Below are 54,518 nucleotides of genomic sequence, written 5' to 3'. Positions count from 1 at the left end.
GGCGGTCTTCACCGAGGTGGGGCAGGACGAGGCGCGCGAACTCGCCCAGCGGCTGGGGCTGGGCGAGCTGCGCGACCTGCGCGGCATCCAGGGCGGCATCGAGAACACCAACTACTTCGTCACCACGGTGCAGGACGGCCAGCAGGCCGAATGGGTGCTGACGCTGTTCGAGCGCCTCACGGCCGAACAGCTGCCCTTCTACCTGCACCTGATGAAGCACCTGGCGCAGCGCGGCATCCCCGTGCCCGACCCGCAGGCCGACCGCGACGGCGACATCCTCCACCAGGTCCGCGGCAAGCCGGCCGCCGTGGTGAACAAGCTCGCGGGCCACAGCGAGCTGGCGCCCACCGCGGCGCACTGCGCCAGCGTGGGCGAGATGCTCGCCCGCCTGCACCTGGCCGCGCGCGACTTCAACCGCAGCCAGCCCAACCTGCGCGGCCTGGCCTGGTGGAACGAGACGGTGCCGGTGGTGCTGCCCTTCGCCGGACCGCAGCAGGCCGACCTGCTGCGCAGCGAACTCGCGTTCCAGAACCACGTGGCCGAATCCTCCGCCTATGCCGCCCTGCCGCGCGGGCCGATCCATGCCGACCTGTTCCGCGACAACGTGATGTTCCAGGACGGCGCGCTCACCGGCTTCTTCGACTTCTACTTCGCGGGCGTGGACAGCTGGCTGTTCGACATCGGCGTGTGCCTGAACGACTGGTGCGTCGACCTTCCCACCGGCGCGCACGATCCCCTGCGCTGCCAGACCTTCCTGCAGGCCTACCAGCGGGTGCGGCCGCTCGCGGCGGCGGAACGCCGGCTGCTGCCGGCCATGCTGCGCGCGGGCGCGCTGCGCTTCTGGATCTCGCGGTTGTGGGACTTCCACCTGCCGCGCGAGGCGTCGCTTCTCAAGCCGCACGACCCGGCGCATTTCGAGCGCGTGCTGCGCCAGCGCATCGCCCACCCGGTGCACGCCTGAGGCCCCGGCCGCCGTTGCGCTAAATTCATCCTGAGCGGCCCGGACCGCGCCGCACGAAGGCGCATCCGCCTCGGCAGTTCCAACGTACCTCCATGAAACTCAACGTCGTCCCGCCGCGAACCGGCCTGCTCTGGGTGCGCCAGGGCATCCGGACTTTCCTGCGGCAGCCGCTGGCGCTGGCGGGGCTTTTCTTCATGTACATGGCGGTCGTCCTGGTCGTGACGCAGATTCCCGTGATCGGTATCGTCGCCGCCGGCATCCTGGTGCCGGCGGCCACCTTGGGCCTGATGGCCGCCACGGCGGAGGCCTCCAGCGGGCGCTTCCCGATGCCCACGCTGCTGGTGAGCGCGTTCCGTGCGGGCCGCGACCGGCTGCGCTCGATGCTGATGCTGGGCGTGGTCTACACGGTGGGCTCGGTCATCGCCACCGGGCTGTCCACGCTGATCGCCGGCAGCAGCCCCGCGCCGCAAGCGGGAGAAGTCGATGGCACGCTGCTCGTGACGCTGCTGATGCACACCCCGCTGTTCCTGATGTTCTGGCACGCGCCCGCTCTGGTGCACTGGTACGGCGTGACCCCCGCCAAGAGCCTGTTCTTCAGCGTGGTCGCGTGCTGGCGCAACCTGGGCGCGCTGGTGGTGTATGCGCTGGCCTGGATGGGCGTGTTCCTGCTGGTGGGCACGGTGCTCAGCCTGCTCGGCGCGCTGGCCGGCGGCACGGCGCTGGCGCGGGCGGTGATGGTGCCCACCGCGCTGCTGATGGCCGCCATGTTCACCAGCTCGATCTATTTCACTTTCCGCGACAGCTTCAGCGCCGACGAAGCGCCCCCCGATTCACCCGACGGAGAACCCCAATGACCCAGCACCACCTGCAAGGCCGCCGCGAAGACGAAGTCCTCTGGTTCCGGCGACGCAGCTTCCTGCAGGCGGCCGCGGCCTGGACTTCGATGGGCGGCTTCGCAGGTGCATGGGCGCAGCGACGCGGGAACGTCGTCGACCTGCGCGGCGACGCGCTGGTGAACGGGCAGCGCCTCACGCCGCAAGGGGTCATCCAGACAGGCGACGCCGTGGAAACGGGGCCCGGTTCCAGCCTGGTCTTCGTCATCGGCAACTCCGCGTTTCAGGTGCGGCAGAACAGCCGCCTGGTGGTGGAGCGCGGCGCCACCCTGAATGCGGTGAGCGTTCTGCGCATGCTCACCGGCGCCGTCGCCAGCGTCTGGGGAAAGGGCAGCAGCCGGCAGATCATCACGCCCACGCTCACCGCCGGCATCCGCGGCACCGGCGTGTACACCGAAGTCTTCCCGGAGCAGTCGTTCCGCAGCTATTTCTGCAACTGTTACGGCGTGGTGGAGATGAGCGCGGGGGACGACCGCGCCCTCTCGCGTGCCGATTACCACCAGGCGTTCTGGGGCGAGCCGCAGCCGAAGAACGGCCGCCTGCTCACGCCCGCCAAGGCGATCAACCACACCGACGAGGAGCTGGAGCACCTCGCGCAGCTGGTCGACCAGCGTACGGCCTGGCAGGTGCTCGGTCGCAAGGGCGCAAAGGACGGCGACGGCTACTCCCAGGAGCGTCCGGCCGCCACGCCCTCTGAAACACCGCGTTGACGCGGTGCCGCCTGGCGGCTCATCGGCCTGATGAGCTGCTCCCGGTTTTTGTAAAACGCGGGCTCCGGCCTCGACACGAGGCGTTCGCTGACAGCCACGGATCAGTGCCACGGATGAAATGACGGGCAGAGGACTGACGAAAGGAGAACGCCATGTCCCAGCAAGCCATCATCCGCGGAGAAGTGAGCTTCCGTGCCGGCGACGGCATGCTCATGCCCATCCCCGACGGCCCCGTCGACATCGAAGTGGCCGACGACAGCGTCACGCTAGGCTGGATGGAAGGCAACGACCCCGGCTCCGCGGCGATCACCCGCGACGAGTTCGACCGTTACGTGCGAGAAGGCAAGATCCGCCTGAGCTGATCGCCCTGCCCCGCGCGGCCTGCCCGAAGGCAGTGTCCAATGCGGGCTCGTTCAGCGAGCCCGATGTCCGCCCACCACGAGCACCATCACCATGAGCTCCCGCCCGGCCAGGCGCCGGCGGGCTATGCACGGGCGCTCTGGATCGCCCTGGCCGTGAATGCGGGCATGTTCGCGATCGAGATCGCGGCCGGCCTTCGGTCCGGCTCGGTCTCGCTGCTGGCCGATGCCATCGATTTCTTCGGCGACGCCGCCAACTACGGCGTGTCGCTGGCCGTGCTGGCGCTGCACGTGACGTGGCGGGCGCGCTCGGCGCTGCTCAAGGCCGCGAGCATGGCCTTGTTCGGCGTCGCCGTGCTCGCGCGCACCGGCTGGTCGATGTGGCAGGGCGTGCTGCCCGAGGCGGCCACCATGGGCGCCGTGGGCACGCTCGCGCTGGCGGCCAATGTCGGCGTGGCGCTGATGCTCTATCGCTTCCGGGAAGGCGACGCCAACATGCGCAGCGTCTGGCTGTGCACGCGCAACGACGCGCTGGGCAACCTGGCCGTCATGGCCGCCGCCCTGGGCGTGTTCGGCAGCGGCACCGCGTGGCCCGACCTGGCGGTGGCCGCGGGCATGGCCCTGCTCGCACTCACCTCCGCCGCGTCGGTCACGATGCAGGCGCGCGTCGAACTTCGCACCGCCAAAGACAAAGGGACCCAGGTTCCGTGAACCCGAGTCCCTCGCGATGTGCGTCGCGGACGCTCAGCGCATGAAGAGCTTGGAGAAGATGATCCCGACCGCGAAGGCCACGCCGACGGCGGCGAGCGGGTTCGTGCGCACCTGCTCGCGGGCCATGTCGCCGTACTCCTGCTGCCAGCCGATCATCCGCTCGCTGCCGGTGCTGACGGTCTGCTCGAGGCGGTCCACGGCTTCGTGGGCGCGCTGCGCCAGGCGCTGCACCGTGCCGCTGTCCGCGCCCATGCCGCCGGCGTTGCTGCCGCCGGTGCTGGTGCTGCTGGTGCTGCTGCTGGTGGGGAAGGGATTGGAGGAGGACGTCTCGCTGTTCATGGTTTCTCCGTTGGGGCTGATCGAAAAAATGGCCGGCGGACACCGGCGTCTGCGTTCCACTTTAGGAAGCCCAGCGTTGGCGCCCTGTCGTCCGGCAGGGGTTGACCGGGTAGGACGTCGCCGACAGCGCTTCCGGGAACGGGCGTGCGCAAAGGCCGCGCTTATGATGAGTCGCGATTCCCGAGCCTCATGACCTCCTCCCCGAAAGTCGCGCCCCAGGGCGCCATCACCGACGTCCCCGGCATCGAAGCGGGCCACTTCACCGATTCCCGCCGGCCCACCGGCTGCACCGTCGTGCTGGCACGTGAGGGCGCCGTCGGCGGCGTCGACGTGCGCGGGGCCGCCCCGGGCACCCGCGAGACCGACCTGCTCTCCCCTTCCAACCTCGTTGAGCGCGTGCATGCCGTGATGCTCTCGGGCGGCAGCGCCTGGGGGCTGGACGCCGCCGGCGGTGCGATGCAGTGGCTGGAGGAGCAGGGCATCGGCCTGGAGGTTGGGCCGGCCCGCATCCCGATCGTGCCCGCCGCCGTGCTGTTCGACCTCTACCTCGGTGACGCGCGCGTGCGACCCGACTCGGGCGCCGGCCGCGCGGCTTGCGAGGCGGCGTCCTCGCAAGCACCGGCCGAAGGCTGCGTCGGCGCGGGCGCCGGCGCGCTCATCGGCAAGCTGTACGGCGTGGAGCGTGCGGTGAAAGGCGGCATCGGCACGGCCAGCGTGCGGGCGGGCGGCTTCACCGTCGGTGCGATCGTGGCGTGCAACGCGATGGGCGACGTGGTCGATCCGGAAACGGGCAAGGTCATCGCCGGTGCGCGGCGCGAGGACGGCCGCACGCTGATGGACACCCGCCGCTCCCTGCTCGCGGGCGAGCCGCCGCTGCGCCTGGTGCAGGCGGCCAACACCAGCATCGGCGTGGTCGCCACCGACGCCGTGCTCACCAAGGCACAGGCCTCCCGGTTGGCCACCGCTGCGCACGACGGCCTGGCGCGCAGCATCACGCCGGCCCACACCATGCTCGATGGCGACACGCTGTTCGCGCTGGGCACCGGCGCCAGCGGCCGGCCGGCGGAAATGGTGCTGCTGGCGACGATGGCGGCGGAAGCCGTGGCCATCGCGGTCGTGCGAGCGGTGCGGGCGGCCACCGGCGTCAGCGTGGGCGGCCTGCACGTGCCGGCCATGCGGGACCTCGCCGGGCCATGACGCGCGCCATCCGCTACACGCTGCTGTCGATGCGGGACCTGCTGGCCTCGGCAGGGCCGTTCGCGTTGCTCGCGGTGGGCTTGCTCGTGCTGGCCTACCTCTGGCTCGACCCGACGCCCCCAAAGCGCGTGCGCCTCGCCACCGGGCCGGCGCAGAGCGCCTACGAGGAATTCGGCAAGCGCTACCAGGCCGAGCTGGCGAAGAACGGCATCGAGGTGGTGCTGGTGCCAAGCGGCGGCTCGATCTCCAACGAGCGCCTGCTGCGCGAGAACAAGGCCGACCTGGGCTTCGTGCAAGGCGGCACCGCCTCGCGCTCCGGTGACGAAGCCAAGCAGGCCGAACGCGTCCAGGGCCTGATCTCCCTCGGAAGCCTGTTCCTCGAGCCGGTCTGGCTCTTCTACCGGGAGGACGCCGCTCGCAAGAAGTCGCGGGACGGCACGCTGCGCTCGCTGACCGACCTGGCCGGGCTGCGCGTGAACGCCGGCTCGCGGGGCAGCGGCGTGCCCCGGCTGATGCGGCAGCTGTTCGAGGCGAACCACATCGACGCCGCGAGCATGACCGTCTCGCAGCTGGAACAGACGCCGGCGACGGTCGGCTTCCTGGACGGCCAGCTCGATGTCATCGTGTTCGCGTCCGCGCCGGAATCGCTGATGGTGCAGATGCTGCTGCAGACGCCGGGCGTGAAGCTGATGGATTTCGCGCAGAGCGAGGCCTACTCGCGCCGCTTCGGCTTTCTGTCCCCCGTGGTGCTGCCGCGCGGCATCGTGGACCTGGCGCGCGACCTGCCGCCGCAGGACGTGCGCCTCGTCGCCACGACGACCGCGTTGATCACGCGCGAGGAAACGCACCCGGCGCTATTGCAGCTGTTTTCGCAGGCGGCGCGCAACCTGCACGGCACTGCCGGCTGGTTCAACCGGGCCCGCGCCTTCCCGACCATCGAGCACAGCGAGTACCCGATCTCGCGCGAGGCCGAACGCGCCATCCAGGGCGGCCAGCCCTTCCTGCAGCGCTATCTGCCGTTCTGGCTGGCCAACCTGGTCGAGCGGATGTGGCTGGCGCTGGGCATCATCATCGCGGTGCTGCTGCCGCTGTCGCGGATCGTGCCGCCGTTGTACGCCTTCCGCATCCGTTCGCGCGTGTTCCGCTGGTACGGGCAGCTGCGCTCGATCGAGGACCGCGCCGTGCAGGACCCGGACACCGTGCCCGAGCTGCTGCGCGAGCTGGAGGCGATGGACCGGCGCGTCGCCCAGGTCGCCGTCCCGCTGTCGTACGCCGACGAGCTGTATGCGCTGCGCGCCAACATCGGCCTGGTGCGCGGCCGGCTCGGAGCGCCCGTTCCGGCGGCGGCATGAAGGGCCTGGGCGCGACGCTGCTGGTGATCACCATGGCAGCCGTCGCGCTCTACGCAGCCGTCCTGGCGCTGCTGTGGTGGCAGCAGGAGGCGCTGCTGTTCCATCCGCAGCCGCTGCCGAAGGATTACCGGCTGGCGACGGAGCCGGACGTGCACGAGGAGCGGGTGCAGGTCCCCGGCGCATCGCTCTCGGTGCTGCACCTGAGGCTGCCCGATCCCAAGGGCGTGGTGTTCTTCCTGCACGGCAATGCCGGCAACCTGGCGGGCTGGTTCACGGACACGGCGTTCTATCGGCAGGCCGGCTACGACCTGGTGATGCCCGACTACCGCGGCTACGGCAAGAGCACCGGCCGCATCGCCGGGCCGCAGCAGTTGCGCGACGACGTGCGCGCCGTGTGGGACAACGTGGCGCCGCGCTACGCCGGGCGGCGCATCGTGCTGTTCGGCCGCTCGCTCGGCACGGGCCTCGCGGCCGACCTGGCCGAGCAGCTCACGCGCGAGGGCCGGCCGCCCGACCTGACGGTTCTGGTCTCGCCCTACTCCAGCCTGCGCGAGCTGACGGCCGAGTTCTATCCCTGGGTGCCCGGCGGGCTGCTGCGCTATCCGCTGGACACGGGGCGGCACCTGCCGAATCTGCGCGGCCGCGTCCTGCTGGTCCATGGCGGCGAGGACTCGCTGATCGGCGTTCACCATTCCGAACGCCTGCTGCGCGTGCTGCCCTCGGCCCAGCTGCTGGTGATCCCCGGCGCGGGCCACAACGACCTGCACCTCTTCCCGCGCTACCGCGAAGCCCTTCGCGAAGCTCTGCTCGCCCTGAGCGCCGAGCCACCGCACCGGTAAATCCTGCCTGTGGCCGCCGGGCATGGCGATTGCCGCGCCAAGGGCAGAACTCGAAGGCGGACAACGCGCCCCCTTGCATCAAGCGGGGTTCGCAAGCCGCCCATCCCGGCCACCTGGCCACACGATCTCTCCCAACCAGCAACCAAGGACCTCTCGCATGAAGATCACCAGCAAACTCAGCACGCTCGCGGCGGCCATTGCCCTCACCACGGCAGCAGGTCTCGCGGTGGCGCAAAGCTCCAGCAGCTCCGGCACGTCGGGCGGAGGCAGCTCGGCCAGCGGCAGCTCGGGCGGCAGCAGCACCTCGGGCACGGGCGGTAGCGGCGGCGCTGGCGCTTCCACGGGCAGCAGCGGCTCGAGCACGGGTTCGGGCAGCACCGGCACGCTCGGCGCGAGCTCGGGCAGCACCAGCCGTCCGGATTGCGTGAACACGGCGCAGGCGGGCACTACGGGCAGTAGCGGTTCCAGCAGCGGCAGCAGCGGAACGTCCGCGATGGGCGCGTCGGGTAGCAGCAGCAGCAGCTCGCCCAGCTCGAGCAGCTCGCCCAGCTCGAGCAGCTCGCCCAGCTCGAGCAGCTCGCCGAGTACGAGCAGCGCGAGCGCGTCGCCCAGCTCGAGCAGCTCGAGCAGCTCTCCGAGCTCGAGCAGCTCGCCGAGCACCAGCAGCGCCAGTGCGTCGCCCAGCACCAGCAGCTCGCCCAGTTCGAGCAGCTCGCCGAGCACAAGCAGCGCCAGTGCGTCGCCAAGCACGAGCAGCTCGCCCAGCACCAGCAGCGCCAGCGCCTCGCCCAGCACCAGCAGCTCGCCCAGTTCGAGCAGCTCGCCGAGCACCAGCAGCGCCAGCGCCTCGCCGAGCACGAGCGGCTCGACCGGCATGGGCGCGAGCGGCTCCACCACGACGGCGGGCAGCGCTCGCACCGACTGCTGACGCAGCAACCGTCATCCCCGCGAACGCGGGGATGACGCCACAGGCGCTTCCTACTTCAGCGCCTTGAAGCGCATGCGCTTGGGCTTGGCACCTTCCTCGCCCAGGCGCTTCTTCTTGTCGGCCTCGTACTCCTGGTAGTTGCCGTCGAAGAACACCCACTGGCTGTCGCCCTCGGCGGCCAGGATGTGGGTGGCGATGCGGTCGAGGAACCAGCGGTCGTGGCTGATGACCATCACGCTGCCCGCGAACTCCAGCAGCGCGTCTTCCAGCGCGCGCAGCGTTTCCACGTCCAGATCGTTCGACGGCTCGTCCAGCAGCAGCACGTTGGCGCCCTGCATCAGCGTCTTGGCCAGGTGCAGCCGGCCGCGTTCGCCGCCGGACAGCGTGCCCACCTTCTTCTGCTGGTCGCCGCCGTTGAAGTTGAAGCGGCCGCAGTAGGCGCGGCTGGCCATCTGGAACTTGCCCACGGTGATGATGTCCAGGCCGCCGGAGACGTCCTCCCAGACAGTCTTGTCGTTGGCCAGCGCGTCGCGGCTCTGGTCGACGAAGGACAGCTTGACGGTCTTGCCGATCTTGACGGTGCCCGCATCGGGCTTCTCGCGCCCGGCGATCATCTTGAACAGCGTGGACTTGCCGGCGCCGTTGGGGCCGATGATGCCGACGATGGCGCCCGCGGGCACCTTGAAGCTCAGGTTGTCGATCAGCAGCCGGTCGCCGAACGACTTGGAGACGCCCTCGAATTCGATCACCTCGTTGCCCAGGCGCTCGGCCACCGGGATGAAGATCTCGTTGGTCTCGTTGCGCTTCTGGTAGTCGATGTCGCTCAGTTCCTCGAAGCGGGCCAGGCGCGCCTTGCTCTTGGACTGGCGGCCCTTGGCGTTCTGCCGCACCCACTCCAGTTCCTTCTTCATGGCCTTGGCATGGGCTTCCTCGCCCTTCTGCTCGGCCTCCAGGCGCGCTTCCTTTTGCTCCAGCCAGGTGCTGTAGTTGCCCTTCCAGGGGATGCCGCGGCCGCGGTCCAGTTCCAGGATCCACTCGGCGGCGTTGTCCAGGAAGTAACGGTCGTGGGTGATGCCCACCACCGTGCCGGGGAACCGGGAGAGGTACTGCTCCAGCCATTCCACCGACTCGGCATCCAGGTGGTTGGTGGGCTCGTCCAGCAGCAGCATGTCGGGCTTGGACAGCAGAAGGCGACACAGGGCCACGCGGCGCTTCTCGCCGCCCGAGAGGTTCTTGATCACCGCGTCCCAGGGCGGCAGCCGCAGCGCGTCGGCCGCGATCTCCAGCAGGTGCTCGGTGTCGCTCTCGGCGCCGGCCGCGGAGATGATGGCTTCGAGCCTGTGCTGCTCCTCGGAGAGCTTGTCGAAGTCGGCGTCCGGCTCGGCGTAGGCGGCGTAGACCTCCTCCAGCCGCTGCTTGGCCTCGTTGACCTCGCCCATGCCGCCTTCCACCGCCTCGCGAACGGTCTGCTCCGGCTCGAGCTTCGGCTCCTGGGGCAGGTAGCCGATCTTCAGGCCCGGCATCGCGGTGGCCTCGCCCTCGATCTCCGTGTCGATGCCGGCCATGATCCTGAGCAGCGTCGACTTGCCCGAGCCGTTGAGGCCGAGCACGCCGATCTTCGCGCCGGGGAAGAACGACAGCGAGATGTCCTTCAAAATCTGCCGCTTCGGCGGCACGATCTTGCCGACGCGGTTCATGGTGTAGACGTACTGGGCCATTGCGGGTGTCTTTTGCGGGCGAAACCCGCGATTATCCCGCTTCGGCTCGGGCAGCGTGGGAGAGTGGGTGCCGATGGGGCGCGCGCCAAGGGCGGCGGCCCCGGCCCGGAAGAGGATCAGTCCTTCTTGCCGAGGCTGTTCTTCAGCGCAGCCTTGGCGACCTGGTCCAGCGCATCGTCCACCACCGGCCGGTCGGCGATCACGCGCAGGGTGCCCGACGAACGCAGCCGCTCGAGCGTGCGCCGCGACATCGAGTGGGCGGTGCCGGCCAGCGCGGTGAACATGAACAGCGTGCCGTGCGGGCTGGCCCAGGTGAGCTGCACGCGGGTCCACTGCCCTTCCACCATCAGGTCGGCCCAGGTGCCGGTGCGCAGTTCGCCCGCACCGGCCGCCACGGGCTCGGCCGCCGGGGCGGTTGCCGGCATTTCGGAGAAGACGAAGTCCTGCGGCAGCACCGATTCGTGGTCGACCCAGCCGGATTCCTGCACTTCGCTCTCCGCCAGCCAGGGCTCGCCGGCCTCCTCCGAGGGCTGCGAAGGCTGCGCCGACTCGATGGCCTCGGCGCGCTTGCGGTCCTCTTCCTGCGCGTCATGGAGCGCCGCGGCGTGCAGGGCCATCAGGTTGTCGAGGAAGCGCTGCGCCAGCTCGGGCGGGTAGTCGATGCGCTCCAGGCCTTCCTTCACCTTGGCCACGAGCGCGGGGACCATCTGCGCCAAGCGGCGCGCTCGGCGACGCTGCGAGGTGGACTTCTGCACGCTCCAGACCAGGTCGTCCACCATCGCGCGGTAGCCGAAGGGGTCGTCCGAGCCGTCGGTGCAGCTGAGCTGCGCCTCGGCCACCACCTGCGCCCAGGATCCCTTGAGGAAGTCGACCACGAAAGGCGGCACGTCCAGCCCCGCCGTCGCGTTGTCGAAATCGGCGGCGAGCTTCTGCGCGAGCAGGTTGCGCTGCTCGGCATGCAGCAGGGCGCGCGCGGCATCCTCGCGCCGATGGCGCACCGACTGGTCGTGGTCCGTCCACCCTTTTTGCAGGTGCTCGAGCATCTCGCCGAAGGTGTCGGCTTCCAGCACCTTGCTTTCGGTGAGCCAGCGCGACGCGTACTGCACCGACTCGAGAAAGCGCCGCCAGCCCTCCTCGCTCTCGCTCTTGAAGGCCAGGCTGCGCTGCGTCACGCGATCCAGGAACTGGCGGGCCGGATGGGTGCGATCGCTGAAGAAGCGCGAATCCTGCTGCGCGAGGCGCTGCACCGCGGGCTGCAGCTTGCGCAGCTCCGCCTTGTATGCGGGCAGCAGGCGGTCGTCCTGCGCCAGCGTGTCGAACATCAGCCGCAGCACCTCGTCGCCGAGCTGGTGGCCGATGCGGGGCGGCGGCGATTCATGTGCGATCGTGGCCTTCTCTGCGGGATCGGGCGCGGGGGCAGGCGGCGCCTTCGGCCGCTGCTCCAGCCGTTTGACCAGCGCGTCGACCTGCTTGAGCTCCTGCAGCAAGGCCATGGAGGCCGGCACCGTGTGCAGGAACTCGGGCTTGCCCGCGGGCGCGTCGAAATCGCCGGCCAGGAGCTTGCGCAGCCGGTCCAGCGTGAGCAGCGTCTTGGCCATGGCGCCCGCGGCCGGCGCTCCGCTGGCGCCGCCGCCCTGCTGGAGCTTGCCGCCGATCGGCACGGCCGGCTCGACGCCCGTGGACAGCAGCCAGTCGGACAGCTCGCGGTACAGGCGGCGCAGCTTGGCGCCGAGCAGGCCGCCTGCCGGCGCGATCAACGCCTCCCGTGCGGCGGTGCCGGGCACGTGCTTGGCCAGCGTGCGCTGCAGGGCGCGAACGAAGACGTCGGGGCGGACCGGATTGAGGCCCGGCTGGATCGTTCGCCAGCCCAGCAGCGTGCTCACCACGGAATCCAGCGCCGGCAGCACCTCGTCCACCGTCAGCGAGACCTCCTGCTGGGCGCGCGCGACCTCGATGCTCTGGTCGAGTTCGTCGTCGCCGAACAGCTGCAGGTCCTCGTAGCGGAGCACTTCGGTGGCCGACTGGTCCTTGCCGCCGCCCTCGTAGACCAGCTTCGAGAGTTCCTCGGCGAAGGTGGCCGCGACGGCCTTCGCGTTGCCCTCGAGGGCCGCGATCGCCTCCTTGACTTCGGGCTGCTGGAAGGCGGCCACGCTCTGCGGCCCGACGGGCGCGGCGCCGCGGACCAGGCCGTCCACCACCTCGGCCATCAGCGGGGCGGCCTGCTGGAGCGTGGTGGACAGGCAGTCGTTCAGCGACGGCTGAAGGGCGGTGGGGTCGTCCGCAACGCCGAGCCGCATCGAAAGGATCTTCGCCATGGTCCGGCTCATTATGTCGATGCAGCTCAGCTTTGCGAAGCGCGGGAGCCCTGCCGCGGCGCCGGAACGAGCTCCGCAATGAGAAGCATGAGACAATGTAGGCCTCCCGCGAGGAACTGCAGTCGTTCCAGCGGGCTCAGCGATTCGCTGGGGAGCCGCCGGCCCTGCTGCCGACCGTCCTCCCGCCTCCAACCCCATCTGCCTTTGACTTGCTCGGCGCCGAAAGCGCCGTACTGGCCGATACCCGGCGCCACGGTATGGCGCTCCTTTGTTCATGACATTTGAAGAACTGAAACTGGCACCGGCCATCCTCAAGGCGGTGCGCGAGCAGGGCTACGACACGCCCACCCCCATCCAGGCCCAGGCCATCCCGGCCGTGCTCGAAGGCCACGACCTCCTCGGCGGCGCCCAGACCGGCACCGGCAAGACCGCCGCCTTCACCCTGCCGATGCTGCACAAGCTCACCAATGGGCGGAGCAAGACGAACAAGTTCGGCGTCGACGGCATCGCCGCCCTCGTGCTCACGCCCACGCGTGAACTGGCGGCGCAGGTGGAAGAGTCCGTGCGCACCTACGGCAAGTACCTGCCGCTGACCTCCACCGTGATCTTCGGCGGCGTGGGCATGAACCCGCAGGTCGACCGCATGAAGCGCGGCGTCGACATCCTCGTCGCCACGCCCGGCCGGCTGCTGGACTTGCAGCAGCAGGGCTTCATGGACCTGTCGACCGTGGAGATGCTCGTGCTCGACGAAGCCGACCGGATGCTGGACATGGGCTTCCTGCCGGACGTCAAGAAGGTGCTGAACCTGCTGCCGCGCGAGAAGCAGAGCCTGCTGTTCTCGGCGACCTTCAGCGACGAAATTCGTGACCTCGCAAACTCTTTGTTACGAGAGCCCCGTAGCATCCAGGTCACACCGCGCAACACCACGGTGCAGCGCATCACCCAGGTCGTCCATCCGGTCAGCCGTGCGAAGAAGAAGCAGCTGCTCGCGCACATCATCCAGGAGCACGACTGGAGCCAGGTGCTGGTGTTCACCCGCACCAAATTCGGCGCCAACCACGTGGCCGAGTTCCTGGCCAAGCAGGGCATCACCGCGATGGCGCTGCACGGCAACAAGAGCCAGGGCGCACGCACCCAGGCGCTGGCCGGCTTCAAGAGCGGCGAGATCCGCGCGCTGGTGGCCACCGACATTGCCGCGCGCGGCATCGACATCGACGACCTGCCGCACGTGGTGAACTTCGAGATCCCGAACGTGCCCGAGGACTACGTCCACCGCATCGGCCGCACCGGCCGGGCGGGCCGCGAGGGCCAGGCGGTGAGTCTGGTCTGCCTGGACGAAGAAGGCTTCATGCAGGAGATCGAGCGCTTCACCAAGGCGGAGATCGCGGTGCATCCGGTGGAAGGCTTCGGCCCGGAATCCGGCGAGAAGGCCGAGCCCATCGCCATGGGCCGCCAGACCCTGTGGGGCGGCGCGGGCCGGCCTCCGAGCCGCGAAGTGATGAACGCTGCCGCGAAGGCGGCTCGCCAGGAAATGATGCAGCGCATCCGCGAGAACAAGGCCGGCAACGGCCCGCGCAAGCCCGCCGACGGCGAGGCGCGCGCTCCGCGCAACGGTTCCGGCAATGGCGCCGGCAACGGGCAGCAGCGTGCGAAGCCGGTGAACGGCGGCCGTCCTCCTGTCAACGGTCACAACGGCCACAACGGCTTCAATGGACAGACCGGCGGCCAGCGCCCGCCGCAGCACCAGGCGCGCCCCGATCGTGCCCTGGACGCCGACCGCGACGATCGCGAGGACGGCGAAGAGCGCGTGCCGCGCAACGTCGACCCGCTGCGCACCAGCCTGCCCACGCGCCGTGACATGACGGGCGTTCGCCGCACGTCCAACAACGGCCAGCCCGACCCCACCCGCACCAGCATCGACAGCATGGGTGCGTCCAATCGCGGCAATGGCGGTGGCGGTAACCGCAATCGCAACCGCGGGGGTGGCGGTGGCGGCGGTGGTGGCGGCTACGGAGCGCGCGGGAACCAGAACCGGCGCTACGGCTGACGCCAACGGGCCGGGCAGGTACACTGACCCGGCCATGGAACCCACGCTCGTCCAGAGAGATCCCGAAGTCCTCAGCGGCGCGCTTTGCTTCGCGGGCACGCGCGTGCCGGTGAAGAACCTCTTCGACTACCTCGAAGCGTCCTCTTCACTCGAGGACTTCCTCCATGACTTCCCCACGGTAACCCGGCATCAGGCAGTGGCCGTTCTCGAGGCCGCGCGCGTGCGGCTGGGCGCCGATGCGCCTGCTGCTTGACGAGTGCGTCCCTGCGCGCCTGCGCAATGCGCTGCCGGCGCATGAAGTCTCCACTGTCCCCGAGCAGGGCTGGGCGGGCGTCAAGAACGGGGCCCTGCTTGCCCTCGCAGCCGCTCAGTTCGACGCGCTGATCACCGTCGACAAGAACCTGCCTTACCAGCAGAGCGCGCGCAACCTGCCGGTCGCCGTGGTGGTGCTGGACTCGCCGTCCAATGCTCTTTCTGCGCTCCTGCATCTCGTGCCCGCGCTCGAAGCGGTGCTTACCGCCCTCCCGATGCGCAGCTACGTGGTCGTGCGGGCCGAAGGCTGACTCGCAGCAGCCGGGCGGCTCACGCACCCACCCGCAGCAGCCGCGCCGGCGCGTCCAGCTTGGGCAGGCGGCGGCGCGAGGCCAGCACCTGCTCGATGTCTTCCCCCGCCGCGTCGATCAGCACCAGGACGGCCTTCTCGGCCTTGCCCGCATTGCGCGCGATCACGGCATCGAGCACCGCGCGATGCAGCGGCAACGACAGGCGCGCCCCGTTCTTGCGACTGGTGGAGACCTCGAAGCTGGTGCGCAGCAGCGCGGCGAGCGCCTTGCTCATCTGCTGAAGCATGCGGTTGTGGCAGGCGCGCAGCAGGCCCTGGTGGAACAGCAGGTCGTGCGTGACGTAGTCGCCGCCCTCCTCCACCGCGCGTCGCATCCCTTGGTACGCGGCTTCGATCTCGGCGATGTCCTCGGGCGTGGCGCGCTCGGCGGCCATGCGGACCGCGGCGGGCTCGACGACCCGGCGCAACTCCTGCAGGTCGCGCAGGAACTCGCGTGTGAGGCCCACCGTCGATTGCCAGGCCACGACGTCGGGATCGAACCAGTTCCACTGCTCGGCCGGCAGCACGCGCGTGCCGACCTTGGGACCGGTGCTCACCAGGCCCTTGGCCACCAGCGACTTGACGGCCTCACGCACCACCGTGCGGCTGACGCCCAGCTCCTCGCCGAGCAGGGGCTCGGGCGGCATGGCCGCGCCGGGGGCATATCGGCCCGACATGATCGCGACGCCCAGGCGATCCAGCGTGTTGCCGTGGACGTTCTTGATCTGCGCCACGGCGGTTCAGCCGCGCAGGAACAGCGTCACCAGCGGATCGCTGCCGACCTGGGCGCTTCGGTGCCCGTGCACCGCGGGATCGAACGTGGCGCCCTCGGGCAGCAGGTCGGCCGAGTAGAAGTGCTCGCCCGGGCGGAACACGCGCGAGGTGCCGTCCTGGAGGCCGATCTCCATCGCGCCGCCGAGGATGAACACCCACTGCGTGTGCGGAGAGCAATGGAACTCGCTGCGAAAGCCCACGGGGCTGTGCCGCAGCTGGTAGCCGCCGCTGGGCATCAGCGCGGAGAGCATCGCCTGCGGCTTGCCCTCATCGAGCGGCACGGCTTCCTCGCGGAAGCGCGCTCGCCCGTCGGTATCGGTGAAGAGGACGACCTTGGTGAACTGCATGGGGGCGGTCAGCGGCATTCCGGCACCGGCGTCAGCAACGGCTTGCCGGCGAAATGCGCTGCGAGGTTGTCGAAGGCCAGCGACGCCATCGCACCACGCGTCTGCACCGTGGCACTGGCGATGTGCGGCGCGAGCACCACGTTGTCCAGCTCGCGCAGCGCAGGCGGCACGTGCGGCTCGTTCTCGAAGACATCGAGCGCGGCGCCGGCGATCACGCCCTGCTGCAGCGCCTCGACCAGCGCCGCTTCATCGACGACCGAGCCGCGCGCGACGTTGACCAGGTAGCCCTGCGGACCCAGCGCGCGCAGCACGCTCGCATCGATCAGGTGGCGCGTGGCGGCGCCTCCCGGCGTGATGACCACCAGGAAATCCACTTGCGACGCCAGTTCCGCAGCCGACGGGAAGTACGCGTACTTCACCTCCTTGCGGTTGCGGCTGGTGTACGCGATCGACATGCCGAAGGCCTCCGCGCGCTTGGCGATCGCCTGGCCGATGCGGCCCAGGCCCACGATGCCGAGCCGCGCGCCGGACATCTTGCGGGTGAGCGGCATCGCGCCCTGCGTTTCCCAGAGGCCCTGTCGCACGTAACGGTCGGCCTGCGGCAGCTTCTTCGCCACCGAGAGCATCAGGCCGATGGCGGTGTCGGCCACCTCGTCGTTGAGCACGTCGGGCGTGTGCGTGACCGGGATGCGCCGCTCCAGCGCCGCGGGCACGTCCACCTTGTCGTAGCCGACGCCCATGATGGAGACGATCTCCAGCGCGGGCAGCTGCGCCATGAGGGCACGGTCGACCAGCGACTCGCCGCCGCCCGTGACCGCCCGGATGCGCGGCGCGGCCTGGGCGAAGGCTTGCGGGTCGGTCTGGTGGGTACGGTCCAGCAACTCGAAAGACTGCCGGAGCCTTTCGAGGTAGAAAGACGGCAGCTTCATCACCGCCAGCACGGCGGGCCTGGTTGTCGAGGATGCGGTGCTCATGTTTTCCGACCGGGGTTTCCCCGGAAAAAGCGGCCGCAATCGTATGACCATAATATGAATGCAAGAACCCCGGACGAACCCCTACATGACTGATCGCAAACCCCGCAAAAAGCCCGAAGAACTCCGCAGCCAGCAATGGTTCGGCCGCATGGACCGCGACGGTTTCGCGTACCGCAGCTGGGTCAAGGGCCGCGGCGTGCCGCACGACCAGTTCGACGGCCGGCCCGTCATCGGCATCTGCAACACCTTCAGCGAGCTCACGCCCTGCAACTCGCATTTCCGCACGCTGGCCGAGCAGGTCAAGATCGGCGTGTACGAAGCCGGCGGCTTCCCGCTCGAGTTCCCCGTGATGTCGCTGGGCGAAACGCTGCTGCGTCCGACGGCGATGCTCTACCGGAACCTGGCCAGCATGGACGTGGAGGAATCCATCCGCGGCAATCCGGTCGACGGCGTGGTGCTGCTCATGGGATGCGACAAGACCACCCCTTCGCTGATCATGGGCGCTTCGTCGGTGGACCTGCCCACCATCGGCGTCTCCGGCGGGCCGATGCTCTCGGGCAAGTGGCGCGGACAGGAACTCGGTTCCGGCACCGGCGTGTGGAGCATGAGCGAGCAGGTTCGCGCCGGCACGCTCAAGCTGCAGGACTTCTTCGAGGCCGAGTCCTGCATGCACCGCAGCCACGGCCACTGCATGACGATGGGAACGGCTTCCACCATGGCCAGCATGGTGGAAGCGCTGGGCGTGGGCTTGCCGGGCAATGCCGCCTATCCGGCCGTCGACGGCCGCCGCAACGTGATCGCGCGCAACGCCGGCCGGCGCATCGTGGACATGGTGCACGAGGACCTGAAGCTCTCGAAGATCCTCACCCGCCACGCGTTCGAGAACGCCATCAAGACGCTGGCGGCGATCGGCGGCTCCACGAATGCCGTGATCCACCTGATCGCCATCGCCCGCCGCATCGGCGTGGAGCTCTCGGTGGAGGACTTCGACCGGCTGGGCAGCCAGATGCCGTGCCTGGTCAACCTGCAGCCCTCGGGCAAGTTCCTGATGGAGGACTTCTGCTACGCCGGCGGCCTGCCGGCGGTGATGAAGGAGATCCGCTCGCACCTGCACCTGGACTCCATCACGGCCAACGGCGCCACCGTCGGCCAGAACATCGAGACCGCGCAGAACTTCAACGCCGAGGTGATCCAGCCGCTGGAAAAGCCCTTCAAGGACAAGGCCGGAATCGCCGTGCTGCGCGGCAACCTCGCGCCGCGGGGGGCCGTCATCAAGCCGAGCGCGGCCACGCCCAAGCTGATGGTGCACAAGGGCCGGGCCGTGGTGTTCGAGAACATCGAGGACTTCCACAAGCGCATCGACGACGAGAACCTCGACGTCGACGAGAACTGCGTCATGGTGCTGAAGAACTGCGGCCCCAAGGGCTACCCCGGCATGGCCGAGGTGGGCAACATGCCGCTGCCGCCCAAGGTGCTGCGCAAGGGCATCACCGACATGGTCCGCATCAGCGACGCGCGCATGAGCGGCACGGCCTACGGCACGGTGGTGCTGCACACCGCGCCGGAAGCGGCGGCAGGCGGCCCGCTGGCGGTGGTGCGCAACGGCGACATCATCGAGCTCGACGTGCCCAACCGCCGCATCCACCTGCACATCTCCGACGAGGAGCTGCAGGCGCGGCTGAAGGCGTGGACGCAGCCGGCCCCGCCGCTCTCGTCCGGCTACTGGAAGCTGTACGTCGACCACGTGCTGCAGGCGGACGAAGGCGCGGACCTGGATTTCCTGCAGGGCAAGCGCGGGGCGTTCGTGCCTCGGGACAACCACTGAATGTTGGCGGGGCGCTGCATTGCTCCCTCTCCCCTCGGGGGAGAGGGCTGGGGTGAGGGGCACGCGCGGCACTTGAGCAAGCACAGCGTTCGGTGCGGCACCGCGCGTGCCCTCACCCCAACCCTCTCACAGAGGGAGAGGGAGTGAAAACCTTCATTGCCCTCGACTGGGGCACCTCCTCCCTTCGCGCCGCACTACTCGACTCTGGCGGCGCCGTGCTCGAGCAATGGCACAGCGACGAGGGCATCCTCCACGTGCCCGCCGGCGGCTTCCCCGCCGCCTTCCAGCGCATCGTGCAGGGCTGGCCCGTCGAATCCGGAATGCTCTGTCTCGCCAGCGGCATGGTCGGCAGCCGCCAAGGCTGGCAGGAAGCGCCCTACTGCCCCTGCCCCGCCGGCCCTGGCGAACTCGCCGGCCGCATCGCCTGGTTGCCGGACGCGCCTTCGGGCGCGCGCCTGGGCATCGCGCCCGGGCTGTGCACGAACCACTGCGGCATGTACGACGTGATGCGCGGCGAGGAGGTGCAGGTCTTCGGCGCGCTCGAACTCCTCTCGCGCGACAGCGGCACCTTCGTGCTGCCGGGCACGCACAGCAAGTGGGTGCGCGTGCGGCAGGGCCGCATCGAGGCCTTCTCCACCTTCATGACCGGCGAGGTCTACGGGCTGCTGCGGCGCCACTCCATCCTCGCCCGCACGCTGCCCCAGGACGACGGCGCACTGGACGAGTCGGCCTTCCTGCGCGGCGTGATGCATGCGCGGCAAGCAGGCAGTTTGCTGCACGGGGCATTCGCGGCGCGAACCGCATCGCTCTTCGACCAACTCGCGCCCGCCGCGCTGCCCAGCTACCTGTCCGGGCTGGTGATCGGCGAGGAACTGCGCGCGCAGCATCTCGAGAACAGCGGCGCCGAGCTGGTGCTGGTCGGCGCGCCGGCGCTCACGCAGCGCTACGAGCTGGCGCTGCGCACCTTGGGACTGCACTCCTCCTCGCTCGGTGACGAGGCCACGTGGCGCGGGCTGTGGTCGCTTGCGCAAAAGCTGGAACCCGCATGACGCATGACAACGCATTTGAGAACGCGATGGCCGCGCTGCCGCTGGTGGCCATCCTGCGCGGCATCACGCCCGCCGAAGCCCTGCCCGTCGGCCAGGCCCTGGTCGACGCCGGCTTTCGCCTCATCGAGGTGCCGCTCAATTCCCCCGAGCCGCTCAAAAGCATCTCCGCCCTGGCCCGTGCATTTCCGCAGGCCGTGATCGGCGCGGGAACGGTGCTGCGCCGAGTCGAGGTCGGCCCGGTGCAGGCGGCTGGCGGGCGCCTGGTCGTCGCGCCCAACTTCAGCGCGGCCGTCGTGCAGGAAGCGCGCGAGCTGGAAATGGCCTGCCTCCCCGGCGTGGCCACGCCCACGGAAGCCTTCGCTGCCCTCGACGCAGGCGCCACCGGCCTGAAGCTCTTCCCCGGCGAAATGATCTCGCCGGCCGCGGTGACGGCACTGCGCGCCGTGCTGCCGCCGGGCACGCTGCTGCTGCCCGTGGGCGGCATCACCCCCGGCAACGCATCGACTTACCGCGCCGCGGGCGCGGACGGGCTGGGCATCGGCTCGGCGCTGTACAAGCCCGGCCGGCCGCCGCATGAAGTGGCTGCCAGCGCGCGCGCTTTTGCAGATGCATGGGCGGGTACGATTCGCGCATGACCGCGCCCGCTTCGTCCGCATCCGCTTCTTCCGACATCCGCTTCGGCCTGCAGGGCCGCATCTGCATCGTCACCGGCGCTTCGCAGGGCATCGGCGAAGCCTGCGCGCGGCGCTTCGCGCGCGACGGCGCGGTGCCCGTCATCGCGGACATCGATGCCGCGCGCGGCCAGGCACTGGCGAATGAACTCGGCTGCCTCTTTGTCCCCTGCGATGTCGGTGACAAGGCCCAGGTCGACGCGCTGGTCGCGCAGACGGTGCGCAAGTACGGCCGCATCGACGTGCTGGTGAACAACGCCGGCATCTTCAAGGCATCGGACTTCCTGGAGCTCAGCGAAGCGGATTTCGACGCCGTGCTGCGCGTCAACCTCAAGGGCTCGTTCCTCGCAGGCCAGGCCGTGGCGCGCGAGATGGCCAAGGCGGGCAAAGGCGCGATCGTCAACATGAGCTCGGTCAACGCCGTGCTCACCATCCCCACCATCGCCAGCTACAACGTGAGCAAGGGCGGCATCAACCAGCTCACGCGCGTGATGGCGCTGTCGCTGGCCGACAAGGGCATCCGCGTCAACGCCGTCGCGCCGGGCACGATCGCGACGGAACTGGCTGCGAAGGCGGTGCTCACCAGTGAAGAAGCGAAGCAGCGCATCATGAGCCGCACGCCGATGAAGCGGCTGGGGGAGCCGTCGGAAGTGGCGGATGCGGTGGCCTGGTTGGCGAGCGATGCTTCGAGCTACGTCACCGGTGAGATCGTCGTGGTCGACGGCGGCCGGATGACGTTGAACTACACCGTGCCCGTCTGATCTCCCCGCAGGGGCTGCGTCCGCGCGGAATAGCATGCAGCGCGGACACCCTTCGACGATGGATCCGGCTTCGCCGGTCCATCGTCGACTGACCATAACCACTCAAAAAACGCGAAGCGTTTTTTGAGTGAGTGTTTAGACGTTCGCGACCGAAACCGCGCGCGCGTTGAGATAAGCCTCCAGCGCCTCCGGCCCACCTTCGGACCCGTAGCCCGAATCCTTCACGCCGCCGAAAGGCATTTCCGCCGAAGGCATCGCGGGCATGTTGATCCAGAGCATGCCGACTTCCACCTTGCGCGACAGCAGGTCGGCGTTCTTCAGCGACTTGGTGAACGCATAGCCCGCCAGGCCGTACGGCAGGCGGTTCGATTCGGCGATCGCGTCTTCCAGCTTGTTGAAGGAGCGCATCGCAGCCATCGGGCCGAAGGGCTCGTCGTTGAACACCTTGGCCTGCAGCGGCACGTCGTCAAGGATGGTGGGCTGCCAGAAGTTGCCTTCCTTGCCGATGCGCTCGCCGCCGGCCAGAACCTTGGCGCCCTTCTCCACCGCGTCCTTCGTGAATTCCGCCATCGCGGTCAGGCGGCGCGGATTGGCCAGCGGCCCCATCTGCGTGCCCTCGGCCAGGCCGTCGCCGACCTTCAGCCCCTGCGCGTGCTTCGTCAGCGCCGCCGCGAATTCATTGCGGATGCTCTCGTGCACCAGGAATCGCGTCGGCGAGATGCAGACCTGGCCCGCGTTGCGGAACTTCGCGGCGCCGGCCGACTTGACGGCCAGCGCGATGTCCGCGTCCTCGCACACGATCACCGGGGCGTGGCCGCCCAGCTCCATCGTCACGCGCTTCATGTGCTGGCCCGCCATGGCGGCCAGTTGCTTGCCGACCGGCGTGGAGCCGGTGAAGGTGATCTTGCGGATCACCGGATGCGGGATCAGGTAGCTGGAGATCTCGGCGGGATTGCCATAGACCAGACCGAGCACGCCGGGTGGCAGGCCCGCGTCCTGGAAGGCCCGAATGAGTTCGGCCGGGCCGGCAGGCGTCTCTTCCGGCGCCTTCACCAGCATCGAGCAGCCCGCGGCGAGCGCGGCGCCGACCTTGCGCACCACCTGGTTGATCGGGAAGTTCCAGGGCGTGAACGCGGCGACGGGCCCGACGGGGTCCTTGATCACCATCTGGCGCACCGACAGGTTCCAGCGCGAAGGCACGATGCGGCCGTAGACGCGGAAGCCCTCTTCGGCGAACCACTCGATGATGTCGGCGGCCGCCAGGGCCTCGCCCTTGGCTTCCACCAGCGGCTTGCCCTGTTCCTGCGTGAGCAGGCGGCCGATGGCTTCGGCGCGCTCGCGCATCAGGCCCGCAGCCTTGCGCATCACCTTGCTGCGATCCGCGGCCGTCATGTCGCGCCAGGTTTCGAAGCCTTTCTGCGCAGCGGCCAGGGCCTTGTCGAGGTCGGCCTTCGAAGCGTGGGCGACGCGGCCGATTTCCTGGCCGGTGGCGGGATTGAAGACCGCCAGGGTGCGGCCGTCCGCGGCGTCCTGCCACTGGCCATCGATGAAGAGCTGGGTGTTCGGGTAGGTCATGGGCTGCTGCTGGTGCAAGAAAGGGAAAGGAGCGATTGTCGGGCAATCGCAAATCCCGGTCTTTCCCCGGCCGCCCCCGGGCCGGGCTGCGATCAGCGGCGGCGCCTGAGCCTCGGAAGCAGGCTGCGCACGCCCTCGCCGCTGGCGCCCTCGGTCCCGCTCGGCGCCGGCGGCCCGGCGGATCCGTCGTCCAGCAGTTCGTCGACCACCTCGAGTTCGTGCGCGGCCTGGCGCACCTCCTCTTCGGCGACCAGCGTGCGCTCGGCCGCATGCGCGATCGCCTCGACGTCGCGGCGCGGCATCGCTTCCTTCAGTTCTTCGTTGGCGGCGATGAGTTCACCCTCGGCCGCCTTGACGTTTTCCTGCGCCCGCCGCGCCTTGCGGCGGACGGTGCCGGCGATCGATTGTGATGTGAGGGCCATGACGCGCTTTATAGAGATGAGGCTCAAGCGTCGTGGCTCAGCGCGAGAAGTTGCACGACAGTTTCCGTGATTGCGTGCAGAACTCGGCATCCGGCTGCGAGTGCTTGCGAAAAACCAAACTCAGCCGAGCCCGCAAGACCCCACAGGCACGCAGGGCACCGCTATAAACATCGGCTGGGGCTCGAAGCAGTGCGGGCCGTATCAGAACAGGGAGCAGTACAGGAGATGCGCGACGAAACGACACGCCGGAAGGTGCTGGTCACCGGCGGCGCCGGGTTCCTGGGCAGCCATCTTTGCGAACGGCTGCTGCGCGACGGGCACGAGGTGCTCTGCGTCGACAACTTCATCACCGGCTCGCGCCGCAATGTCGAGCACCTGCTCGGCAGCCCGCAATTCGAGCTGCAGCGGCACGACGTCGCGCTGCCGCTGCAGGTCGAGGCGGACCGGATCTACAACCTCGCCTGCCCGGCCTCGCCGCCGCACTACCAGCACGACCCGGTGCAGACGCTCAAGACCAGCGTGCTGGGCGCGCTCCACCTGCTCGACCAGGCGCGGCGCCTGAACGCGCGCATCTTCCAGGCTTCGACCAGCGAGGTGTACGGCGACCCGCTCGTGCATCCGCAGCCCGAGAGCTACTGGGGCCACGTCAACCCGGTGGGCCTGCGCAGTTGCTACGACGAGGGCAAGCGCTGCGCCGAGACGCTGTTCATGGACCACCACCGCCAGTGGAACGTGGACGTTCGCATCGGCCGCATCTTCAACACCTACGGCCCGCGGATGCATCCCGGCGACGGCCGCGTGGTGTCCAACTTCATCGTGCAGGCCCTGCGCGGCGAACCCATCACGATCTACGGCAAGGGCGAGCAGACGCGCAGCTTCTGCTATGTCGACGACCTGGTCGAAAGCTTCGTCCGCTACATGGAAGCGCCCGGCCCGCTGCCCGGGCCGATCAACCTGGGCAATCCGCGCGAGTTCACCATCCTGCAGCTGGCCGAGCAGGTGATCAACCTCACCAACTCGCGCTCGCAACTGGTGTTCCGGCCCCTGCCGGCCGACGACCCGCAGCAGCGTCGTCCCGACATCACGCAGGCGAAGGACAAGCTGGGCTGGGAACCCACGGTGCAGCTGCGCGACGGGCTCGTTCGCACCATCGAGTACTTCGACGCGCTGCTCAGGGAAGGCTCCTGATCGGTGACGATGGACGCGCACGCGCGCAAGCAGGCCGGGGCGCGCTGGCTGGCCTTCATGCGCGCGGGGGACTGGGAGTCGGCCTGGCGTGAAACCGATTCGATGGAGGCGGACCGCCGCGCCGGCCGCGTGCCGCGCGATGACGCGCATCTCTACTGGGACGGCACTTCGCCCGAGGGCCGCTCGGTCCTGATCCGGTGCGAGCACGGCCTGGGCGACACGCTCCAGTTCCTGCGATTCATCCCGGCCATCGCGCATCAGGCGGGAGAACTGCACTTCATGGTGCAGCCACCCTTCGTGCCGCTGCTGCGCGGCGCACCGGGGCTGGGCCAAGTGCACAACGGCTGGCTCGGCCCCAACTGGCCGGCGCATGAAGTCGAACTCGAAGTGATGGAGCTCGCGTACGCGCTGCGCGCCACCACCGCAACGGTGCTACCGCCCTACCCGCACCTGGCTGCGCAGGCCCAGCGGCTGGCCCCCGTCGCCTTGGCGCACGATGGCCGGCCGCGCGTGGGCCTGCTGTGGGCGGCCAGCGACTGGGACACTTCGCGTTCAATCCCGTGGTCCTGCCTGGAGCCGCTGCTCGCGTTGCCGCGGCTGCGCTTCTTCTCGCTGCAGCAAGGCCGGGCGGCGGACCAGGCGATGGCATCGCGTTTGCCCATCGAGCCCTTGCACCGGCACACCGCCGGGGTCGAGGCCGCGGCTTCGGCGATGTTGCAGATGGACCTGGTGATCAGCATCGACGGCATGCCCGCCCATCTCGCCGCCACGCTCGGCCGGCCCACGTGGCTGCTGCTCAAGCACGAAGCCGACTGGCGCTGGATGGATGGTCGCTCGGATTCGCCCTGGTACCCGACCATGCGCATCTTCCGGCAGCCGCAGCCCGGCGACTGGGAGGACCTGATGCGCGACGTGATCGAAGCCGCCGAACAGCTGCGGCCGAAAGCGCAGGGCTTGCCGGCCGCGGGCCGTGCGCAATCCGTGCTGGAGGACTGAATGACCGAAACACCTCGCCCGCACCGGCACGCGCACCTGTACAGCACGGCTCGCAACGTGGCCGACGTCACGAGAGAGAACGTCAAGGCGATGCGCGAGCTCGACGAACTCGAGAACGCCAAGCGCGGCTGGTCGGACCGCATCGCCGACCTGCTGGCGCGCGCCTGCGGCCACATCAGCTTCGCCATCGTGCACGCGATCGCCTTCGGCGCTTGGATGGTGTGGAACACCTGGGGCACGGACAACCCGCCCGACCCCTACCCCTTCACGCTGCTCACGCTCTGGGCCTCGGCGGAAGGCATCTTCCTGATGTCCTTCATCCTCATCAGCCAGAACTACCAAGGGCGCATCGCCGATCGGCGCAACCAGCTGGACCTGCAGATCAACCTGCTTGCCGAGCAGGAAAACTCCAAGATGCTGCTGCTGCTCGAGGAGATCGCGCGCAAGGTCGGCGCCCTGCACGACGAGGACCGCGAGGTTGACGTACTGGTGCAGGCCACGGAACCGGAGAAGCTGGCCGAGCAGATCGACGAGGCTTATCGCGAGCAGGGGAAATAGCTACCCCGGCCCATTCACCAGCTTCACCTTCTGCCACCCCGCCCCGATCTGCAGCACGCTCACCGACGCCGGTTCGATGTCGAAGCACTCCAGATCGTCCAGCGACATCTGCAGCGTCGTGGCGATCACCGCCTTGATCACGTCCCCGTGCGACGCGATCAACACCGCCCCATCCGGATACCGCAGTCCCAGCTCGTGCAACGCGCTCACGGCTCGCTTTCGCACCTGCTCGAAGGCTTCACCTCCAGGCGGCTGGGCCTTGCTGCGGTGCAGGCACCACTGCCGCCACCGCTCCGCGTCCTGCCGGGCCAGCCAGTCGAAGTCGCGGCCGGTCCACTCGCCGAAGTCGACTTCGTCGAAAGCCTCCAGCACGCGGATGGGCAGCTTGCGGCGGCCGGCCAATGGCGCCACCGTTTCCTGGGCACGCGGCTGCGGGCTGCTGTAGATGGCGGCGATGTCGCGGCCCTGCAGCCGCTCCACCAGGGACTCGGCCTGCAGCCAGCCCAGCGCATTGAGGGACACGCCCGGCAACCGGCCGGGCACGCCGCGGCCCAGCCAGTCGTGCGCACCGTGCCGCACGAGGAGAAACGTGCTCACACCGCCGCCACCTCACCGGCGGAAGAGCCCACGGCCGCGCCTTGCGCCGACGCATAGCGCCTCACCATGCGGGCGCAGAACTCGGCGTACTCGGCAGGCACCTGCGGCGCGCTCGTGTGATGCGCGTTGAGCCCGCGGTGCTCGGGTGTGAAACAGAAGGTCAGGGTCACGTCGAAATCCTCCAGCGCCGCCATCTGGTGGTCGAACCACGCGTCCGCGCCGGGACGGAAGCTGTCCGCCCACGACAGGCCGGTGCGAAGTTTCTTCACGCCCAGTCGCTTGAGCCAGCGCACGGCCTCTTCGAGCCTGTGGTCCTCGAAGTGGAACCACTGGCAGATGCCGAGCTCGGGCGCGAACTCGTGGAAGCGCGCGCATGCCAGCTTGGGCGAGCCGTCCTCGCGCAGCAAGCCCATGTGGAAATGGCGGTAGTAGCTCGACCCCTCGGCCTCGCGATGGCGCGTCGTCGCGGGCCAGGCCTTGGGCAGGTCGTACAGCGAATACCAGTGGATGCGAGGGGCGCGGCCGATCAGAAGTTCAGCCGTGCGCTTGAGGCCCCACTCCTGCACTTCCTCGGCGCCGAAGGTGGAGACGCCCACCTCGGTCACCCACACCGGCAGCGGCGTCACGGCCTGGATCTCGAGCAGCTTGTCCGGCCACTCATGGATCTGCCAATGGTTCCAGTCGAGGGGAAACCCGTGCACTGCCACCGCGTTCATGTCGCGCAGCGCGCCCGCGTCGCGCAGCAGCACCATGAAGGATGGATCGATCGGCGAGATGCCGCCGAGCACCCGCGTGACACCGGGGCTTTCGGCGCGCACGGCCTGCGCGGCCAGCTGCGCCATCTCGGAGAAACGCACCCAGCCGGGATCGAGTTCCAGGTCCCAGTGCGATTTGTTGTTCGGTTCGTTCCAGAATTTGACGGCTTCGATCATGTGGCTCAAACGGGTTTCTGGGCCAGGGCGGACGCGGCCTTGCTCGGGCCGGTGCGGCGGCGCTGCTTGACGGGGGCGTCGCCGCGGATGAAGGCTTCGACGAGTTCGCGTGCCTCGTCATCGGTGAACTGCAGCGGCGGCGACTTCATGAAGTAACCGGACGGCCCGTTGAGCGCGCCGCCGATGCCGCGGTCCAGCGCGATCTTGGCGCACCGGATCGCGTCGATCACCACGCCGGCGGAATTGGGCGAGTCCCAGACTTCCAGCTTCACCTCGCACTGCATCGGCACGTTGCCGAAGCCGGTGCCTTCCATGCGGATGTGGCAGAACTTGCGGTCCTGCAGCCAGGGCACGTAATCGCTCGGCCCCACGTGCACGTCGCTGGCCTTCATCGGATGACCGAGCTGGCTCGTGACCGCCTGCGTCTTGGAGATCTTCTTGGAGGCCAGGCGCTCGCGCTCCAGCATGTTCAGGAAGTCGGTGTTGCCGCCGAAGTTCAGCTGGTAGGTGCGGTCCACGCGCACGCCGCGCTTGCGGAACAGGTCGGTCAGGATGCGGTGCACGATGGTCGCGCCCACCTGCGACTTGATATCGTCTCCGATGATGGGCAGGCGCCGCTGCGCGAACCGCTTGTTCCAGTACGGCGCGGAGGCGATGAACACGGGGATGCAGTTGACGAACGCGCAGCCCGCCTCCAGCACCTGCTCCACGTACCACTTCGTCGCCATCTCCGAGCCCACCGGCAGGTACGAGACCACCACGTCGGTCTTGGTCGCCTTGAGGATGCCCACGATGTCGTCGGTGCTGGCGCTGGACTTGGGCACCACGTCCTTCAGGTACGTGCCCAGCCCGTCGTGCGTCATGCCGCGGTGGACCATCACCCCCATCGGCGGCACGTCGGCGAAGCGGATGGTGTTGTTTGGCTCGGCGTAGATCGCCTCGCCCAGGTCGAGGCCGACCTTGTGCGCACTGACGTCGAATGCCGCGGTGAACTGGATGTCGCGCGGGCGATAACCGCCGAGGTCCACGTGCATGAGGCCGGGCACGAAATCGTCCGGTGATGCGTCGCGGTAGTAATGGACGCCTTGCACGAGCGACGAAGCGCAGTTGCCCACGCCGATGATCGCCACACGGATGCTGGACATTTGCATTTCTCCTGCGAATGTTGTTCGCGTTCAAGTGATGCAAACGCATGCTACGCGCGACAAAACCCAGCCTTGCAGTTTTCCTGCCCATCCATGCAAATATTTTTCAACCCGGCTTCGAGGCTGAGTCCACAGGTGCGCGGGGAACACATAACATTGTCTTGACGCTTAAAAGGGAATGCTTGACATGCGACACGTTCTGATCACCGGGGGCGCAGGGTTCATCGGATCCCATCTCGCAGACGAGCTGCTGCGTCACGGCTACAAGGTTCGCGTGCTCGACTGCCTGGTCGAGCAGGTGCATGGCCCCGATGGAAAGCGTCCCGCCTACCTGGACCCGCAGGTCGAGCTGGTGGTGGGTGACGTGTGCGACCGCGAAGCCGTCGATCGCGCGCTGCAAGGCGTCGATGCGGTGTTCCACTTCGCGGCGGCGGTGGGCGTCGGCCAGAGCATGTACGAGATCGCGCACTACACGCGGGTGAACAACCTGGGCACGGCCGTGCTGCTGGAGGCACTGATCGCCAGGCCCGTTCAGCGGCTGGTGGTCGCGTCGAGCATGAGCCTGTATGGCGAAGGTTTGTACCGCGACGTTGCGGGCCGCACTCGCGAAACGGGCGAGCGCACGCTCGAGCAGCTCAAGGCCGCGGACTGGGAACTCAAGGACGAGCAGGGCAAGGCGCTCGAGCCGGTCCCGACACCCGAAACGAAGAGTCCGACTCTGGCATCCGTCTACGCACTTTCGAAGTACGACCAGGAACGGATGTGCATGCTGGCGGGCCGTGCATACAACTTTGCAACCGTTGCCTTGCGTTTTTTCAATGCTTACGGTCCGAGACAAGCGCTGTCCAATCCTTATACAGGTGTGCTTGCCATCTTCGCGTCGCGGCTGCTCAACGACAGCGCGCCGAAGATCTTCGAGGACGGGCTGCAGCAGCGCGACTTCGTGAGCGTCTATGACATCGCCCGCGGCTGCCGCCTCGCCCTCGAGACGCCGCAGGCCGCGGGCGAGGTGTTCAACCTGGGCAGCGGCCGGCCGCAGACGGTGCGCGCCATCGCCCAGCGCCTCGCACGCGTGATGGGCAAGGAGGAGATCGAGCCCGAGATCGTGGGCAAGTACCGCGTCGGCGACATCCGCCACTGCTTCGCCGACATCGGCAAGGCACGGCAAGTCCTCGGCTACGAGCCCCAGGTGACGCTGGACGACGGCATGGGCGAACTGGCCGCCTGGCTGGAAGGCCAGGCCGCGGTGGACAAGGTGTCGCAGGCCAGCGCGGAGCTTGCCGCCCGGGGACTCACGGTATGAGCCCCGCACGGCCGCCCGATGGGGCTCGCACCGCAGCGCGCCGCGCGGAGGTTCCCAGTTCCGCGGCGGCCCCCACCCTGATCACGGGCGGCGCCGGCTTCATCGGCTGCAACCTCGCGCACCGCCTGCTGGCCTCGGGCCGCAAGGTGCGCATCCTGGACAACCTCGGCCGCCCCGGCGTGGAGCAGAACCTGCAATGGCTGCGCGAACAGCACGGTGACCAGTTGCAGGTGATGGTGGCCGACGTTCGCGACGCGGGCGCCGTGTCGCGCGCAGTCGCCGGTTGCGCGCAGGTCTACCACTTCGCGGCCCAGGTCGCGGTGACGACCAGCCTGGACGATCCGCGCGAGGACTTCCTCGTGAACGCGCAGGGCACGCTCAACGTGCTGGAGGCCGCGCGCGCGCAGCACACGCCGCCTTTCGTGCTCCTGACTTCCACCAACAAGGTCTACGGCGATCTCGCCGACCTGGCGCTGCAGCCGGCGGGGCAGCAGTACCAGCCGACGGACCCGCACGTGCGCGCACGAGGCATCTCCGAAGCGCGGCCGCTGGATTTCCACAGCCCCTACGGCTGCTCCAAGGGCGCGGCCGACCAGTACGTGCTCGACTACGCCCGCAGCTATGGCCTGCGCACCATGGTGTTCCGCATGAGCTGCATCTACGGGCCGCGGCAGTTCGGCACCGAGGACCAGGGCTGGGTCGCGCACTTCATCCTGCGCGCGCTGCGCGGCGAATCGATCACGCTGTACGGCGACGGCAAGCAGGTGCGCGACGTGCTGTTCGTGGAGGACCTCGTCAACGCCTTCCTGCTGGCCGAGCAGAACGCGCAGACGCTGTCCGGTCGCGCGTTCAACATCGGCGGCGGGCCGTCCAACGCCATCAGCCTGCTGGACCTGATCGACCGCATCGAGGCGCTGCACGGGCAGCGCCCGCAGCTCGCGTTCGACGACTGGCGCACGGGCGACCAGCGTTATTACGTGAGCGACACGAGCGCCTTCCAGCAGGCCACCGGCTGGAAGCAGAAGGTGGCCGCGCGCGAAGGCGTCGGGCGCCTGTACGACTGGATCACCCTGCATCGCAAGCCCATGGCCGTGCCGCAACCCGCGCCGGCCGCCGCCGCGGTGGGTGCGCATTGAGAGCAACGGAGCGCCGATGCAAGCGTGCGTGATCTCCGCCCCCGGCCAGGCCATCCTGCAGGACGCACCGAAGCCGGAGCCCGGGCCCGGTGAAGTCCTGCTGCAGCTGGAAGGATCGGGCGTCTGCGCGTCCAGCCTGCCGCTGTGGGAAGGCCGCAGCTGGTTCGACTACCCGCAGGCGCCGGGCGCGCCGGGCCACGAAGGCTGGGGCCGCATCGCCGCCGTGGGTGAAGGCGTCACCGGGCTTGCCAGGGGCGTCCGCGTCGCGGCCCTGAGCTACTGCGCGCACGCCGAATACGACATTGCGAAGGCCGATGCGGTGGTTCCGCTGCCCGCCTCGCTGGACGGCCAGGCCGTGCCGGGCGAGCCGCTCGGCTGCACGGTCAACATCTTCCGGCGCAGCGAGATCCGCGCCGGCCAGACCGTGGCCATCGTGGGCATCGGCTTCCTCGGTGCGCTGCTGACACAGCTGGCGGTCGACGCCGGCGCGCGTGTGATCGCCATCTCGCGGCGCCCCTTCTCGCTGGATTTCGCCCGCCAGTGCGGCGCGCAGGAGACGGTGCCGATGGACGACCACTGCCGCGTCATCGAGCGCGTCAAGGAACTCACCGGCGGGCGCTTCTGCGAGCGCGTCATCGAGTGCACCGGGCTGGAATGGCCCTTGCAACTCGCCAGCGAAATCTCGGCCGAGCGAGGGCGCCTGGTGATCGCGGGCTATCACCAGGACGGCATGCGATCGGTGAACGTGCAGCTGTGGAACTGGCGCGGGCTGGACGTCATCAACGCGCACGAACGCGATCCGCAGGTCTACATCGCAGGCATCCGCGCCGCGGTCGACCTGATGGCCCGCGGCGTGTTGGACCCGCGGCCGCTGTACACGCACCGACTCCCGCTGGACCGGCTGGGCGAGGCGCTGGAACTCACGCGCACGCGGCCGGACGGGTTCATGAAAGCGCTGGTGACCGCATGACCGCCTCGCTGCCGCGCCTCGGTTTCCTGGGCCTCGGCTGGATCGGCCAGCACCGCCTGCAGGCACTGCTCGGTGAGCGCGCGTGCGAAGTCGTCGTGGTCGCCGACCCTTCTGCGCAAGCACAGGCACGCGTGCGCGAGATCGCGCCGGGCGCGGCCACGGTCGACACGCTGGACCAGCTCCTGGAATTCGGACTCGACGGCGCGGTGGTCGCCACGCCGAGTGCGTTGCACGCCGAGCAATCGCTGCGCCTGCTCGACCGCCGCATCGCCGTGTTCTGCCAGAAGCCTCTTGCGCGCACCGCGCAGGAGACCGCGGCGATCGTCGAGGCGGCGCGCAAGGCCGACCGCCTGCTCGGCTGCGATCTCTCCTATCGCTGCACCGAAGCGATGCGTCGCATCCGCAACTGCGTGGTCGAGGGCGAACTCGGGCCCGTCTACGCGGTGGACCTGGTGTTCCACAACGCCTATGGCCCGAACAAGGGCTGGGCGCGCGACCGCAAGCTCTCCGGCGGCGGCTGCGCCATCGACCTGGGCACCCACCTGGTGGACCTGGCGCTGTGGGTGCTGGGTTTTCCGCAGGTGAACAACGTGGGCAGCCGCCTCTACGCCAACGGGCGCCTTCTCGCTCCCGGCGAGGACGAGGTCGAGGACTACGCGATCGCCCAGCTCGAACTCGAAGGCGGCACGGTCGTGCGGCTGACTTGTTCGTGGAACCTTCCGATGGGCCGCGACGCGATCATCGAAGCGCATTTCCACGGCGCCCGCGGCGGCGCTGCGATGCGCAACCGCGACGGATCGTTCTACGACTTCGTCGCCGAGCGCTATCACGGCACGCAACGCACGCCGCTCGCGGAGCCGCCCGATGCCTGGGGCGGCCGCGCCATCCTCGACTGGGCCCGGCGCCTGGCGGCCGGCGCGCGCTACGAGGCCGGCATCGAACCCATCGTGCAGGTCGCCACGGCCATGGACGGGATCTATGGCCGGTGAGCACCGGCCCTCGATCCTCCTGACCGCGGACACGGTGGGCGGCGTCTGGACCTACGCAGCGGAACTTGCCCGGCAGCTTGCATCGCGCGGCCTGGAGGTCCACATCGCGACGCTCGGTGCGCCCGTGGAGGCCCACCAGCGCGAGATGCTCGGGGGCTGCGAAGGCGTCGAAGTGCATGAGAGCCGATTCGCGCTCGAATGGATGCACGATCCGTGGCGCGAGGTCGATGCCGCGGGCGAGTGGCTGCTCTCGCTGGAGAAAAAGCTGCAGCCCGCGCTGGTGCACCTGAACCAGTTCGCATTCGGCGCCCTGCCCTTCCGCGCGCCCAGGCTCGTCGTGGGGCATTCCTGCGTACTATCGTGGTGGCGTGCCGTGCACGGATGCGACGCGCCGCCGGAATGGGACACCTACCGGCGCCGCGTCACGGCCGGCCTGCGTGGCGCCGATCTCGTCGCCGCACCCACGTCTTCGATGCTGCGCTCGCTGCAGGAGCTTTACGGCGTCGAAGGCATCGTGCTGCCGAACGGGCGCGATCCCGCACTGTTCCGCCCGCTCGCGAAGCGGTCCTTCGTGTTCGCGGCCGGCCGCTTCTGGGATGAGGCGAAGAACCTTTCCGCGCTGCAGGCGGTCGCGCCGGAACTCGCCTGGCCGGTGTGCGTCGCCGGCTCCTGCAATGGGCCGGACGGCAAGGAAGTCGTGCCGGGTGGGGTTCAGGCATTGGGCGTGCTCTCGGCACCCGGCATCGCACGCCAGATGGCGCAAGCCTCGATCTATGCGCTGCCCGCGCGCTACGAGCCCTTTGGCCTCTCGGCGCTCGAAGCCGCCCTCGCCGGCTGCGCGCTCGTGCTGGGCGACATCCCGAGCCTGCGCGAAGTCTGGGGAAGCGCCGCGGTGTACGTCGCGCCCGATGACCACGACGCACTGCGCGCCACGTTGCAGCACCTGATCGCCCGCCCCGACGAGCGAAGCCGCCTCGCCGCCGCCGCGCACGCCCGAGCGCTGCAGTTCCATTCGCGCGCCATGGCCGATGCCTGGCTGTCCGCCTGCTCCGGCCTGGCGCCGGCACTGGCATCGGCACGACTGGAGGAAGCGCAGTGCGTGTAGTCCTGTTCTGCCACTCCCTCGTTTCGGACTGGAACCACGGCAACGCGCATTTCCTGCGCGGCATCTGCGGCGAGCTGCTCGCGCGCCGGCACGAGGTCGAGGTGTACGAACCGGCGAACGCATGGAGCGTTCAGAACCTCGTGGCCGAACACGGCGAGGCCCCGCTGCGCGCGTTCGCAAAGGCCTATCCGCACCTGCGCAGCCACCGCTATTCGCCCGACGAACTCGACCTGAACCTGGCGCTGGCGGGCGCCGACCTGGTGCTGGTGCACGAATGGAACGAGCACGCGCTGGTGCGCCGCATCGGCCTGCACCGCGCGGCCAATCCGCACTACCGCTTGCTGTTCCACGACACGCACCACCGCAGCGTGACCGAGCCGGACAGCATGGCCGCCTACGACCTGCGCCACTACGACGGCGTGCTGGCGTTCGGCTCGGTGATCCGCGACCTGTACCGCCGGCACGGCTGGTGCCAACGGGCGTGGACCTGGCATGAAGCGGCCGACACGCGAGTCTTCAGACCCCTGGGCGGATCGCTTCGCGATGGCGACCTCGTCTGGATCGGCAACTGGGGCGACGAGGAGCGCACGGCGGAGCTCCATGAATTCCTGCTGAATCCCGTGCGCGACCTCGGCCTCCAGGCCCGCGTGCATGGGGTGCGTTACCCGGGCCATGCGCTGGACAGCCTGCGCGAGGCCGGCATTTCCTACGGCGGCTGGCTGCCCAACTACGAAGCGCCCGCGGTCTTCGCGCGTTACGGCGCGACGGTGCACGTGCCGCGCCGGCCCTACGTGCGGGCGCTGCCGGGCATCCCGACCATCCGCGTGTTCGAGGCGCTGGCCTGCGGCATCCCGCTCGTGTCCGCGCCCTGGGACGACTGCGAAGGGCTGTTCGAGCCCGGCGCTGATTTCCTCATTGCGCGCGACGGCCGCGAGATGCGCGAGCACCTGCGCGCGGTGCTGGGCGATGCCGCCCTCGCCCGCTCGCTCGCCGACCACGGCCTGCGCACCATCCTCGCCCGCCACAGCTGCGCCCGGCGGGTGGACGAACTGCTGGACATCTACGCGGAGCTGGTTCCGCCGACGCGAGCCGCAAGGGAAGTCAACGCATGAAGAACAGGATGAACATCGCCTTTTTCGCCAGCAGCCTCGTCTCCGCGTACTGGAACGGCGCGGCCACCTACTACCGCGGCATCGTGCGGGCGATGCACGCGCGCGGCCACCGCGTCACCTTCTACGAGCCCGACGCCTTCAAGCGCCAGAAGCATCGCGACATGGACGATCCGCCCTGGGCCAAGGTGGTCGTCTACTCGGCGGAAAGCGAAGCGGAAGTGCTGCGCACGGTGGAGCAGGCGCGCGGCGCGGACCTGGTGGTCAAGGCCAGCGGCGTCGGCGTGCACGACGCGCTGCTGGAGCGCGCGGTGCTGGACCTTCAAGGGCCGGGCACCCTGGTCGTCTACTGGGACGTGGACGCGCCGGCCACGCTGGACCGCATGCACCACGACGCGCACGACCCGCTGCGGCCGCTGGTGCCGCGCTACGACCTGGTGCTCACCTACGGCGGCGGCGAGCCGGTCAGCAGCGCCTACAAGGCGCTGGGCGCGCGCGACTGCATCCCGATCTACAACGCGCTCGACCCCACGACGCATTTCCCGGTCGCGCCCGAGCCGCGGTTCGAGGGCGACCTCGGTTTCCTGGGCAACCGGCTGCCGGACCGCGAGGCGCGCGTCGAGGAGTTCTTCCTGAGGGCCGCGGCCGCATTGCCCGGCCGCCGCTTCCTGCTCGGCGGCAGCGGCTGGCAGGACAAGCCGATGCCGCCGAACGTTCGTTACCTGGGCCACGTCTTCACCGCGGATCACAACGCGTTCAACTGCACGCCGCTGGCCGTGCTCAACATCAGCCGCGAAAGCATGGCTCGTTACGGCTTCTCGCCGGCCACGCGCGTGTTCGAGGCCGCAGGTGCGGCGGCCTGTTTGATCACCGATGCGTGGGAGGGACTGGAGCAGTTCTTCGAGCCCGGCGCCGAGATGCTGGTGGCGCGCAATGGCGATGAAGTGGCGCACCAACTGGAATCGCTCGACACGGACAAGGCGCGCGCCGTCGGCGAAGCGGCCTACCGCCGCGTGCTGGCCGAGCACACCTACGACCACCGTGCGGCGCAGCTCGATGCGGTGCTGGAAGGCCGGACGATGGAGACAGCGACATGACCCGCCAGCTTTCCATCGTCATCCTCGGCCTGTCCATCACCTCGTCCTGGGGCAACGGCCATGCCACGACCTACCGCGGCCTGGTGCGCGAACTCGACGCGGCCGGCCACGACGTGCTGTTCCTCGAGCGGGACGTGCCCTGGTACGCCAGCCACCGCGACCTGCCCGCCCCGCCTTACGGCCGCACCGAGCTGTACGGCAGCCTGGAGGAACTGCACGACCGCTTCGCCGACGAAGTGCGCACGGCCGACCTGGTGGTCGTCGGCTCCTTCGTGCCGCAGGGCGTGCAGGTGGGCGAGTGGGTCCAGCGCGAAGCCGGGGGCCTCACGGCCTTCTACGACATCGACACGCCCGTCACGCTGGCCAAGCTGGCTCGCGGCGACCACGAGTACCTGCGGCCCGACCAGATCGCGGGCTACTCGATGTACCTGTCGTTCACCGGCGGGCCCACGCTGCGCCGCCTCGAGCAGGAGTTCGGCTCGCCCTGCGCCCGGGTGCTGTACTGCTCGGTGGATCCGCAGCTCTATCACCCCGACCCGCAGCCCGCCCAGTGGGACCTGGGCTACATGGGCACCTACAGCGACGACCGCCAGCCCGGCGTCGACCGGCTGCTGCTGCAGCCGGCGCGCGCCTGGCAGGACGGACGCTTCGTCGTGGCCGGGCCGCAGTACCCGTCCTGGATCGCCTGGCCGGCCAACGTGCAGTACCAACCGCACCTGCCGCCGGCCGAGCACCGCGCCTTCTACAACCGGCAGCGGTTCACCCTGAACATCACCCGGGCCGACATGGTGCAGGCCGGCTGGTCGCCCAGCGTGCGCCTGTTCGAGGCCGCCGCCTGCGGCACGCCCATCATCAGCGACCGCTGGGCCGGGCTGGAGACGCTGCTCATGCCCGGCCGAGAGATCGTGCTGGCCGACAGCGCCGCCGACGTGCTGGCCGTGCTGCGCGTCATGCCGGAGGAGGACCGCCTGGCCATGGCCGAGCGCGCCCGCCGCCGCATCCTCGCCGAGCACACGGCGGCGCACCGCGCCGCCCAGCTGGTCGGCTACGCCCTCGAGATGGACCTGGAGACCGCGCCATGAACATCACCGTGATGGGAGCCGGCTACGTCGGCCTGGTGAGCGGGGCGTGCCTCGCCGAGGCGGGCAACGACGTGCTCGTGTTCGACATGGACCCGCGCCGCATCGACCAGCTCGATGCGGGCCGCATCCCGATCTACGAACCCGGGCTGCAGGAGGTGGTCGACCGCAACCGGGCCGCCGGCAGGCTCGCCTTCAGCAACGACGTCCAGGCGGCGGTGGCACATGCGCAGGTGCAGTTCATCGCCGTGGGCACGCCCCAGGCCGAGGACGGCAGCGCCGACCTGAGCCAGGTGCTCTCGGCGGCGGACAGCATCGGCCGCTGGATGCAGGGCTTCAAGCTGGTGGTGACCAAGTCCACCGTGCCGGTGGGCACCGGCGACCGCGTGCGCAATGCGATCGCCGACGCGCTGCAGGCGCGCAACCTGCCGCATGGGCCGGACGCCTTCGCGGTCGCGTCCAATCCCGAGTTCCTGAAGGAAGGCGCGGCGGTCGACGACTTCATGCGGCCGGACCGCATCGTCATCGGCACCGACCCCGGGGCCGCGGGCGAGCGCGCGCGTGAGCTGCTGCAGCGGCTCTACGCGCCGTTCAACCGCATCCAGGACCGCGTGCTGATGATGGACCTGAAGGCGGCGGAACTGACCAAGTACGCGTCCAACGCCATGCTGGCCACGCGCATCAGCTTCATGAACGAGCTGGCCAACCTGGCGGGCGAAGCGGGCATCGACATCGAGCAGGTGCGCAAGGGCATGGGCGCCGACCCGCGCATCGGCTACAGCTTCCTCTACGCGGGAACCGGCTATGGCGGCAGCTGCTTCCCGAAGGACGTGCGGGCCCTGATCCGCACCGCGTCCTGCCATGGGCGCCATCTGCGCATCCTGGAGGCGGTGGAAGCCGTCAACGAAGCGCAGAAACACATCCTGGTGCAGAAGATCAACACCCGCTTCGGCAGCAACCTCCGGGGCATGCTGTTCGGCCTCTGGGGCCTGGCCTTCAAGCCCAACACCGACGACATGCGGGAAGCGCCGAGCCGCATCGTGATCAAGGCGCTGCTGGAGCGCGGCGCCCAGGTCATGGCACACGACCCCGTGGCCATGCAACAGGCCAGAAAGACGCTGGCGCACGACTTCAGCGGCCGCATCGCGATGCTGGACCGCCTGCGCTACGCCGACACCGCGATGGAATGCGTGCAGGATGCCGACGCGCTGGTGATCACCACCGACTGGCAGGCTTTCCGCAGCCCCAACTTCGACGCGCTGAAGAAGGCCATGCGACAGCCGGTGATTTTCGACGGCCGTAACCTGTACGACCCGTCCCTGCGCCAGCAGGGCTTCGAGTACCACGCGATCGGGCGATGACGATGGAAGCGATGCGCCTGGACGACCAACCCTCCGCGGTGGACGTGGGCGACCTGCGGCGCCAGATCGACGCTCTCGGCCCCTGGTTCCACAACCTGCACCTGCCCGGCGGCGTGCAGACCGTGCCCGACCATTTCCTCGGCGGCGATTTTCCCAACTTCAAGTGGCAGGAGATCGCGCCGCACCTGCCGCACGACCTGTCGGGCTGGCGCGTGCTGGACGTGGGCTGCAATGCGGGCTTCTACAGCTTCGAGCTGGCGCGGCGCGGCGCTTCGGTGCTGGCCATCGACGTCGAGGAGCTCTATCTCGACCAGGCGCGCTGGGCCGCGGGCGTGCTGGGCCTGCAGCGGCAGGTGGAGTTCCGCCAGATGGGCGTGTACGAAGTCGCGCAGCTGCAGGAGCGCTTCGACCTCGTGTGGTTCATGGGGGTCTTCTACCACCTGCGTTATCCGCTGCTCGCGCTGGACCTGCTGGCGCAGCGCACGCGCCGGCTGATGATGTTCCAGACGCTCACCATGCCGGGCCAGGAGGTCTACCCGGACACCGGGGACCATCCGATCACCGAGCGCGAACCGCTGCTCGACCCGGGCTGGCCGAAGATGGCCTTCATCGAGCACCGCTTCGCCGGCGACCCGACCAACTGGTGGGTGCCCAACCACGCCGGCATCGAAGCGATGCTGCGCTCCAGCGGACTGCGCGTCATCGGGCGGCCGGCCGACGAGATCTACCTCTGCGAGCCGGATCCCGAGCTCGCCGCTGCGCGAACCCTGCGCCTGAGCGGCTTCGGTCCGGCGATGGCCGCCGTCAACGGCGACGCGGCCTGAGGACCCGGCGTGCCAGTGGCCGGTGAACGCTTCGCGCTCGCGGCGTGCGTCGCGCACTTCCTGCTCCCGGACCAGCCGCAGGTGGAACTGCTGCGCTCGGCGCTCGCCCGGGCCGGGCGCGTGGTGGTCTTCATCACGCGCGCCTACCAGGCGCCGACCGCCCGCCACCCTTTCGGCTGGCGCGACCGGATGGACATCTTGTCCGCCTCGCTCGACGAGGACCAGCGTTCACGCGTGGCCTTCGAGCCACTGCGCGAGCACTGGGACGAGCGCCGCACGCTGCGCGCCGTGCAGGCGGGCGTGCAGCGCCACCGGGACGCGGACACGGGCGCCGTGCTGTGCCTGTGGGCCGGGACCATACCCGAGGACGAGGACTGGCCCGCCGGCTGGACGGTCGAGCCCTGCGGCGAGAGCGATGAGCCCAGCGAGCGCCGGCTGGATTCGCTGTATGCCGCCGGCGATCCGCTGTCGGCGTGGCGCGGCATCGAAGGCGACCTCGCGCAATCCACCCGCGACAAGGTGTCGGGCTGGCTCGGCACGCCCGAGTTCGGGCGCCTGCGCGAGGAGTGGCGGCTGATCGCGCGCGAGAAGAAGGCGTGGGCGGCCGTGCCCTACCCGGTGACGCTGGTGACCGTCGATGCCGTGGTGCGCGCCGGCGACCACGTACTGCTGATCGAGCGCGGCCGTGCGCCCGGCAAGGGCCTCTGGGCGCTGCCCGGCGGCTTCCTCGAGACCGGGGACACGGTGCTGCGCTCGGCCCTGCGCGAGCTGGCCGAGGAGACCGGGTTGCCCTTCTCGCCGCGCGAGATGCGGGAGCGCCTGCGCGGGGTGAAGGTGTTCGACCACCCCCGGCGCAGCCAGCGCGGGCGCATCGTCACCCATTCGCACTTCTTCGACCTGGGCGACATCGACCCGCCGCCGGTGCAGGGCGGCGACGATGCGGCCGCGGCGAAGTGGGTGCCGATCGCGGAGCTGCCGGCGCTCGAGACCCGGATGCACGACGACCACTTCCACATGATCGATGAGTTCCTGGGGCTGACCGGGGATCCTTGATAGCCGTCGCTGGAATGACGGGTGGTGGCTGTCGATTTCCGAGCTCCCCGTTCGTCGTCCAGGCAGCACACTCCATCAGGACTGCCCATGGCCACGTCTTCCTCTTCCATCCCCGCCACGGACCGCAACTGGCCGCTAGTCGCCGCGGGCGCGCTGATGACCTGCGTGGCCATCGGCACCGTGTTCTCGCTGGCGGTTTTCCTCGACCCGATGGGCGCCGACACGGGCTGGTCGCGGGCCGGCATCTCGGGCGCGATGACGCTCGCGTTCATCAGCATGGGCCTGGCCGGCTTCGGCTGGGGCGCCTTGAGCGACCGCTACGGCCCGCGCCGGGTGGTGCTGGCGGGCATCGTCCTGCTCGGGCTGGCCAGCGTGCTTTCCAGCCGCGCGGCCAGCCTGCCGCAGTTCCAGCTCTGGTTCGGCGTGCTGATGGGTGTCGCGGCCGGCAGCTTCTTCGCGCCGATCATCGCGGCCACGGCGGCGTCGTTCGACAGGCACCGCAACCTTGCGGTGTCGCTGGTGTCGGCCGGCATCGGCGTGGCGCCGATGACGATTGCGCCGTTGGCCGGGTGGCTGGTCACCCTTTACGGCTGGCGCACGGCGCAGCTGCTGATCGGGTTGGGCGCATGGCTCGTCCTGCTGCCGGCCGTGTGGTTCATTCGCGCTGCGCCGGCGCGATCGGCAGCCGCCGCGGATGCTGCCGGCGGCGACGCGGAGATATCGGTCAGTCAGGCCCTGCGGTCCCGCGCTTTCATCCTGCTCGCGGCCGCCTTCTTCGCCTGCTGCGCCGCGCACTCGGGGCCGATCTTCCACACCGTGAGCTACGCGATCGGCTGCGGCCTGCCGGTGGTTACGGCGGTCACGATCTACAGCATGGAGGGAGCGGCCGGGCTGGGCGGCCGCCTGCTCTTCGGCGTGCTGGCCGACCGGCTGGGCGCCAAGCGCGTCCTGGTTGCGGGCCTTTTCATCCAGGCCTTCGCTGCCGCCTCGTACCTGCTCGTGCGCGAACTCGATGGCTTCTACGCCGTGGCGATCGTTTTCGGGGCGGCCTACGGCGGCGTGATGCCGCTGTACGCGACGCTCGCCCGCGAGGCTTTCGGCGCGCGCATCCTGGGCACGGTGCTGGGCGCGATGACCATGCTGTCGAGCCTGGGCATGGCGCTGGGACCGCTGCTCGGCGGATGGCTGTACGACCGCTTCGGCAGCTATGCGTGGCTGTACCTGGGGTCCTTGTTCGTGGGCCTGGCCGCGGCGGCCATCGCGATCACCTTCCCTCGAGGACCCGCCGTCGCGCCGCGGATGTCGCCTGCACCTGCGGGGTAGTCCGCAGACTACGCTCATCGGCGGCGCGTGCCGACTGCGATCGGCGTGGGGTCCCCAAGAATCGAGTGCTCGACCGAAGGAGCCACCATGCCGAACGATCCCAAGCCCGTGCCGGAGGCTGCGAACGACGGGATTGCACACGCAGACGAGCCGATTCCCCGCGCCTCGGACGAGGAAGTGCTGGAGGAAACGGCCCGTCTGGCCCGCGAGGGCCGCAAGCAGCTCGAGTCCGACCCGAGGGAACCCAAGCCCGCATCCGAATGACTGGCGCCGGCTGAGTTCGTTCAGCCGCCGGCGGGAGCAGAATGCCGCTGAAGGCCGCACTCCCCTGTGGCCGACAGGAGACCTGCCATGAACAGGATCTGGGCGAGATTCATGCCGATGCTGCTGGAGATCGAACCCCTGGCCGCCGGCCTGGGCGGGATCGTCCTGCTGCTGGTGCTGGCGATCCTCTTCTTCGCGAACTAGCGCTCGATCCCCATCAGGCCGCGGCGGCGGCGGCGCGCGGCTGCAGCTTCGCCTCGCGGATGGGCAGGTGCACCAGCGCCGCGCCGGCGGCCAGCACGATGTCCACGTACCAGACCCAGTCGTAGCTGCCCGTGGCCTGGAACACGGTGCCGCCCAGCCATGCGCCCAGGAAGCCGCCCACCTGGTGGGTGAGCATGACGATGCCGAACAGCGTCGCCATGTTGGCGGTGCCGAAGAACTTGGCGACCAGTCCGGCTGTCGGGGGCACGGTGGACAGGAAGGTGACGCCCATCACCGCCGAGAACAGCAGCACCACCGGGCCCGTCTTGGGGGACAGCAGGAACAGCAGCACCGCCACGCCGCGCACCGCATACACCAGCGCCAGCAGCGACTTCATGCGCCAGCGTCCCACGGCCCAGCCCATCGCGATGCTGCCGACGATGTTGAAGAGGCCCAGCAGTGCGAGCGCCCAGCCCGCCCATTCGGTGGACAGGCCGCACGCGGCCACCACGCCTGGCAAGTGCGTGGCGAGGAAGGCCACATGGAAGCCGCACACGAAGAAGCCGGCCGCGAGCATCAGGTAGCTCGGGTTGCGCAGCGCCGTGCCGATCGCCTCTCGCGTGCCCACGGGCCGCGCCGTCGCGCCGGCGGGCTGTTGCGAATGGCCGCGCAGCACCCACGCAGCCGGCAGCGCCAGCAGCACCAGCAGCGCCAGCACCTGCATCGCACCCACCCAGCCGATGCCCACCATCAGCGTCGCGGCCAGCGGCGCCAGCAGGAACTGCCCAGTGGAGCCGCCCGCGTTGACGATGCCGGTGGCGAAGCCGCGCTTCTCGACCGGGATCAGCCGCATGGCAGCGGACATCAGCACCGCCGGGCCCGCCATGCCCGCGCCGCCCGCGGCCACCACGCCGATGACGACGACCAGCCCCAGCGTGGTCGTCATGTAGGGCGTGAGGAAGGTGCCGATCGCCACGAGCGACGCGCCGATCAGCAGCACGCGGCCGGCGCCGACCTTGTCGGCCACCGCGCCGGCGAAGGGCTGGGTGAGGCCCCACCACAGCTGGCCGAAGGCGAACGCGAGGCTGATGCTGGCGAGACCCAGGCCGGTGGACGTGTTCAGAGGCGAGAGGAACAGGCCCATGGTCTGGCGCACGCCCATCGTGAGCGCGAAGGTGCCGGCCGCGGCCAGCAGCACCAGCCAGACGGCGAAGCGCCGGGATTCATGCCGGGATTCACTCATCTTCATCTCCTCGCGGCGCGGCGAGCAGGTCGGTGCATTCGTCCAGCAGCGCATGCAGCGCGAGGACGCGCCTGGGCCCGAGTTGCGCATTGAGGCTTTCCTGCGCCACGCGCCAGCGGCGCTGCGCTTCCTGGCGCTTGTCGCGGCCGGCGTCCGTGGCCGCCACGCGATGACTCCGGGCATCGTCGCCGGGCTCCAGCGCGAGCCAGCCCGCCGCCACCAGCGGCTGCAGGTTGCGGCTGAGCGTCGAGGGGTTGACCTTCATCTCGCGAGCCAGGTCCACGGGACGGATCGGGCCGAGCTTGCAGACATAGGACAGCAGCGAATACTGCGTGCCCTTCAGGCCGGTCTTGCCGACCTCGGCGTCGTAGTGCTGCGCCACGCGGCGCATGAGCTGGCGCAGCTTGAGATTGGTGCAGCCCTGCGGCTTGACAACGGCGTCCATGGCCGATTATTGTAGGTGCAACCATTGCATCTGCAAGTTAAAAGAGAAGGAGCCCCGCCGATGACGCAGCACGACACCCTCGAGCAGTGGCTTGCGCAGGAGCGCGAACAGGCCGCCCGCTTCGAGGCCGGAGCAGGCTGCGGCGTCGCCCGGCCGGACCAGGTCGCGGGCATGAGCGGCTTGGAGATGCTTCAGGCGATGGTGGCCGGCCGCCTGCCCCGTGCGCCGATCGCGCGCACGCTGGACTTCCACCTGATCGAAGTGGAAGACGGCCGGGCCGTGTTCCAGGGCGCGCCGGGGCCCGATCACCTCAACCCGATGGGCGGCATCCACGGCGGCTGGTACGCGACGCTGCTCGATTCGGCGCTGGGCTGCGCCGTGCACACGAAGATGCCGCCCGGCCGCGGCTACACCACGGCGGAACTGAGCGTGAACATCGTGCGCGCGCTCGGTTCGAAAGCCCCGCGGGTGCGCGCCGAAGGCAAGGTGGTGCACGCCGGGCGCCAGCTGGCGACGGCCGAGGGGCGCTTGTACGGTCCCGACGGCACGCTGTACGCGCACGCCACGACCACCTGCCTGGTGTTCGAGCTGCCATTGGGGCGCTAGCCGGGGCGACAGGAGCCGTGAAGCTCCGCTTCGAGCTCAAGGACCTCGCGTACGCGTGGCTCGTGGCCACGGTGTTCAGCGGATTGCCTTCGACGCTGCATGCACTCGTCACCGGCGGGGATCCGCTCGAGGCGACGCGCGCCGCGGGCGCGATGCTGATCCCGGCTTCGTCCAGCACACCGGCCCTGTTCGCGGCGGCCGCCATCGTGCATCCGGCGGTGTCGCTGTTCTGGACCGCCGTGTTCGGCATGCTCCTGCCGCGAAGGCATGTCGTCTTCTGGGCCGTCGTCGGGGCCGCGCTGGTCGCGCTGCTCGACTTGCGGGTCATCGCAGTGAGGTTGTTCCCCGAGGTCACGGCGCTTGCATTCTGGCCGCAGTTCGCCGACCACCTGATGTGGGGCGCGCTGCTGGGCGGCACGCTGTACATGCGACTACGGCGCGCGCCCGTCGAGGAGGAGGCCCCCTGAATTGAGAGGCGTCGCCTGACCTTCCGCCTCTTCTGAATCGCGGCCGCCCTTCCAAATCACTCCACGACAAATGGAGGAGTGATGAAGAAGCTGTGCTATCTCGTTGCGCTGGCCGTTGTTGCAGGCGCCGTTTGTGGGTCGTCATTTGCGCAGAGCTCGCCCGGAGAGATTTTCCGGTACCCCGATACCAGTCTCACCGCTTGTCCGAACCAGGACCAGGTTCTGTCGTACTTTCACTGGGGCCCAGACTCTCCGAGCTACCGTGCAGGAAGCTGGTGCGGTGCGCCGCAAATGCTCGCAAATAGCCTCAATGCTCACGGCGCGCCTCATGCCCCCTACATCCTGGAGGAGTGCCATGCGGGACAGTACTGGCTCATGTCGGACGCCTGCTCTCGCGGCGAAACCTGCGCGGGTCCGCTTCCAATTCCCCCTGGGCGCAATATCACCATGGTGTGCACCCTTCGGGTCGACTCGCCAGAAAGTCCGCCCCTCGGCTGCATCACGGGTTCAGGCGGCTTCTCCCGTTGCCTGCGCGACGGCGGGGTCCTCCCCTCGACCAATCCGCCCGGCACCCCGCCCGGCGGGGGTTTGAACCCGAATGCCGGTCCACCTGGCGACGACTCGCACGCAGAAGCCCCGCCGCAACTGCTGCCGGAAGCCGGCGGAAGCAACGGGTCCTGCACGCGCGCCGAGGCGGTGGGCAACCCGATCTTCGCCGGCACTGGCAACAAGTTCCAGGAGGAGGTCGACTTCACGACGGCTTCGGGCCTGCGGATTGCGCGGTACTACAACTCCTCGCTGCCCGGCTGGACGCACAGCTACAGCATGCGGGTGCTGACGCGCGACAACCGCGCCGTCGCCATCCGCCCCACCGGCAGGGCGCATGGATTCACGGGCGGGGGGCCTGGGGAATGGATTGGGGATCCTCACGTCCGAGATCAGTTGATCCGGCTCGACGTGGGCGACCCTAGCGGCTCGACCTGGAAGTACCTGGTGGCGGATGGCAGCGCGGAGTACTACGACGCCGAGGGGCGCATCATGCGGATCGTCCGTCGCGGCGGCCAAACGTTCACCGCCCGGCACGAACAGGGTCTTCTTCGCAGCGTGACGGACCCGTTCGGCCGCAGCGTCTATCTCGACTACGACGAGCACGGCCGACTTCGAAACGCGTGGGTGCCAGGCAGCTTGAGCGCGGCTGCTTATCACTACGACGGCGCCGGGCGCCTCTCCCGGGCCGCGTCGGGTGGTGCCGTCCGCTCTTACCACTATGAGAACAGCAGCTATCCACTCGCTCTGACCAGCGTCCTCGAGAACTGGCAGCCCCATGCGAGCTGGGCCTATGACGCGCAGGGTCGGGCCGTGCAGTCCGAGCATTCCGGCGGTAGCCAGCGGCACCAACTGGAATACGTCACCGACGGGTCTGTTCGGGTCATCGACCCACTGGGCACGGCACGGGTGCAAAGGTACGGCGCGGCAGGCGCGAAGCAGGTTTTCTCCGGCCAGAGCCAACCTTGCGCGGATTGCATCGGCGATGCGGCGGACAGGATCGTCGACGGCACCAGCGGCCTGGTGCTGGAAAGCCGGGACTATCTGGGCGTGAGCACGTCCTTCGCCTATGACCCACGCAAGCTGCCCACAGTCGTGACGCAGGCACAAGGGCGGCCGGAACAGCGACAGGTTCAGATCGAGTGGCATCCAACGTTGCGAGTGCCCCTGCGCGTGATCGAGCCGGGCAGGAACACCGAGTACGGTTATGACAGCCTGGGTAATACGCTCGGCAAGACATTGACCGATACGCAGACGGGCCAGCAGAGAACCTGGCGGTGGACGTACAACGCGCTCGGCCTCGCCGACACCATGACCGATCCGCGCGGCGGCTTGTGGCGGTACGCGCATGATGCGCAAGGCAACCGCGTCAGCGTGGTCGATCCGATGGGACAGGAAACACGCTACACGTACGACCCGGTGGGCTTCGTCCTGACCGAGAGCCGCCCCGGGCGCGCAACGCGCTCCTACGTCCGGGATGCGCGTCATCGCGTGACAAGCGACACGGTGGGAGACGAGACCACGTTCTACGACTACTTCCGCTCCAACGCCTACAGCGAGGCGGTCGATCCCGACAGCGTGCAGAGGCCAGACGGCTACAGCGTCATCTACGCGTATGACGCCGCCAGGCGGCTGACCGGCTTGACGGACAGCCGCGGGGTCGAAGTGCAGTACACCCTCGACGCCGCTGGGAACCGGGTGAGGGAGGAAGTGCGGGACGAGACCGGGCAGCTGGCCCGCGTGACGGCAAGCGTCATCAACGAACTGGGCCGGGTGGTCGCTTTGCAGGGCGCAAGAGGACAGACCACGACGTTGGCCTACGACGCCAACGGCCAGGCGACCAGCATCACCGACCCGCTGAACCAGACCACGCACCGCGCCCTCGACGGCTTGCGCCGATTGACCGCCACCACCTTCCCGGACAACGCCTCGGCCATGCAGGCCTGGAACCCCCTGGACCAGCTGACGGACGTGACCGATCCCAAGGGGGTCGGGACGCGATACCGCTACAACGCCTTTGGCGAGGTCGTCAGCGAGACCAGCCCGGATATCGGCACGCTCGCGTACACCCGTGATGCCCTCGGCGACGTGGTGGCGATCGAGGACGCCAAGGGCCAGCTCACCACGATCGACCGGGACCCGTTGGGGCGGCCCCGGCAGATCCGCAGCGCTGACGGGCAGACGGCGTTCCTCGAGTACAACGAGGCCGGAGACTTGGTGCGCATGGACGACGCGGCAGGCTCCACCCGTTTCGAGCATGACGGGCACGGTCGCGTCGTCTCCAAATCGCAGACCGTTAACGACAACCCGACCAATCCCAGTCGGCATACCGTGGTCTACCGCTACCGCCAGGGCCGTCTTCTCGCTGTTTACTACCCGAGCGGTTTGAGGATCTATTACAGGCGGGACCAAGGTAGGGTCACGGGCATCGATGCGCAGTTGCCGGGCCTCGTCCCCAACATCAAGCCGTTCGTGAGCAACCTGACGCATACCGCCCTGGGCCAGCCAAGATCCTGGCAATGGAGCAACGGTGACCTGGCTTCGCGCTACTTCGACCTGGACGGCCGCATGACGTTTAACGAGTTCGCGGAGTACATCCACGATGCCGCCAGCCGCATCACGGGCATCAGTCAGAAGCTTTGGGTGCGCAATGCCGAGGGCGGCGCGGAAACGTTCACGCCGATCTCCTTGTCCTGGACCGCGGGGTACGACAGCCGAGATCGTCTAAACCGGTTCGAGCGACCTGGGGCGAGCACCCAGTACGACCACGACCCGAACGGAAACCGGCTGACGGCCACCGACAGCGTCACGAGCGACATCGACCTGGAGGGCGAGTTCGAAGAGGGTGGCCTGACTCGGACGACGCGGCAAGTGCTCAACATCGACCCGGCCAGCAACCGGATGTTGGGCCTCACGCAAACCGCCGAGATCGTCCAGAACGGCAAACCGGTGTCCGCCGCGAGCGCCACGGTGACTTACACGCTGGACGCGAACGGCTCCCTTACGAACGACGGTCTGCACGAGTTCGAGTACGACGCGGCGAACCGGCTGTCCAGGATGCGGGCCGCACAGAGCGGAGAACCCGTGACGGTGCGCTACCTGCACAACGCCGCGGGCCAGCGGGTCTTCCGCAGCGAGCCCAGTCCGGACGCCGAGCCACCCAGGCCGCAGGCGCTGGGCGAAGGGTTCGTGGCCTGGCTCAAAGGGCGATTCGGGTGGCTGTTCACTCCAACGCAGGCCGATGCGCTACTCGGTAGGGTGTACCTCTATGGAGACGGAGAGCTACCCGCTTGGGCGTTGCTGGGCGAATACGACAACGGCTCCGCGCGAGGCGCCGGCCGCACCGAGTACATCTGGCTGCCCCTTGAGGACGGTTCGGCGATCCCCGTCGGCTTCGTCCGAAACGGCAAGCTCTATGCCGTACATACCGATCATCTGGGCACGCCACGGCTGGTGACGGATCAAGAGAAGCGCCCGGTGTGGCAGTGGCCGTACAGCGCATTCGGGGGCAACAAGCCGACCGGCCCCTTGGTGCAAAGGGCCGCCAACGGGCTGCCGCATCTGAGGCGCACTGAGCCGATCGAGTTCGGTTTGCGCTTTCCGGGGCAGCAGGAGGATGAAGAGGCGGCCGGACTGTCCAACAACCTGTTCCGGTGGTATCACGCCAAGGATGGGCGATACACGCAGGCGGACCCAATCGGTCTACCTGGCCGTCTGAACCGATTCAACTACGCAAAGCTTGATCCACTTAGACACGTGGATCCAGATGGTCGTCATCCATTGCTCTTGCTTGCTGGTCTTGGCACCACCGCATACGGCACATACTCGACCCTGCGCGACGTGCAAAGCTGCAAGGCCATGTGCGAACTCACTCACGGCGACTAGGTAAAGTTCAGTCTAGCCGCCCACCTGTCCCGTGGTGAACGGATCGACGTCGCCCGCGAAGAACTTGACCAGGCACTCGCGAAACACCATCTCGTCCCGCGCCGTTTCCATGAACAAGGTCAGGCAAGACCGCAGCTTCATCGCATCGATGCCGCCGAAGATGTCCTCCGCCGTGCGGCCTTGCACCCGCAAGAGCATCTCGCAGCAGCTGCGCAGGCGCGGTCCGAGCACCGGATGCGCGAGATACGCCTTCGCCTCCTGCAGGCCTGAAAGCCCGTAATGCTTCGCCATGGAACTGCGTCCCAGCACCGCCAGCTGCGGGAACACGAACCACATCCAGTGGCTCTGCTTCCTGCCCGCCCGCAGCTCATCGCACACGGACGACCACACGGGCTCCTGCGCTTGCACGAAGCGCTCGAGGTGGAAGGGGTCTGCGCTCATGGTCCGATCAGCGCAGGCCTGCGTGCGCCAGCACCTGCGGCAGGAACGCGCGCCGCACCTCCGACGCCCCCCGCAGGCTCGGCTCGATCGTGTGGACGTACCAGGACGGATCGCCCGTCAGGAAGTGCGCGTGGATGTCCACCAGCGCGCCATGCCGGCTCGCCGCGGCGGCCAGCACTTCGTTGACGCGCCGGTGGTTGGCCCGCGCCACCCGCGCCTCCACGCCCAGGAAGTTGCGGCTGTCGTCGCCGAAGGTCGGGTCGTACACGGTCCCGATCAGCACCGGGCCGACGCGCAGGCCGCGAAGGAAAACGTCGAGCCGCGATTCGAACCGCCGCAAGCCCGGGCCTGAATCCGAGGCCAGCCCGCGCAGCAGGTCGTTGCCGCCGATGGTGAGCAGCGCGACACCGCTGTCGTCCGGCGCGAGCCCCCTCGTCTGCGAAGCCAGGCCCTCGACCGTCGCCCCGTCGACCGCGCGGTGGTCGAGCCGGGCCGGCCGCTGCGAAGCCACGTCGCGGCCCCTGAAATCGGGGAACAGCGAATCGTCGTTGCGCACGATTAGCTGGCCGGGGTGCACGCCGCGGTCGTTGTAGCGGGCACAGTCGAGGATGGAGTCGCCGAAGGTGTGGATCGTGAACATGCGGCCCTCCTGGGCCCACGTCTTTCCGCCTGCGGCCAGCGCGGCCGTGAGCGCACCGAAACCGCGGCGGGTCCAACCGGAAGCCATGCGCCACTCTGACACCGCCGCGCGCGGGGCGGCGTGGGAAACGGCCCATGCGCGGCGTCGGCGCGATCGAACGGGCCTGCGGATAATCGCGCCATGCGACTCCTCCACACCATGCTGCGCGTCGGCGACCTGCAGCGGTCGATCGACTTCTACACCCGCGTACTCGGCATGAAGCTGCTGCGCATCACCGAGCGGCCCGAGCAGAAGTACTCGCTGGCCTTCGTCGGCTACGGCACCAACCCCGAGCATGCCGAGATCGAGCTCACCTACAACCACGGCGTGTCCAGCTACGAGATGGGCACGGCTTACGGCCACATCGCGCTGGGCGTGCCCGACGTCTACGCGGCCTGCGACAGGATCCGCGCGGCCGGCGGCAGCATCACGCGCGAGCCCGGGCCGGTGAAGGGCGGCAGCACCGTGATCGCCTTCGTCACCGATCCCGACGGGTACAAGATCGAGCTGATCCAGCGCGACGCCTGAGCCGGCGCGGCTCAGCAGGTCGGGCGAGGCGCGCATCAGGCCGGACCCGTCCTACCGTCCACGGGACCGCGCGGCCATGCCCGCGCGTCGCCTGCTCCGACAGTCGCGGCCGTGGCCTTTGCCTACGTTGGAAGTGTCCCCCTCACACAGGAGCCTTCCATGGACACTGAGTCGTTGTTGGTGGGGCTGGTGATCCTTGCCCTGGTCGCCGTCGCCCTGGTGCTGTTGTGGCGCAAGAGGCAATCGAGCCACCTGCAGCGCGACTTCGGGCCGGAGTACGGCCGCACGGTCGAAACCCTCGGCAGCCGCGACAAGGCCGAGGCGGAACTGATGGCCCGCCGCAAGCGGGTCGACAAGCTGAACATCGTGCCGCTCTCGGCCGACGACGCGCAGCGCTTCACCCAGGCCTGGCGCTCGGTGCAGGCGCGCTTCGTCGACAACCCGCAGGGCGCGCTGGCCGAGGCGGACGCGCTGGTGCGCGACCTGATGCAAAAGCGCGGCTACCCGATGGGCGACTTCGAGCGCAGCGCGGCCGACATCTCCGTGCACCACCCCGGCGTGGTCGAGCACTACCGCGCGGCCCACGCGATCGCCGAGCGGGATCACCGCGGCGAGGTCGATACCGAGGGCCGCCGGCAGGCCGTCATCCACTACCGCGCGCTGTTCGACGAACTGCTCGAGGTCGACTCGCCCGAGCGGCACGACACGCCGCACCACCCCGGAATGAGGACGCAATCATGAGCCGCGACGAACACGACCGCCCAGGCACCGCCGACCTCGTGGCGGGACACCACCGCGAAGTCCCGGCGGACCGCGCCGCCGCCTCCACACAGGACAGCGCGCGCCGGCCCGAGGGCCAGCCGCCGCAAGGCGGCATGCCTGCGCAAGGCATGCCGCAGCAACGCCCGCCGCAGGATGCGACGACCATGCAGCAGCCGCGCGAGCAGCAACCGCCCGACGCGTTGCACGGCGAGACCGCCCGCGCCCGCCCCGAGGGCGCGATGGGCCCCGGCGCCGCCGAGCAGCTCGCCGCGCTGTTCCCGCCGCAGGTCGCCGCGGACTTCCGCGGCCGCTGGGACCAGGTGCAGATCGGCTTCGTGGACGACCCGCGCCGCGCGGTGCAGCAGGCCGACGAACTGGTGGCCGAGGTGATGAAGAGCCTGGCCGCGAGCTTCGCCGACCAGCGAGCCCGCCTCGAGGCCGGGCTCGGGCACGACGCGCAGCCCAACACCGAAGACCTGCGCGTCGCCCTGCGCGGTTACCGCTCGTTCTTCCAGAGGCTGCTCTCGCTCTGACGCGCTCCTGCGGGCGGGTCCGGGCCGGCTGCACTAGCATCCGGCCATGGACCTGCATGCGGACTTCATCGTGGTGGGCGCCGGCATCGCCGGCGCCTCGGTGGCGTACTGGCTCGCGAGGGACGCGCGGGTGCTTGTGCTCGAGCGCGAGTCGCAACCCGGCTACCACTCGACCGGGCGCTCGGCGGCGCTCTTCATGGAAAGCTACGGCACGGCGCAGGTGCGCGCGCTGACGATGGCCAGCCGCGCCTTCCTCGAAGCGCCGCCGCCCGGCTTCGCCGACCAGCCGGTGCTGGGGCCGCGCGGCGCGATGTTCGTCGCCACCCACGGCCAGGAGGCGCAGCTGCAGGCGCATTGGGACGTGCTGCGGCAGCTGTCCCCGCATGGCCGCCTGCTCACGTCCGCGGAAGCTTGCGAGATCACGCCGGTGCTGCGTCCGGAAATGGTGGTCGGGGCAGCCTATGAGCCCGATGCGGCCGACATGGACGTGCATGCGATCCACCAGGGCTACCTGCGCGGCGTGCGGCGCTCGGGCGGGCGCATCGTGACCGACGCCGAGGTGCGCGCCCTGCGGCACGACGGGACCGCCTGGACGGTGGAGACCGCTGCCGGCACCTTCGGCGCGCCGGCGCTGGTGAACGCCGCCGGCGCCTGGGCCGATGTGCTGGGGCAGCTCGCCGGCGCCCGGCCCCTCGGCCTGCAACCGAAGCGCCGCTCGGCCTTCATCTTCGCGCCGCCGCCGGGCGTGGACGTCTCGAGATGGCCGCTGACGGCCGGCGCGGGCGAGGACTGGTACTTCAAGCCCGATGCCGGGATGCTGCTCGGCTCGCCGGCCAACGTCGATCCGGTGGACCCGCACGACGTGCAGCCGGAGGAGCTGGACATCGCGATCGCGATCGACCGCATCCAGACCATGACGACGATGACCATCCGCCGCCCCACGCGCACCTGGGCCGGCCTGCGCTCGTTCGTGCCCGACGGCGACCTGGTGGGCGGCTGGGACGAGCAGGCGCCGCGCTTCTTCTGGGTGGCGGCCCAGGGCGGCTACGGCATCCAGACGTCGCCCGCGATGGGCGAGGCTTGCGCCGCCCTCATCCGCGGCGAACCCTTGCCGGCGCGCATTGCGGCCTTTGGGCTCACGGCCGGCATGCTGGCGGCGGGTCGCAAAGCCCCTTGACGGAGGACGTCAGCGGGCTTTCTTGCCCGTGCCGGTCGTGGCCGGCGCCCCGGCCTGGTCGCTGCCCTTCATGCGGCGAGGCTGGCCGGGATTGGCGAACTTGTCGCCGCCCTTGGCGCGCTTGCCCATGTCGCTGGCCGGGTGCAGCTTGTCCGCGGGCAGGTCCTTGCTCGGACGCCGCGGTTGCTTGTCCTTGTTCATCTCACGCTCCTTGGAGGTTCGCATCAGGTGGTGGTGGCGGCTTCGGCCGGCGCCGCGGCGGCCGCCTCCTCGCGAGGCAGCTCGAACAGCCAGAAAGGCGCCTGCCCGGGCCGCTTGCGCAGCAGCAGCGGCCGCGCGACGTTGTAGACGGGGACGCCATTGACGGTGCGGGCCTCGATCGTGCCCCGGTGCGCGTGCCCGTGGAACACCGCGTCGACCGGATAGCGCAGCAGGGGATCTTCCAGCCGGCTGCTGCCGAGGAAGGGAAAGATCTCCGGCGGCTCGCCCTGCACGGTGCCGGCGATCGGCGAGTAGTGCAGCAAGGCGATGCGCCGCGACGTGCGCAGCTTGGCGAGCGCGGCCTCCAGCTTCATGGCCTCGTTCAGCGCTTCCTTGACGAACAG

The 54,518-nt window shown here is 69.4% G+C and carries 56 protein-coding genes (2 of these 56 running past the window's edge); 38 read left to right on the top strand and 18 right to left on the bottom strand.

What is annotated here, in order from left to right; genetic code table 11:
- From EZ313_RS06315 to EZ313_RS06295, 5 genes are all read left to right on the top strand, one after another.
- On the top strand, positions 1–961 hold the 3' portion of the coding sequence (locus tag EZ313_RS06315; RefSeq protein WP_135262342.1) for a homoserine kinase. 2 nt of this gene lie to the left of the window's left edge; the window shows 961 of its 963 coding nt (coding positions 3–963); its start codon straddles the left edge of the window (only 1 of its three bases is visible, at position 1); it ends in the stop codon at positions 959–961.
- Positions 962–1,053: 92 nt separating this feature from the next.
- Positions 1,054–1,815, top strand: a complete 762-nt coding sequence (locus EZ313_RS06310; protein WP_135262341.1) for a BPSS1780 family membrane protein — start codon at positions 1,054–1,056, stop codon at positions 1,813–1,815.
- On the top strand, positions 1,812–2,564 hold the full coding sequence (locus tag EZ313_RS06305; protein ID WP_135262340.1) for a FecR family protein: 753 nt from the start codon (positions 1,812–1,814) through the stop codon (positions 2,562–2,564). Before EZ313_RS06310 ends, EZ313_RS06305 begins: the two co-directional genes overlap by 4 nt.
- Before the next feature lie 152 nt (positions 2,565–2,716).
- The gene (locus tag EZ313_RS06300) at positions 2,717–2,926 is read left to right on the top strand and encodes a hypothetical protein (protein ID WP_135262339.1); all 210 of its coding nucleotides are present in this window, start codon (positions 2,717–2,719) and stop codon (positions 2,924–2,926) included.
- 63 nt (positions 2,927–2,989) lie between these two features.
- A complete protein-coding gene (locus EZ313_RS06295) occupies positions 2,990–3,634 on the top strand; it encodes a cation efflux transmembrane domain-containing protein (protein WP_135262338.1) in 645 nt (214 codons plus the stop codon).
- A 33-nt stretch (positions 3,635–3,667) separates the two neighbouring features.
- On the opposite strand, the gene EZ313_RS06290 is transcribed toward EZ313_RS06295, so the two are convergent.
- Positions 3,668–3,973: a hypothetical protein gene (locus EZ313_RS06290; RefSeq protein ID WP_135262337.1), complete on the bottom strand. Its 306-nt coding sequence runs from the start codon at positions 3,971–3,973 to the stop codon at positions 3,668–3,670.
- 189 nt (positions 3,974–4,162) lie between these two features.
- Between EZ313_RS06290 and EZ313_RS06285 the strand changes: the two genes are divergently transcribed.
- From EZ313_RS06285 to EZ313_RS06275, 3 genes are read left to right on the top strand one after another with little or no spacing between them, the layout of a single operon-like run.
- Positions 4,163–5,170: a P1 family peptidase gene (locus tag EZ313_RS06285; RefSeq protein WP_135262336.1), complete on the top strand. Its 1,008-nt coding sequence runs from the start codon at positions 4,163–4,165 to the stop codon at positions 5,168–5,170.
- The gene (locus EZ313_RS06280) at positions 5,167–6,522 is read left to right on the top strand and encodes a TAXI family TRAP transporter solute-binding subunit (RefSeq protein ID WP_135262335.1); all 1,356 of its coding nucleotides are present in this window, start codon (positions 5,167–5,169) and stop codon (positions 6,520–6,522) included. The genes EZ313_RS06285 and EZ313_RS06280 overlap by 4 nt, the downstream gene beginning before the upstream one ends.
- Positions 6,519–7,361: an alpha/beta hydrolase gene (locus tag EZ313_RS06275; RefSeq protein WP_135262334.1), complete on the top strand. Its 843-nt coding sequence runs from the start codon at positions 6,519–6,521 to the stop codon at positions 7,359–7,361. The genes EZ313_RS06280 and EZ313_RS06275 overlap by 4 nt, the downstream gene beginning before the upstream one ends.
- Before the next feature lie 78 nt (positions 7,362–7,439).
- Here EZ313_RS06275 and EZ313_RS06270 read toward each other — a convergent pair whose 3' ends face one another.
- The 3 genes from EZ313_RS06270 to EZ313_RS06260 all read right to left on the bottom strand — a co-directional run bounded on the left by EZ313_RS06270 (position 7,440) and on the right by EZ313_RS06260 (position 12,322).
- Positions 7,440–8,297, bottom strand: coding sequence for a hypothetical protein (locus EZ313_RS06270; protein ID WP_135262333.1), 858 nt, complete (start codon positions 8,295–8,297; stop codon positions 7,440–7,442).
- Positions 8,298–8,339: 42 nt separating this feature from the next.
- Positions 8,340–10,007, bottom strand: a complete 1,668-nt coding sequence (ettA, locus tag EZ313_RS06265) for an energy-dependent translational throttle protein EttA (RefSeq protein ID WP_135262332.1) — start codon at positions 10,005–10,007, stop codon at positions 8,340–8,342.
- A 116-nt stretch (positions 10,008–10,123) separates the two neighbouring features.
- Positions 10,124–12,322, bottom strand: coding sequence for a DUF1631 family protein (locus EZ313_RS06260; protein WP_167772535.1), 2,199 nt, complete (start codon positions 12,320–12,322; stop codon positions 10,124–10,126).
- A gap of 274 nt (positions 12,323–12,596) precedes the next feature.
- Here EZ313_RS06260 and EZ313_RS06255 point away from each other — a divergent pair, with 274 nt between their 5' ends.
- From EZ313_RS06255 to EZ313_RS06245, 3 genes are read left to right on the top strand one after another with little or no spacing between them, the layout of a single operon-like run.
- Positions 12,597–14,369, top strand: a complete 1,773-nt coding sequence (locus tag EZ313_RS06255) for a DEAD/DEAH box helicase (protein ID WP_135262330.1) — start codon at positions 12,597–12,599, stop codon at positions 14,367–14,369.
- Between the two features lie 34 nt (positions 14,370–14,403).
- Positions 14,404–14,622: a DUF433 domain-containing protein gene (locus tag EZ313_RS06250; protein ID WP_135262329.1), complete on the top strand. Its 219-nt coding sequence runs from the start codon at positions 14,404–14,406 to the stop codon at positions 14,620–14,622.
- Entirely contained in the window at positions 14,606–14,932 is a 327-nt protein-coding gene (locus EZ313_RS06245) for a DUF5615 family PIN-like protein (RefSeq protein ID WP_135262328.1), read from the top strand. The genes EZ313_RS06250 and EZ313_RS06245 overlap by 17 nt, the downstream gene beginning before the upstream one ends.
- Positions 14,933–14,951: 19 nt before the next feature.
- On the opposite strand, the gene EZ313_RS06240 is transcribed toward EZ313_RS06245, so the two are convergent.
- The 3 genes from EZ313_RS06240 to EZ313_RS06230 are packed head-to-tail and all read right to left on the bottom strand — an operon-like array spanning position 14,952 to position 17,065.
- The gene (locus EZ313_RS06240) at positions 14,952–15,704 is read right to left on the bottom strand and encodes a FadR/GntR family transcriptional regulator (protein WP_135262327.1); all 753 of its coding nucleotides are present in this window, start codon (positions 15,702–15,704) and stop codon (positions 14,952–14,954) included.
- Positions 15,705–15,710: 6 nt separating this feature from the next.
- Complete coding sequence (locus tag EZ313_RS06235; RefSeq protein ID WP_240788541.1) at positions 15,711–16,109, bottom strand: cupin domain-containing protein; 399 nt, start codon at positions 16,107–16,109, stop codon at positions 15,711–15,713.
- Positions 16,100–17,065: a 2-hydroxyacid dehydrogenase gene (locus tag EZ313_RS06230; protein WP_135262326.1), complete on the bottom strand. Its 966-nt coding sequence runs from the start codon at positions 17,063–17,065 to the stop codon at positions 16,100–16,102. Before EZ313_RS06230 ends, EZ313_RS06235 begins: the two co-directional genes overlap by 10 nt.
- A gap of 85 nt (positions 17,066–17,150) precedes the next feature.
- Here EZ313_RS06230 and EZ313_RS06225 point away from each other — a divergent pair, with 85 nt between their 5' ends.
- The 4 genes from EZ313_RS06225 to EZ313_RS06210 all read left to right on the top strand — a co-directional run bounded on the left by EZ313_RS06225 (position 17,151) and on the right by EZ313_RS06210 (position 21,371).
- Entirely contained in the window at positions 17,151–18,890 is a 1,740-nt protein-coding gene (locus EZ313_RS06225) for an IlvD/Edd family dehydratase (RefSeq protein WP_135262325.1), read from the top strand.
- Positions 18,891–19,033: 143 nt separating this feature from the next.
- Positions 19,034–19,939: a 2-dehydro-3-deoxygalactonokinase gene (locus tag EZ313_RS06220; protein ID WP_135262324.1), complete on the top strand. Its 906-nt coding sequence runs from the start codon at positions 19,034–19,036 to the stop codon at positions 19,937–19,939.
- A complete protein-coding gene (locus tag EZ313_RS06215) occupies positions 19,936–20,574 on the top strand; it encodes a 2-dehydro-3-deoxy-6-phosphogalactonate aldolase (RefSeq protein ID WP_135262323.1) in 639 nt (212 codons plus the stop codon). Before EZ313_RS06220 ends, EZ313_RS06215 begins: the two co-directional genes overlap by 4 nt.
- Entirely contained in the window at positions 20,571–21,371 is an 801-nt protein-coding gene (locus EZ313_RS06210; RefSeq protein ID WP_135262322.1) for an SDR family NAD(P)-dependent oxidoreductase, read from the top strand. Before EZ313_RS06215 ends, EZ313_RS06210 begins: the two co-directional genes overlap by 4 nt.
- 135 nt (positions 21,372–21,506) lie before the next feature.
- Here the strand turns inward: EZ313_RS06210 and EZ313_RS06205 are convergent, their stop codons facing one another.
- Positions 21,507–22,946, bottom strand: a complete 1,440-nt coding sequence (locus tag EZ313_RS06205) for an NAD-dependent succinate-semialdehyde dehydrogenase (protein WP_135262321.1) — start codon at positions 22,944–22,946, stop codon at positions 21,507–21,509.
- A gap of 92 nt (positions 22,947–23,038) precedes the next feature.
- Positions 23,039–23,368 (bottom strand): hypothetical protein, encoded by a 330-nt coding sequence (locus tag EZ313_RS06200; protein WP_135262320.1) that lies wholly within the window; start codon positions 23,366–23,368, stop codon positions 23,039–23,041.
- 225 nt (positions 23,369–23,593) lie between these two features.
- On the opposite strand from EZ313_RS06200, the gene EZ313_RS06195 reads away from it, so the two are divergent.
- From EZ313_RS06195 to EZ313_RS06185, 3 genes are read left to right on the top strand one after another with little or no spacing between them, the layout of a single operon-like run.
- Entirely contained in the window at positions 23,594–24,556 is a 963-nt protein-coding gene (locus EZ313_RS06195) for a UDP-glucuronic acid decarboxylase family protein (protein WP_135262319.1), read from the top strand.
- A gap of 9 nt (positions 24,557–24,565) precedes the next feature.
- Positions 24,566–25,552: a glycosyltransferase family protein gene (locus EZ313_RS06190; RefSeq protein ID WP_205960343.1), complete on the top strand. Its 987-nt coding sequence runs from the start codon at positions 24,566–24,568 to the stop codon at positions 25,550–25,552.
- Positions 25,553–26,110, top strand: coding sequence for a DUF1003 domain-containing protein (locus tag EZ313_RS06185; RefSeq protein WP_240788540.1), 558 nt, complete (start codon positions 25,553–25,555; stop codon positions 26,108–26,110). It abuts the gene before it with no gap.
- Here EZ313_RS06185 and EZ313_RS06180 read toward each other — a convergent pair whose 3' ends face one another.
- The 3 genes from EZ313_RS06180 to EZ313_RS06170 are packed head-to-tail and all read right to left on the bottom strand — an operon-like array spanning position 26,111 to position 28,784.
- The gene (locus tag EZ313_RS06180) at positions 26,111–26,707 is read right to left on the bottom strand and encodes a histidine phosphatase family protein (protein WP_135262317.1); all 597 of its coding nucleotides are present in this window, start codon (positions 26,705–26,707) and stop codon (positions 26,111–26,113) included.
- Complete coding sequence (locus EZ313_RS06175) at positions 26,704–27,639, bottom strand: glycoside hydrolase 5 family protein (RefSeq protein ID WP_135262316.1); 936 nt, start codon at positions 27,637–27,639, stop codon at positions 26,704–26,706. The genes EZ313_RS06180 and EZ313_RS06175 overlap by 4 nt, the downstream gene beginning before the upstream one ends.
- A 5-nt stretch (positions 27,640–27,644) precedes the next feature.
- A complete protein-coding gene (locus EZ313_RS06170; protein WP_135262315.1) occupies positions 27,645–28,784 on the bottom strand; it encodes an inositol-3-phosphate synthase in 1,140 nt (379 codons plus the stop codon).
- 187 nt (positions 28,785–28,971) lie between these two features.
- Here EZ313_RS06170 and EZ313_RS06165 point away from each other — a divergent pair, with 187 nt between their 5' ends.
- The 13 genes from EZ313_RS06165 to EZ313_RS23245 all read left to right on the top strand — a co-directional run bounded on the left by EZ313_RS06165 (position 28,972) and on the right by EZ313_RS23245 (position 42,397).
- Positions 28,972–30,087, top strand: a complete 1,116-nt coding sequence (locus tag EZ313_RS06165; protein ID WP_135262314.1) for an NAD-dependent epimerase/dehydratase family protein — start codon at positions 28,972–28,974, stop codon at positions 30,085–30,087.
- A complete protein-coding gene (locus EZ313_RS06160; protein WP_135262313.1) occupies positions 30,084–31,223 on the top strand; it encodes an NAD-dependent epimerase/dehydratase family protein in 1,140 nt (379 codons plus the stop codon). Before EZ313_RS06165 ends, EZ313_RS06160 begins: the two co-directional genes overlap by 4 nt.
- A 16-nt stretch (positions 31,224–31,239) precedes the next feature.
- On the top strand, positions 31,240–32,193 hold the full coding sequence (locus EZ313_RS06155) for an MDR/zinc-dependent alcohol dehydrogenase-like family protein (RefSeq protein WP_135262312.1): 954 nt from the start codon (positions 31,240–31,242) through the stop codon (positions 32,191–32,193).
- Positions 32,190–33,182, top strand: coding sequence for a Gfo/Idh/MocA family protein (locus EZ313_RS06150; RefSeq protein WP_135262311.1), 993 nt, complete (start codon positions 32,190–32,192; stop codon positions 33,180–33,182). The genes EZ313_RS06155 and EZ313_RS06150 overlap by 4 nt, the downstream gene beginning before the upstream one ends.
- Entirely contained in the window at positions 33,172–34,287 is a 1,116-nt protein-coding gene (locus tag EZ313_RS06145; protein ID WP_135262310.1) for a glycosyltransferase family 4 protein, read from the top strand. The genes EZ313_RS06150 and EZ313_RS06145 overlap by 11 nt, the downstream gene beginning before the upstream one ends.
- Positions 34,278–35,399, top strand: a complete 1,122-nt coding sequence (locus EZ313_RS06140) for a CgeB family protein (protein ID WP_135262309.1) — start codon at positions 34,278–34,280, stop codon at positions 35,397–35,399. The genes EZ313_RS06145 and EZ313_RS06140 overlap by 10 nt, the downstream gene beginning before the upstream one ends.
- A gap of 8 nt (positions 35,400–35,407) precedes the next feature.
- Positions 35,408–36,493: a CgeB family protein gene (locus EZ313_RS06135; RefSeq protein WP_240788539.1), complete on the top strand. Its 1,086-nt coding sequence runs from the start codon at positions 35,408–35,410 to the stop codon at positions 36,491–36,493.
- Positions 36,490–37,575 (top strand): CgeB family protein, encoded by a 1,086-nt coding sequence (locus tag EZ313_RS06130; RefSeq protein ID WP_135262307.1) that lies wholly within the window; start codon positions 36,490–36,492, stop codon positions 37,573–37,575. Before EZ313_RS06135 ends, EZ313_RS06130 begins: the two co-directional genes overlap by 4 nt.
- The gene (locus tag EZ313_RS06125; protein ID WP_135262306.1) at positions 37,572–38,933 is read left to right on the top strand and encodes a UDP-glucose dehydrogenase family protein; all 1,362 of its coding nucleotides are present in this window, start codon (positions 37,572–37,574) and stop codon (positions 38,931–38,933) included. Before EZ313_RS06130 ends, EZ313_RS06125 begins: the two co-directional genes overlap by 4 nt.
- Entirely contained in the window at positions 38,930–39,757 is an 828-nt protein-coding gene (locus EZ313_RS06120) for a TIGR04290 family methyltransferase (RefSeq protein WP_205960342.1), read from the top strand. The genes EZ313_RS06125 and EZ313_RS06120 overlap by 4 nt, the downstream gene beginning before the upstream one ends.
- A 9-nt stretch (positions 39,758–39,766) precedes the next feature.
- Positions 39,767–40,810, top strand: coding sequence for an NUDIX domain-containing protein (locus EZ313_RS06115; RefSeq protein ID WP_135262305.1), 1,044 nt, complete (start codon positions 39,767–39,769; stop codon positions 40,808–40,810).
- Between the two features lie 87 nt (positions 40,811–40,897).
- A complete protein-coding gene (locus EZ313_RS06110; RefSeq protein WP_135262304.1) occupies positions 40,898–42,133 on the top strand; it encodes an MFS transporter in 1,236 nt (411 codons plus the stop codon).
- An 87-nt stretch (positions 42,134–42,220) separates the two neighbouring features.
- Positions 42,221–42,397: a hypothetical protein gene (locus EZ313_RS23245; protein ID WP_167772534.1), complete on the top strand. Its 177-nt coding sequence runs from the start codon at positions 42,221–42,223 to the stop codon at positions 42,395–42,397.
- A 217-nt stretch (positions 42,398–42,614) separates the two neighbouring features.
- On the opposite strand, the gene EZ313_RS06105 is transcribed toward EZ313_RS23245, so the two are convergent.
- Positions 42,615–43,844, bottom strand: a complete 1,230-nt coding sequence (locus EZ313_RS06105; protein ID WP_135262303.1) for an MFS transporter — start codon at positions 43,842–43,844, stop codon at positions 42,615–42,617.
- A complete protein-coding gene (locus tag EZ313_RS06100; protein ID WP_135262302.1) occupies positions 43,837–44,289 on the bottom strand; it encodes a MarR family winged helix-turn-helix transcriptional regulator in 453 nt (150 codons plus the stop codon). Before EZ313_RS06100 ends, EZ313_RS06105 begins: the two co-directional genes overlap by 8 nt.
- Positions 44,290–44,349: 60 nt before the next feature.
- Here EZ313_RS06100 and EZ313_RS06095 point away from each other — a divergent pair, with 60 nt between their 5' ends.
- The 3 genes from EZ313_RS06095 (at position 44,350) to EZ313_RS06085 (ending at position 49,793) form a co-directional block, all read left to right on the top strand.
- Complete coding sequence (locus EZ313_RS06095; RefSeq protein WP_135262301.1) at positions 44,350–44,895, top strand: PaaI family thioesterase; 546 nt, start codon at positions 44,350–44,352, stop codon at positions 44,893–44,895.
- A gap of 17 nt (positions 44,896–44,912) precedes the next feature.
- Positions 44,913–45,362 carry a hypothetical protein gene (locus EZ313_RS06090; protein ID WP_135262300.1) on the top strand — a complete coding sequence of 150 codons (450 nt, stop codon included), beginning with the start codon at positions 44,913–44,915 and terminating at the stop codon, positions 45,360–45,362.
- A 447-nt stretch (positions 45,363–45,809) separates the two neighbouring features.
- Positions 45,810–49,793, top strand: coding sequence for an RHS repeat-associated core domain-containing protein (locus tag EZ313_RS06085; RefSeq protein WP_167772533.1), 3,984 nt, complete (start codon positions 45,810–45,812; stop codon positions 49,791–49,793).
- Between the two features lie 12 nt (positions 49,794–49,805).
- Here the strand turns inward: EZ313_RS06085 and EZ313_RS06080 are convergent, their stop codons facing one another.
- Together EZ313_RS06080 and EZ313_RS06075 are read right to left on the bottom strand one after the other, a co-directional pair.
- Positions 49,806–50,234: a DUF1810 domain-containing protein gene (locus EZ313_RS06080; protein ID WP_135262298.1), complete on the bottom strand. Its 429-nt coding sequence runs from the start codon at positions 50,232–50,234 to the stop codon at positions 49,806–49,808.
- Positions 50,235–50,241: 7 nt separating this feature from the next.
- Positions 50,242–50,961: an SGNH/GDSL hydrolase family protein gene (locus EZ313_RS06075; RefSeq protein ID WP_135262297.1), complete on the bottom strand. Its 720-nt coding sequence runs from the start codon at positions 50,959–50,961 to the stop codon at positions 50,242–50,244.
- A gap of 93 nt (positions 50,962–51,054) precedes the next feature.
- Here EZ313_RS06075 and gloA point away from each other — a divergent pair, with 93 nt between their 5' ends.
- The 4 genes from gloA to EZ313_RS06055 all read left to right on the top strand — a co-directional run bounded on the left by gloA (position 51,055) and on the right by EZ313_RS06055 (position 53,913).
- Complete coding sequence (gloA, locus tag EZ313_RS06070; RefSeq protein ID WP_135262296.1) at positions 51,055–51,441, top strand: lactoylglutathione lyase; 387 nt, start codon at positions 51,055–51,057, stop codon at positions 51,439–51,441.
- Positions 51,442–51,600: 159 nt separating this feature from the next.
- Positions 51,601–52,182: a hypothetical protein gene (locus tag EZ313_RS06065; protein ID WP_135262295.1), complete on the top strand. Its 582-nt coding sequence runs from the start codon at positions 51,601–51,603 to the stop codon at positions 52,180–52,182.
- Entirely contained in the window at positions 52,179–52,736 is a 558-nt protein-coding gene (locus EZ313_RS06060) for a hypothetical protein (protein ID WP_135262294.1), read from the top strand. The genes EZ313_RS06065 and EZ313_RS06060 overlap by 4 nt, the downstream gene beginning before the upstream one ends.
- Positions 52,737–52,782: 46 nt before the next feature.
- A complete protein-coding gene (locus EZ313_RS06055) occupies positions 52,783–53,913 on the top strand; it encodes an NAD(P)/FAD-dependent oxidoreductase (RefSeq protein WP_135262293.1) in 1,131 nt (376 codons plus the stop codon).
- 9 nt (positions 53,914–53,922) lie between these two features.
- Here the strand turns inward: EZ313_RS06055 and EZ313_RS06050 are convergent, their stop codons facing one another.
- Both EZ313_RS06050 and EZ313_RS06045 read right to left on the bottom strand, forming a co-directional pair.
- Positions 53,923–54,114 (bottom strand): hypothetical protein, encoded by a 192-nt coding sequence (locus EZ313_RS06050; protein ID WP_135262292.1) that lies wholly within the window; start codon positions 54,112–54,114, stop codon positions 53,923–53,925.
- A gap of 23 nt (positions 54,115–54,137) precedes the next feature.
- Positions 54,138–54,518, bottom strand: partial view of a metallophosphoesterase family protein gene (locus EZ313_RS06045; RefSeq protein WP_135262291.1) — the 3' portion only. It continues 408 nt past the right edge of the window; only the last 381 of its 789 coding nucleotides appear in the window; the start codon falls outside the window, past its right edge; the stop codon is at positions 54,138–54,140.

It is taken from the genome of Ramlibacter henchirensis (assembly GCF_004682015.1).
In the GTDB taxonomy this organism is placed as follows: Bacteria; Pseudomonadota; Gammaproteobacteria; order Burkholderiales; family Burkholderiaceae_C; genus Ramlibacter; species Ramlibacter henchirensis.
Note: the sequence above shows the minus strand (reverse complement) of the source record. Positions and strands in the feature narration are given on the sequence as shown.

Bases quoted from the DNA above. Each gene is read 5' to 3' on its own strand.
- EZ313_RS06310 (WP_135262341.1), top strand. From the start codon at position 1,054: ATGAAACTCAACGTCGTCCCGCCGCGAACCGGCCTGCTCTGGGTGCGC.
- EZ313_RS06110 (WP_135262304.1), top strand. From the start codon at position 40,898: ATGGCCACGTCTTCCTCTTCCATCCCCGCCACGGACCGCAACTGGCCG.
- EZ313_RS06085 (WP_167772533.1), top strand. From the start codon at position 45,810: ATGGTGTGCACCCTTCGGGTCGACTCGCCAGAAAGTCCGCCCCTCGGC.
- EZ313_RS06200 (WP_135262320.1), bottom strand. From the start codon at position 23,368: ATGGCCCTCACATCACAATCGATCGCCGGCACCGTCCGCCGCAAGGCG.
- EZ313_RS06215 (WP_135262323.1), top strand. From the start codon at position 19,936: ATGACGCATGACAACGCATTTGAGAACGCGATGGCCGCGCTGCCGCTG.
- EZ313_RS06080 (WP_135262298.1), bottom strand. From the start codon at position 50,234: ATGAGCGCAGACCCCTTCCACCTCGAGCGCTTCGTGCAAGCGCAGGAG.
- EZ313_RS06135 (WP_240788539.1), top strand. From the start codon at position 35,408: ATGAACATCGCCTTTTTCGCCAGCAGCCTCGTCTCCGCGTACTGGAAC.
- EZ313_RS06065 (WP_135262295.1), top strand. From the start codon at position 51,601: ATGGACACTGAGTCGTTGTTGGTGGGGCTGGTGATCCTTGCCCTGGTC.
- EZ313_RS06190 (WP_205960343.1), top strand. From the start codon at position 24,566: ATGGACGCGCACGCGCGCAAGCAGGCCGGGGCGCGCTGGCTGGCCTTC.
- EZ313_RS06295 (WP_135262338.1), top strand. From the start codon at position 2,990: ATGTCCGCCCACCACGAGCACCATCACCATGAGCTCCCGCCCGGCCAG.
- EZ313_RS06130 (WP_135262307.1), top strand. From the start codon at position 36,490: ATGACCCGCCAGCTTTCCATCGTCATCCTCGGCCTGTCCATCACCTCG.
- EZ313_RS06305 (WP_135262340.1), top strand. From the start codon at position 1,812: ATGACCCAGCACCACCTGCAAGGCCGCCGCGAAGACGAAGTCCTCTGG.
- EZ313_RS06195 (WP_135262319.1), top strand. From the start codon at position 23,594: ATGCGCGACGAAACGACACGCCGGAAGGTGCTGGTCACCGGCGGCGCC.
- EZ313_RS06105 (WP_135262303.1), bottom strand. From the start codon at position 43,844: ATGAGTGAATCCCGGCATGAATCCCGGCGCTTCGCCGTCTGGCTGGTG.
- EZ313_RS23245 (WP_167772534.1), top strand. From the start codon at position 42,221: ATGCCGAACGATCCCAAGCCCGTGCCGGAGGCTGCGAACGACGGGATT.
- EZ313_RS06060 (WP_135262294.1), top strand. From the start codon at position 52,179: ATGAGCCGCGACGAACACGACCGCCCAGGCACCGCCGACCTCGTGGCG.
- EZ313_RS06170 (WP_135262315.1), bottom strand. From the start codon at position 28,784: ATGTCCAGCATCCGTGTGGCGATCATCGGCGTGGGCAACTGCGCTTCG.
- EZ313_RS06235 (WP_240788541.1), bottom strand. From the start codon at position 16,109: ATGCCGCTGACCGCCCCCATGCAGTTCACCAAGGTCGTCCTCTTCACC.
- EZ313_RS06185 (WP_240788540.1), top strand. From the start codon at position 25,553: ATGACCGAAACACCTCGCCCGCACCGGCACGCGCACCTGTACAGCACG.
- EZ313_RS06275 (WP_135262334.1), top strand. From the start codon at position 6,519: ATGAAGGGCCTGGGCGCGACGCTGCTGGTGATCACCATGGCAGCCGTC.
- EZ313_RS06290 (WP_135262337.1), bottom strand. From the start codon at position 3,973: ATGAACAGCGAGACGTCCTCCTCCAATCCCTTCCCCACCAGCAGCAGC.
- EZ313_RS06055 (WP_135262293.1), top strand. From the start codon at position 52,783: ATGGACCTGCATGCGGACTTCATCGTGGTGGGCGCCGGCATCGCCGGC.
- ettA (WP_135262332.1), bottom strand. From the start codon at position 10,007: ATGGCCCAGTACGTCTACACCATGAACCGCGTCGGCAAGATCGTGCCG.
- EZ313_RS06150 (WP_135262311.1), top strand. From the start codon at position 32,190: ATGACCGCCTCGCTGCCGCGCCTCGGTTTCCTGGGCCTCGGCTGGATC.
- EZ313_RS06205 (WP_135262321.1), bottom strand. From the start codon at position 22,946: ATGACCTACCCGAACACCCAGCTCTTCATCGATGGCCAGTGGCAGGAC.
- EZ313_RS06175 (WP_135262316.1), bottom strand. From the start codon at position 27,639: ATGATCGAAGCCGTCAAATTCTGGAACGAACCGAACAACAAATCGCAC.
- gloA (WP_135262296.1), top strand. From the start codon at position 51,055: ATGCGACTCCTCCACACCATGCTGCGCGTCGGCGACCTGCAGCGGTCG.
- EZ313_RS06095 (WP_135262301.1), top strand. From the start codon at position 44,350: ATGACGCAGCACGACACCCTCGAGCAGTGGCTTGCGCAGGAGCGCGAA.
- EZ313_RS06255 (WP_135262330.1), top strand. From the start codon at position 12,597: ATGACATTTGAAGAACTGAAACTGGCACCGGCCATCCTCAAGGCGGTG.
- EZ313_RS06280 (WP_135262335.1), top strand. From the start codon at position 5,167: ATGACGCGCGCCATCCGCTACACGCTGCTGTCGATGCGGGACCTGCTG.
- EZ313_RS06100 (WP_135262302.1), bottom strand. From the start codon at position 44,289: ATGGACGCCGTTGTCAAGCCGCAGGGCTGCACCAATCTCAAGCTGCGC.
- EZ313_RS06160 (WP_135262313.1), top strand. From the start codon at position 30,084: ATGAGCCCCGCACGGCCGCCCGATGGGGCTCGCACCGCAGCGCGCCGC.
- EZ313_RS06050 (WP_135262292.1), bottom strand. From the start codon at position 54,114: ATGAACAAGGACAAGCAACCGCGGCGTCCGAGCAAGGACCTGCCCGCG.
- EZ313_RS06145 (WP_135262310.1), top strand. From the start codon at position 33,172: ATGGCCGGTGAGCACCGGCCCTCGATCCTCCTGACCGCGGACACGGTG.
- EZ313_RS06300 (WP_135262339.1), top strand. From the start codon at position 2,717: ATGTCCCAGCAAGCCATCATCCGCGGAGAAGTGAGCTTCCGTGCCGGC.
- EZ313_RS06285 (WP_135262336.1), top strand. From the start codon at position 4,163: ATGACCTCCTCCCCGAAAGTCGCGCCCCAGGGCGCCATCACCGACGTC.
- EZ313_RS06210 (WP_135262322.1), top strand. From the start codon at position 20,571: ATGACCGCGCCCGCTTCGTCCGCATCCGCTTCTTCCGACATCCGCTTC.
- EZ313_RS06165 (WP_135262314.1), top strand. From the start codon at position 28,972: ATGCGACACGTTCTGATCACCGGGGGCGCAGGGTTCATCGGATCCCAT.
- EZ313_RS06225 (WP_135262325.1), top strand. From the start codon at position 17,151: ATGACTGATCGCAAACCCCGCAAAAAGCCCGAAGAACTCCGCAGCCAG.
- EZ313_RS06250 (WP_135262329.1), top strand. From the start codon at position 14,404: ATGGAACCCACGCTCGTCCAGAGAGATCCCGAAGTCCTCAGCGGCGCG.
- EZ313_RS06125 (WP_135262306.1), top strand. From the start codon at position 37,572: ATGAACATCACCGTGATGGGAGCCGGCTACGTCGGCCTGGTGAGCGGG.
- EZ313_RS06075 (WP_135262297.1), bottom strand. From the start codon at position 50,961: ATGGCTTCCGGTTGGACCCGCCGCGGTTTCGGTGCGCTCACGGCCGCG.
- EZ313_RS06260 (WP_167772535.1), bottom strand. From the start codon at position 12,322: ATGGCGAAGATCCTTTCGATGCGGCTCGGCGTTGCGGACGACCCCACC.
- EZ313_RS06120 (WP_205960342.1), top strand. From the start codon at position 38,930: ATGACGATGGAAGCGATGCGCCTGGACGACCAACCCTCCGCGGTGGAC.
- EZ313_RS06230 (WP_135262326.1), bottom strand. From the start codon at position 17,065: ATGAGCACCGCATCCTCGACAACCAGGCCCGCCGTGCTGGCGGTGATG.
- EZ313_RS06155 (WP_135262312.1), top strand. From the start codon at position 31,240: ATGCAAGCGTGCGTGATCTCCGCCCCCGGCCAGGCCATCCTGCAGGAC.
- EZ313_RS06245 (WP_135262328.1), top strand. From the start codon at position 14,606: ATGCGCCTGCTGCTTGACGAGTGCGTCCCTGCGCGCCTGCGCAATGCG.